This is a genomic window from Carnobacterium funditum DSM 5970 (assembly GCF_000744185.1).
Classification (GTDB): Bacteria; Bacillota; Bacilli; order Lactobacillales; family Carnobacteriaceae; genus Carnobacterium_A; species Carnobacterium_A funditum.
In genome coordinates, this window is the sequence record NZ_JQLL01000001.1 from 1,685,007 (window position 1) to 1,742,001 (window position 56,995).

Annotated in this window: 65 protein-coding genes and 2 pseudogenes (2 of these 67 only partly in view); 52 read left to right on the plus strand and 15 right to left on the minus strand. The window is 35.5% G+C overall.

Features of this window, described 5'->3' with window-relative positions; translation table 11 throughout:
• The 23 genes from rpsH to rpsI all read left to right on the plus strand — a co-directional run.
• Window positions 1-199, plus strand: the 3' end of a protein-coding gene (gene rpsH / locus BR44_RS07850) for a 30S ribosomal protein S8 (protein ID WP_034551724.1). The gene continues 200 nt to the left of window position 1, outside the view; the window shows 199 of its 399 coding nt (coding positions 201-399); its start codon lies beyond the left edge, outside the window; it ends in the stop codon at window positions 197-199.
• Window positions 200-230: 31 nt separating this feature from the next.
• Window positions 231-767: a 50S ribosomal protein L6 gene (rplF, locus tag BR44_RS07855; RefSeq protein WP_034551725.1), complete on the plus strand. Its 537-nt coding sequence runs from the start codon at window positions 231-233 to the stop codon at window positions 765-767.
• A gap of 52 nt (window positions 768-819) precedes the next feature.
• Window positions 820-1,176, plus strand: coding sequence for a 50S ribosomal protein L18 (gene rplR, locus BR44_RS07860; RefSeq protein WP_084676116.1), 357 nt, complete (start codon window positions 820-822; stop codon window positions 1,174-1,176).
• Between the two features lie 20 nt (window positions 1,177-1,196).
• Window positions 1,197-1,697 (plus strand): 30S ribosomal protein S5, encoded by a 501-nt coding sequence (rpsE, locus tag BR44_RS07865; protein WP_034551728.1) that lies wholly within the window; start codon window positions 1,197-1,199, stop codon window positions 1,695-1,697.
• 17 nt (window positions 1,698-1,714) lie between these two features.
• The gene (gene rpmD / locus BR44_RS07870) at window positions 1,715-1,894 is read left to right on the plus strand and encodes a 50S ribosomal protein L30 (protein ID WP_034551730.1); all 180 of its coding nucleotides are present in this window, start codon (window positions 1,715-1,717) and stop codon (window positions 1,892-1,894) included.
• 41 nt (window positions 1,895-1,935) lie between these two features.
• On the plus strand, window positions 1,936-2,376 hold the full coding sequence (gene rplO, locus BR44_RS07875) for a 50S ribosomal protein L15 (protein WP_034551731.1): 441 nt from the start codon (window positions 1,936-1,938) through the stop codon (window positions 2,374-2,376).
• Window positions 2,376-3,674, plus strand: coding sequence for a preprotein translocase subunit SecY (gene secY, locus BR44_RS07880; RefSeq protein ID WP_034551733.1), 1,299 nt, complete (start codon window positions 2,376-2,378; stop codon window positions 3,672-3,674). The genes rplO and secY overlap by 1 nt, the downstream gene beginning before the upstream one ends.
• Before the next feature lie 59 nt (window positions 3,675-3,733).
• A complete protein-coding gene (locus tag BR44_RS07885) occupies window positions 3,734-4,387 on the plus strand; it encodes an adenylate kinase (RefSeq protein ID WP_034551735.1) in 654 nt (217 codons plus the stop codon).
• A gap of 267 nt (window positions 4,388-4,654) precedes the next feature.
• Complete coding sequence (gene infA, locus BR44_RS07890) at window positions 4,655-4,873, plus strand: translation initiation factor IF-1 (RefSeq protein WP_034551736.1); 219 nt, start codon at window positions 4,655-4,657, stop codon at window positions 4,871-4,873.
• Between the two features lie 35 nt (window positions 4,874-4,908).
• The gene (gene rpmJ / locus BR44_RS07895; protein ID WP_034551737.1) at window positions 4,909-5,022 is read left to right on the plus strand and encodes a 50S ribosomal protein L36; all 114 of its coding nucleotides are present in this window, start codon (window positions 4,909-4,911) and stop codon (window positions 5,020-5,022) included.
• 29 nt (window positions 5,023-5,051) lie between these two features.
• Window positions 5,052-5,417, plus strand: a complete 366-nt coding sequence (gene rpsM / locus BR44_RS07900; protein WP_034551738.1) for a 30S ribosomal protein S13 — start codon at window positions 5,052-5,054, stop codon at window positions 5,415-5,417.
• A 25-nt stretch (window positions 5,418-5,442) separates the two neighbouring features.
• A complete protein-coding gene (gene rpsK, locus BR44_RS07905) occupies window positions 5,443-5,829 on the plus strand; it encodes a 30S ribosomal protein S11 (RefSeq protein WP_034551739.1) in 387 nt (128 codons plus the stop codon).
• A gap of 73 nt (window positions 5,830-5,902) precedes the next feature.
• A complete protein-coding gene (locus tag BR44_RS07910; protein WP_034551740.1) occupies window positions 5,903-6,847 on the plus strand; it encodes a DNA-directed RNA polymerase subunit alpha in 945 nt (314 codons plus the stop codon).
• Window positions 6,848-6,873: 26 nt separating this feature from the next.
• A complete protein-coding gene (gene rplQ, locus BR44_RS07915; RefSeq protein WP_034551741.1) occupies window positions 6,874-7,254 on the plus strand; it encodes a 50S ribosomal protein L17 in 381 nt (126 codons plus the stop codon).
• 416 nt (window positions 7,255-7,670) lie between these two features.
• Window positions 7,671-8,510, plus strand: coding sequence for an energy-coupling factor ABC transporter ATP-binding protein (locus tag BR44_RS07920; protein WP_034551743.1), 840 nt, complete (start codon window positions 7,671-7,673; stop codon window positions 8,508-8,510).
• Window positions 8,486-9,364, plus strand: coding sequence for an energy-coupling factor ABC transporter ATP-binding protein (locus BR44_RS07925; protein WP_034551745.1), 879 nt, complete (start codon window positions 8,486-8,488; stop codon window positions 9,362-9,364). The genes BR44_RS07920 and BR44_RS07925 overlap by 25 nt, the downstream gene beginning before the upstream one ends.
• Window positions 9,361-10,158, plus strand: a complete 798-nt coding sequence (locus BR44_RS07930; protein WP_034551746.1) for an energy-coupling factor transporter transmembrane component T family protein — start codon at window positions 9,361-9,363, stop codon at window positions 10,156-10,158. Before BR44_RS07925 ends, BR44_RS07930 begins: the two co-directional genes overlap by 4 nt.
• Before the next feature lie 87 nt (window positions 10,159-10,245).
• Entirely contained in the window at window positions 10,246-11,094 is an 849-nt protein-coding gene (truA, locus tag BR44_RS07935) for a tRNA pseudouridine(38-40) synthase TruA (RefSeq protein ID WP_051912613.1), read from the plus strand.
• Window positions 11,060-11,551, plus strand: coding sequence for a GNAT family N-acetyltransferase (locus tag BR44_RS07940; protein ID WP_034551747.1), 492 nt, complete (start codon window positions 11,060-11,062; stop codon window positions 11,549-11,551). Before truA ends, BR44_RS07940 begins: the two co-directional genes overlap by 35 nt.
• Window positions 11,552-11,592: 41 nt before the next feature.
• On the plus strand, window positions 11,593-11,796 hold the full coding sequence (locus BR44_RS07945) for a hypothetical protein (protein ID WP_034551749.1): 204 nt from the start codon (window positions 11,593-11,595) through the stop codon (window positions 11,794-11,796).
• Window positions 11,771-12,046: a hypothetical protein gene (locus BR44_RS07950; protein WP_051912615.1), complete on the plus strand. Its 276-nt coding sequence runs from the start codon at window positions 11,771-11,773 to the stop codon at window positions 12,044-12,046. Before BR44_RS07945 ends, BR44_RS07950 begins: the two co-directional genes overlap by 26 nt.
• Window positions 12,047-12,198: 152 nt before the next feature.
• Window positions 12,199-12,642: a 50S ribosomal protein L13 gene (gene rplM / locus BR44_RS07955; RefSeq protein ID WP_084676117.1), complete on the plus strand. Its 444-nt coding sequence runs from the start codon at window positions 12,199-12,201 to the stop codon at window positions 12,640-12,642.
• Between the two features lie 13 nt (window positions 12,643-12,655).
• Window positions 12,656-13,048: a 30S ribosomal protein S9 gene (rpsI, locus tag BR44_RS07960; RefSeq protein ID WP_034551750.1), complete on the plus strand. Its 393-nt coding sequence runs from the start codon at window positions 12,656-12,658 to the stop codon at window positions 13,046-13,048.
• A gap of 231 nt (window positions 13,049-13,279) precedes the next feature.
• On the opposite strand, the gene BR44_RS07965 is transcribed toward rpsI, so the two are convergent.
• Window positions 13,280-14,128 carry a MurR/RpiR family transcriptional regulator gene (locus tag BR44_RS07965; protein WP_034551752.1) on the minus strand — a complete coding sequence of 283 codons (849 nt, stop codon included), beginning with the start codon at window positions 14,126-14,128 and terminating at the stop codon, window positions 13,280-13,282.
• Between the two features lie 425 nt (window positions 14,129-14,553).
• On the opposite strand from BR44_RS07965, the gene gnd reads away from it, so the two are divergent.
• The 12 genes from gnd (at window position 14,554) to BR44_RS08025 (ending at window position 25,146) form a co-directional block, all read left to right on the plus strand.
• Window positions 14,554-15,453, plus strand: a complete 900-nt coding sequence (gene gnd, locus BR44_RS07970) for a phosphogluconate dehydrogenase (NAD(+)-dependent, decarboxylating) (protein ID WP_034551753.1) — start codon at window positions 14,554-14,556, stop codon at window positions 15,451-15,453.
• Window positions 15,454-15,467: 14 nt separating this feature from the next.
• On the plus strand, window positions 15,468-16,466 hold the full coding sequence (locus BR44_RS07975; protein WP_034551754.1) for a D-isomer specific 2-hydroxyacid dehydrogenase family protein: 999 nt from the start codon (window positions 15,468-15,470) through the stop codon (window positions 16,464-16,466).
• A 17-nt stretch (window positions 16,467-16,483) separates the two neighbouring features.
• Window positions 16,484-17,587: an iron-containing alcohol dehydrogenase family protein gene (locus BR44_RS07980; protein WP_034551756.1), complete on the plus strand. Its 1,104-nt coding sequence runs from the start codon at window positions 16,484-16,486 to the stop codon at window positions 17,585-17,587.
• Between the two features lie 11 nt (window positions 17,588-17,598).
• Entirely contained in the window at window positions 17,599-18,438 is an 840-nt protein-coding gene (locus BR44_RS07985; protein ID WP_034551757.1) for a PTS mannose/fructose/sorbose/N-acetylgalactosamine transporter subunit IIC, read from the plus strand.
• Between the two features lie 19 nt (window positions 18,439-18,457).
• Entirely contained in the window at window positions 18,458-19,315 is an 858-nt protein-coding gene (locus BR44_RS07990; protein ID WP_034551759.1) for a PTS system mannose/fructose/sorbose family transporter subunit IID, read from the plus strand.
• A gap of 23 nt (window positions 19,316-19,338) precedes the next feature.
• A complete protein-coding gene (locus BR44_RS07995; RefSeq protein ID WP_034551760.1) occupies window positions 19,339-19,845 on the plus strand; it encodes a PTS sugar transporter subunit IIB in 507 nt (168 codons plus the stop codon).
• An 86-nt stretch (window positions 19,846-19,931) separates the two neighbouring features.
• The gene (locus tag BR44_RS08000) at window positions 19,932-20,807 is read left to right on the plus strand and encodes a hypothetical protein (RefSeq protein ID WP_034551762.1); all 876 of its coding nucleotides are present in this window, start codon (window positions 19,932-19,934) and stop codon (window positions 20,805-20,807) included.
• Window positions 20,808-20,898: 91 nt separating this feature from the next.
• Window positions 20,899-21,345 (plus strand): PTS sugar transporter subunit IIA, encoded by a 447-nt coding sequence (locus tag BR44_RS08005; protein ID WP_034551763.1) that lies wholly within the window; start codon window positions 20,899-20,901, stop codon window positions 21,343-21,345.
• Between the two features lie 18 nt (window positions 21,346-21,363).
• Window positions 21,364-22,434, plus strand: coding sequence for a mannonate dehydratase (gene uxuA / locus BR44_RS08010; protein WP_034551765.1), 1,071 nt, complete (start codon window positions 21,364-21,366; stop codon window positions 22,432-22,434).
• Window positions 22,435-22,466: 32 nt separating this feature from the next.
• A complete protein-coding gene (locus BR44_RS08015) occupies window positions 22,467-23,108 on the plus strand; it encodes a bifunctional 4-hydroxy-2-oxoglutarate aldolase/2-dehydro-3-deoxy-phosphogluconate aldolase (RefSeq protein WP_034551767.1) in 642 nt (213 codons plus the stop codon).
• Between the two features lie 211 nt (window positions 23,109-23,319).
• Window positions 23,320-24,033, plus strand: coding sequence for an HAD-IA family hydrolase (locus BR44_RS08020; protein ID WP_034551769.1), 714 nt, complete (start codon window positions 23,320-23,322; stop codon window positions 24,031-24,033).
• Window positions 24,034-24,186: 153 nt separating this feature from the next.
• On the plus strand, window positions 24,187-25,146 hold the full coding sequence (locus BR44_RS08025; protein WP_034551770.1) for an IS30 family transposase: 960 nt from the start codon (window positions 24,187-24,189) through the stop codon (window positions 25,144-25,146).
• A 760-nt stretch (window positions 25,147-25,906) separates the two neighbouring features.
• Here the strand turns inward: BR44_RS08025 and BR44_RS08030 are convergent.
• From BR44_RS08030 to BR44_RS08045, 4 genes and pseudogenes are all read right to left on the minus strand, one after another.
• The gene (locus tag BR44_RS08030; protein WP_034551772.1) at window positions 25,907-26,869 is read right to left on the minus strand and encodes an aromatic acid exporter family protein; all 963 of its coding nucleotides are present in this window, start codon (window positions 26,867-26,869) and stop codon (window positions 25,907-25,909) included.
• Window positions 26,870-26,942: 73 nt separating this feature from the next.
• Window positions 26,943-27,233 (minus strand): type II toxin-antitoxin system RelE family toxin, encoded by a 291-nt coding sequence (locus BR44_RS08035; RefSeq protein WP_034551774.1) that lies wholly within the window; start codon window positions 27,231-27,233, stop codon window positions 26,943-26,945.
• Between the two features lies 1 nt (window position 27,234).
• Window positions 27,235-27,456 carry a type II toxin-antitoxin system RelB family antitoxin gene (gene relB, locus BR44_RS08040; RefSeq protein ID WP_034551775.1) on the minus strand — a complete coding sequence of 74 codons (222 nt, stop codon included), beginning with the start codon at window positions 27,454-27,456 and terminating at the stop codon, window positions 27,235-27,237.
• A 75-nt stretch (window positions 27,457-27,531) separates the two neighbouring features.
• Window positions 27,532-28,490 (minus strand): annotated as a pseudogene (locus BR44_RS08045) (IS30 family transposase).
• A gap of 126 nt (window positions 28,491-28,616) precedes the next feature.
• Between BR44_RS08045 and BR44_RS08050 the strand changes: the two are divergent.
• Together BR44_RS08050 and BR44_RS08055 are read left to right on the plus strand one after the other, a co-directional pair.
• Window positions 28,617-29,966, plus strand: coding sequence for an MATE family efflux transporter (locus tag BR44_RS08050; RefSeq protein ID WP_034551776.1), 1,350 nt, complete (start codon window positions 28,617-28,619; stop codon window positions 29,964-29,966).
• A gap of 245 nt (window positions 29,967-30,211) precedes the next feature.
• Window positions 30,212-30,466 carry a hypothetical protein gene (locus BR44_RS08055; protein ID WP_034551777.1) on the plus strand — a complete coding sequence of 85 codons (255 nt, stop codon included), beginning with the start codon at window positions 30,212-30,214 and terminating at the stop codon, window positions 30,464-30,466.
• 200 nt (window positions 30,467-30,666) lie between these two features.
• On the opposite strand, the gene BR44_RS08060 is transcribed toward BR44_RS08055, so the two are convergent.
• Together BR44_RS08060 and BR44_RS11920 are read right to left on the minus strand one after the other, a co-directional pair.
• Window positions 30,667-31,782, minus strand: a complete 1,116-nt coding sequence (locus BR44_RS08060) for a C69 family dipeptidase (protein ID WP_342668085.1) — start codon at window positions 31,780-31,782, stop codon at window positions 30,667-30,669.
• Complete coding sequence (locus BR44_RS11920) at window positions 31,752-32,141, minus strand: C69 family dipeptidase (protein ID WP_245592943.1); 390 nt, start codon at window positions 32,139-32,141, stop codon at window positions 31,752-31,754. The genes BR44_RS08060 and BR44_RS11920 overlap by 31 nt, the downstream gene beginning before the upstream one ends.
• A 602-nt stretch (window positions 32,142-32,743) precedes the next feature.
• Here BR44_RS11920 and BR44_RS08065 point away from each other — a divergent pair.
• Complete coding sequence (locus BR44_RS08065; protein ID WP_034551778.1) at window positions 32,744-33,391, plus strand: DUF3602 domain-containing protein; 648 nt, start codon at window positions 32,744-32,746, stop codon at window positions 33,389-33,391.
• A 132-nt stretch (window positions 33,392-33,523) separates the two neighbouring features.
• Here the strand turns inward: BR44_RS08065 and BR44_RS08070 are convergent, their stop codons facing one another.
• Window positions 33,524-34,720: a sensor histidine kinase gene (locus tag BR44_RS08070; protein WP_169740199.1), complete on the minus strand. Its 1,197-nt coding sequence runs from the start codon at window positions 34,718-34,720 to the stop codon at window positions 33,524-33,526.
• Window positions 34,721-34,817: 97 nt separating this feature from the next.
• Window positions 34,818-35,504 carry a response regulator transcription factor gene (locus BR44_RS08075; protein WP_034551781.1) on the minus strand — a complete coding sequence of 229 codons (687 nt, stop codon included), beginning with the start codon at window positions 35,502-35,504 and terminating at the stop codon, window positions 34,818-34,820.
• Between the two features lie 1,297 nt (window positions 35,505-36,801).
• On the opposite strand from BR44_RS08075, the gene BR44_RS11530 reads away from it, so the two are divergent.
• The 4 genes from BR44_RS11530 to BR44_RS08090 all read left to right on the plus strand — a co-directional run bounded on the left by BR44_RS11530 (window position 36,802) and on the right by BR44_RS08090 (window position 40,030).
• On the plus strand, window positions 36,802-36,951 hold the full coding sequence (locus BR44_RS11530) for a hypothetical protein (RefSeq protein ID WP_156954924.1): 150 nt from the start codon (window positions 36,802-36,804) through the stop codon (window positions 36,949-36,951).
• Between the two features lie 190 nt (window positions 36,952-37,141).
• Window positions 37,142-38,176 (plus strand): ABC transporter substrate-binding protein, encoded by a 1,035-nt coding sequence (locus BR44_RS08080; protein ID WP_034551782.1) that lies wholly within the window; start codon window positions 37,142-37,144, stop codon window positions 38,174-38,176.
• Between the two features lie 25 nt (window positions 38,177-38,201).
• Entirely contained in the window at window positions 38,202-39,269 is a 1,068-nt protein-coding gene (locus tag BR44_RS08085; protein WP_034551783.1) for a FecCD family ABC transporter permease, read from the plus strand.
• A 2-nt stretch (window positions 39,270-39,271) separates the two neighbouring features.
• Window positions 39,272-40,030, plus strand: coding sequence for an ABC transporter ATP-binding protein (locus BR44_RS08090; protein ID WP_034551784.1), 759 nt, complete (start codon window positions 39,272-39,274; stop codon window positions 40,028-40,030).
• Between the two features lie 39 nt (window positions 40,031-40,069).
• Here BR44_RS08090 and BR44_RS08095 read toward each other — a convergent pair.
• The 6 genes and pseudogenes from BR44_RS08095 to BR44_RS08120 all read right to left on the minus strand — a co-directional run bounded on the left by BR44_RS08095 (window position 40,070) and on the right by BR44_RS08120 (window position 45,191).
• Window positions 40,070-40,624: pseudogene (locus BR44_RS08095) on the minus strand (tyrosine-type recombinase/integrase).
• A 137-nt stretch (window positions 40,625-40,761) separates the two neighbouring features.
• Window positions 40,762-41,445 carry a phosphate signaling complex protein PhoU gene (gene phoU / locus BR44_RS08100; RefSeq protein ID WP_034551786.1) on the minus strand — a complete coding sequence of 228 codons (684 nt, stop codon included), beginning with the start codon at window positions 41,443-41,445 and terminating at the stop codon, window positions 40,762-40,764.
• Window positions 41,446-41,511: 66 nt separating this feature from the next.
• Complete coding sequence (gene pstB, locus BR44_RS11535) at window positions 41,512-42,285, minus strand: phosphate ABC transporter ATP-binding protein PstB (protein ID WP_051912618.1); 774 nt, start codon at window positions 42,283-42,285, stop codon at window positions 41,512-41,514.
• Between the two features lie 15 nt (window positions 42,286-42,300).
• Window positions 42,301-43,179 (minus strand): phosphate ABC transporter permease PstA, encoded by an 879-nt coding sequence (gene pstA / locus BR44_RS11540; RefSeq protein WP_034551788.1) that lies wholly within the window; start codon window positions 43,177-43,179, stop codon window positions 42,301-42,303.
• Window positions 43,179-44,108, minus strand: a complete 930-nt coding sequence (gene pstC, locus BR44_RS08115; RefSeq protein WP_084676118.1) for a phosphate ABC transporter permease subunit PstC — start codon at window positions 44,106-44,108, stop codon at window positions 43,179-43,181. Before pstC ends, pstA begins: the two co-directional genes overlap by 1 nt.
• Before the next feature lie 141 nt (window positions 44,109-44,249).
• Complete coding sequence (locus BR44_RS08120) at window positions 44,250-45,191, minus strand: PstS family phosphate ABC transporter substrate-binding protein (RefSeq protein WP_051912619.1); 942 nt, start codon at window positions 45,189-45,191, stop codon at window positions 44,250-44,252.
• Between the two features lie 732 nt (window positions 45,192-45,923).
• Between BR44_RS08120 and BR44_RS08125 the strand changes: the two genes are divergently transcribed.
• The 10 genes from BR44_RS08125 to BR44_RS08175 all read left to right on the plus strand — a co-directional run.
• A complete protein-coding gene (locus BR44_RS08125) occupies window positions 45,924-47,930 on the plus strand; it encodes a BglG family transcription antiterminator (protein WP_034551792.1) in 2,007 nt (668 codons plus the stop codon).
• Window positions 47,931-47,932: 2 nt separating this feature from the next.
• Window positions 47,933-48,493, plus strand: coding sequence for a D-sedoheptulose-7-phosphate isomerase (locus BR44_RS08130; protein WP_034551794.1), 561 nt, complete (start codon window positions 47,933-47,935; stop codon window positions 48,491-48,493).
• 37 nt (window positions 48,494-48,530) lie between these two features.
• Window positions 48,531-48,800 (plus strand): PTS sugar transporter subunit IIB, encoded by a 270-nt coding sequence (locus BR44_RS08135; RefSeq protein ID WP_034551796.1) that lies wholly within the window; start codon window positions 48,531-48,533, stop codon window positions 48,798-48,800.
• 68 nt (window positions 48,801-48,868) lie between these two features.
• The gene (locus BR44_RS08140; RefSeq protein ID WP_281173156.1) at window positions 48,869-50,221 is read left to right on the plus strand and encodes a PTS ascorbate transporter subunit IIC; all 1,353 of its coding nucleotides are present in this window, start codon (window positions 48,869-48,871) and stop codon (window positions 50,219-50,221) included.
• A gap of 1 nt (window position 50,222) precedes the next feature.
• On the plus strand, window positions 50,223-50,783 hold the full coding sequence (locus tag BR44_RS08145; RefSeq protein ID WP_051912622.1) for an SIS domain-containing protein: 561 nt from the start codon (window positions 50,223-50,225) through the stop codon (window positions 50,781-50,783).
• A 91-nt stretch (window positions 50,784-50,874) separates the two neighbouring features.
• Window positions 50,875-52,872: a transketolase gene (gene tkt, locus BR44_RS08150; protein ID WP_034551799.1), complete on the plus strand. Its 1,998-nt coding sequence runs from the start codon at window positions 50,875-50,877 to the stop codon at window positions 52,870-52,872.
• Window positions 52,873-53,901: 1,029 nt separating this feature from the next.
• The gene (locus BR44_RS08160) at window positions 53,902-54,126 is read left to right on the plus strand and encodes a DUF378 domain-containing protein (RefSeq protein ID WP_034551801.1); all 225 of its coding nucleotides are present in this window, start codon (window positions 53,902-53,904) and stop codon (window positions 54,124-54,126) included.
• 177 nt (window positions 54,127-54,303) lie between these two features.
• On the plus strand, window positions 54,304-55,215 hold the full coding sequence (locus BR44_RS08165) for an ABC transporter ATP-binding protein (protein WP_034551802.1): 912 nt from the start codon (window positions 54,304-54,306) through the stop codon (window positions 55,213-55,215).
• A 12-nt stretch (window positions 55,216-55,227) separates the two neighbouring features.
• Window positions 55,228-56,229, plus strand: a complete 1,002-nt coding sequence (locus tag BR44_RS08170; protein WP_034551803.1) for an ABC transporter permease — start codon at window positions 55,228-55,230, stop codon at window positions 56,227-56,229.
• A 23-nt stretch (window positions 56,230-56,252) separates the two neighbouring features.
• Window positions 56,253-56,995, plus strand: the 5' portion of a protein-coding gene (locus tag BR44_RS08175) for a GDSL-type esterase/lipase family protein (RefSeq protein ID WP_034551805.1). It continues 46 nt past the right edge of the window; only the first 743 of its 789 coding nucleotides appear in the window; its start codon is at window positions 56,253-56,255; its stop codon lies off the right edge, out of view.

Genomic DNA, 56,995 nt, shown 5'->3' on the forward strand with positions numbered 1-56,995 from the left:
AAAAAACAACGAACGTGTTATCACTGGATTGAAACGTATCTCTAAACCAGGTTTGCGTGTTTACGCTAAAGCTGGTGAAGTGCCTAAAGTTCTTAATGGACTAGGTATTGCAATCGTATCAACTTCTGAAGGTATGTTTACAGATAAAGAAGCTAGATCTAAAAATGTTGGTGGAGAAATTATCGCTTACATTTGGTAATATTGATAAATAAACAAGGAGGTGCACAGCTGTGAGCCGTATCGGTAATAAAACAATCACTGTTCCTGAAAACGTAACTGTTACTCGTAATGAGAACGAAGTTACTGTTAAAGGACCAAAAGGTGAGTTGACTCGCTCTTTCAGCCCTGTTATTACAATGACTGTAGATGGTAACGAAATTTCTTTTTCACGTCCTAATGACTTAAAAGAAAATCGTGCGATGCACGGAACAATGCGTGCTAACCTAAACAACATGATTGTTGGAGTAACTGTAGGTTTTGAAAAAGCTTTAGAATTAATTGGTGTAGGGTACCGTGCACAATTACAAGGGAATAAACTTGTAATGAACGTTGGCTACTCTCATCCTGTAGAATTCGATATTGAAGAAGGAATGACTGTTGAAGTTCCTGCCAATACTCGAGTAATCATTAAAGGATCAAGCAAAGAGCGTGTTGGTGAATTAGCTGCGAATATTCGTGCTATTCGTCCGCCAGAACCTTACAAAGGCAAAGGGATTCGTTATGTTGGCGAAATCGTACGTCGTAAAGAAGGTAAAACTGGTAAGTAATTTTAATTACTTAGCTGCTTAAACTAACAAAAAAGATAAAGAGGTGACAATTGTGATTAATAAACCAGACAAAAACAAAGTACGTTTGAAAAGACATTCACGTGTACGTTCTAAAATTTCTGGTACTGCAGAGTGCCCACGTTTAAACGTTTTTCGTTCTAATAAAAATATCTACGCTCAATTAATTGATGACGTAGCGGGTGTGACGCTAGCAAGTGCATCTTCATTAGACAAAAACATCGCAGGTGAAACTACAGCGAGCCAAGCATCAGTTGTTGGAGAAGCTATAGCTAAATCAGCTGTTGAAAAAGGAATTAAAAAAGTAGTCTTTGACCGTGGTGGATACCTTTACCATGGCCGTGTGCAAGCTTTAGCTGAAGCTGCTCGCGAAAATGGACTAGAATTTTAAAAAAAGGAGGAATACCACACATGGTTTACATCGATCCAACACAATTGGACTTAGAAGATCGCGTTGTTTCTATCAACCGCGTAACTAAAGTTGTAAAAGGTGGACGTCGTCTACGCTTTGCTGCATTAGTTGTTGTAGGAGATAAAAACGGACACGTAGGTTTCGGTACTGGTAAAGCTCAAGAAGTTCCAGAAGCTATCCGTAAAGCAATTGAAGACGCTAAAAAGAATCTTATTCAAGTGCCTATGGTAGACACTACGATTCCTCATCAAGTTATCGGACGCTACAGTGGCGGTAACATTTTAATGAAACCTGCTAAAGAAGGTTCTGGAGTATCTGCGGGCGGACCTGTCCGTGCAATCTTAGAACTTGCTGGAGTATCAGACATCACAAGTAAATCTTTAGGCTCAAGCACACCAATCAACATGGTACGTGCAACAGTTGACGGTTTATTACAATTAAAACGCGTTGAAGAAGTTGCAAGACTTCGTAATAAATCTGTAGAAGAAATTCTAGGATAAAAGGAGGACAATAAAAAATGGCTAATTTAGAAATCACTTTAAAACGTAGCGTTATTGGACGTCCTCAAAATCAACGTGATACAGTAAAAGCGTTAGGATTGAAAAAAACTAACAGTTCTGTAGTAAAACCTGCCAATGAAGCTATTAAAGGTATGGTTAAAACAATTTCACATTTAGTTGACGTTAAAGAAGTCTAAAAAAGAACGAAATCTTTTATTGAAGGAGGTGCCCAATCTATATGAAACTTCATGAATTAAAATCTGCCGAAGGTTCTCGTAAAGAACGCAATCGCGTTGGACGTGGATCTTCATCAGGCAATGGTAAAACTTCAGGTCGTGGTCAAAAAGGACAAAACTCACGTTCAGGTGGTGGCGTACGTCTAGGGTTCGAAGGTGGACAAACACCATTGTTCCGTCGTTTACCAAAACGTGGATTTACAAACATTAACCGCAAAGAATATGCAATTGTCAACCTTGAAACATTAAACCGTTTTGAAGATGGTACAGAAGTAACACCAGCAATGTTGGTTGAAACTGGTATCATTAAAGCTGAAAAATCTGGGATTAAAGTTTTGGGTAACGGTCAAGTTGAACGCAAACTAACTGTTAAGGCAAGCAAATTTTCTCAAGCAGCTAAAGAAGCTATTGAAGCTGCTGGTGGTTCAATCGAGGTGATTTAATGTTCACACTGTTGAAGGATGCTTTTCAAGCAAAGGACATTAGGAAAAAAATTCTTTTCACTCTTGGTATTTTAATTATCTTTCGCATAGGGACTCATTTAACGGTTCCTGGCGTAGATGCTTCTGCTTTAAAAGGTCTTGCTGATTCGTCAAATGGCCTATTTAGCTTATTAAATACCTTTGGTGGCGGAGCGTTAAGCAGCTATTCTATTTTTGCTTTAGGTGTTTCTCCATATATCACTGCTTCAATCGTGATTCAACTACTACAAATGGATATCATTCCCAAGTTTGTGGAATGGGCAAAACAAGGTGAAGTAGGCCGTAGAAAATTAAACCAAGTAACGAGATATGTCACAATCGGTTTAGCTTTTGTTCAAGCGATTGGTATCTCTTTTGGATTTAATGCTCTAACGGGTGCAGGATTAATCAAAAATCCAAGCACAACTACTTATCTTTCAATTGCTCTTATTCTCACTGCTGGAACAATGTTGGTTATGTGGATGGGTGAACAAATTACGGTTAAAGGTTTTGGTAATGGAATATCAATGATTATCTTTTCAGGTATCATTGCGAAAATACCATCAGACGTTATGACGTACTACAATACTCAAATCCGCAATGCAGGAGATCAACTTACTGGAGCAATTTTGTTTACAGTAGCCTTATTGCTTGCTATTGCTGCAGTTGTAATTGTAGTTATTTATATCGAAAATGCTAAGCGTAAAATTCCTGTACAGTACTCAAAACGAGCAACTGCTACAAATCAAAGTTCGTTTTTGCCTTTGAAAGTAAATTCGGCTGGAGTTATTCCAGTTATTTTTGCGAGTTCGTTTATTATGACTCCACAAACATTATTAGGGTTCTTTAGTCAGAGCAATGCTGATGCTTCATGGTTTATCATTATGAACAAAATTTTTAACTTGCAAGAACCAACTGGAGCAGCTTTGTATACATTATTGATCGTATTATTCACTTACTTCTATGCATTCATTCAAGTGAATCCTGAAAAAGTAGCTGAAAACTTACAAAAACAAGGTGGTTATATTCCAAGCGTGCGTCCTGGTAAGCCAACACAAAACTTTATCTCAAGCACGTTAACAAACTTGAGTACGGTGGGTGCTGTTTACTTGGGAGTGATTGCATTGCTTCCGATTATTGCCTCCAATTTATGGAATTTACCTTCTTCCCTAGCTCTAGGTGGAACCAGTCTATTAATCGTAGTTGGTGTTGCTTTAGATTCAGTTAGACAATTAGAGGGCCAAATGATTAAACGTAGTTACCAAGGCTTTATACAATAAGAAGAACGTGTTGGGGATTATCCTCAGCACCAATTCTTACATTAGTAGGAGGGAAAATGATGAATCTCATTTTAGTAGGTCTTCCTGGTGCAGGAAAAGGAACACAAGCCGAGAAAATTGTTGACACATACCATGTGCCGCACATTTCAACCGGGGATATGTTTCGTGCTGCTATCAAAAATGAAACTGCCTTAGGAATAGAAGCAAAAACATTTATGGATAAAGGCGAATTAGTACCTGATGAGGTAACAAACGGGATTGTAAAAGAACGTTTGACTGAAGCAGATACAAAAGACGGCTTTTTATTAGATGGTTATCCAAGAACGCTTAACCAAGCGAACGTTTTGGAAGGTATTTTAAAGGATTTAAACAAGAAATTAGATGCCGTTATTTACATTAATGTAAATAAAGATATTTTAATGGAGCGTTTGACTGGACGGATTATCTGTCGTTCATGCGGCGCAACTTATCATAAAGTTTACAACCCGCCAAAGGTTGTTGGAACATGTGATCGTTGTGGTGGACATGAGTTCTATCAAAGAGAAGATGATAAACCTGAAACCGTTGAAAATCGAATAAATGTTAACCTTGAATCAACAAATACTCTAGTAGATTTTTATTCAAAACGCAATGTCTTGCATACCGTTAATGGTGAAGATGATTTTCAAGATGTGTTCAAAGATATTCAAACAATCATTTCTAAGGTTGAATAAAATCAACGACAACTTGATTGTGACTAGTTTTGAGTCGTTTTGAACAATATCTCGCATTAAAGTGGTTAATAGAAGTAAGCATAGCGATAGTCTGCAGCAAACTTGTTACTAAATTAATTTCGTGGTATAATGTGCCAGATGTTGAATTCTCAATGCTGTTATGTTGTGGTATAATTAATAGGTTAAGATGAAACAGAAAAGTGAGGGCTATGGCGCTCACTGTTTATCGCGTTTAAAATGCGAAACACTTTTAAGGAGGTACGAGGCGTGGCGAAAGACGATGTCATTGAAATAGAAGGAACAGTCGTTGAAACTTTGCCGAATGCAATGTTTAAAGTTGAACTTGAAAATGGCCATATTGTATTGGCTCATGTTTCAGGAAAAATTCGGATGCACTACATTAGAATCCTACCTGGAGACAAAGTAACAGTAGAATTGTCCCCATATGATCTAACCCGTGGACGCATTACTTATCGCTTTAAATAATTGTACTCCGTCAATTAAAATGGGAGGTATAATTCATGAAAGTAAGACCATCAGTAAAGAAAATTTGTGACAAATGTAAAGTTATCCGACGTAATGGTCGTGTTATGGTGATTTGCGAAAATCCCAAACACAAACAACGTCAAGGTTAATCAGTTAAATTAACAGGAGGTGTAAATAAATGGCTCGTATTGCTGGTGTAGATATTCCACGTGACAAACGTGTTGTAATTTCTTTAACATATATATTCGGAATCGGTAAAACAACAGCACAAAAAGTTTTAAAAGCTGCTGACGTTTCTGAAGAAATCCGCGTAATCGATTTAACAAATGATCAATTAGATGCTGTTCGTGCAGAAGTTGATAAATTAAAAATCGAAGGTGACCTTCGTCGTGAAGTAAGCCTAAACATTAAACGTTTGCTTGAAATTGGTTCATATAGAGGCATGCGTCACCGTCGTGGTTTACCCGTTCGCGGACAAAACACGAAAAACAACGCACGTACTCGTAAAGGTCCATCTAAATCAATCGCAGGTAAGAAAAAATAATAATTAAGTAAGGAGGTCAACCTTCATGGTAAAAAAAGTTGTACGTAAACGCCGTGTGAAAAAGAATATCGAAAGTGGGGTTGCTCACATTCGTTCTACTTTTAATAACACAATTGTAATGATCACAGATGTTCATGGTAACGCTGTTGCATGGTCTTCTGCTGGAGCTCTAGGTTTCCGTGGATCAAAAAAATCAACACCATTTGCAGCACAAATGGCAGCAGAAGCTGCAGCAAAAGTTTGTATGGAAAATGGGATGAAAACTGTAGAAGTTGCCGTTAAAGGTCCTGGGTCAGGTCGTGAAGCAGCTATCCGTTCTCTACAAGCAACTGGTTTAGAAGTTACTGCAATTCGCGATGTAACGCCTGTTCCACATAATGGATGCCGTCCTCCGAAACGCCGTCGTGTATAATTGAGAGCTATTTCATTTTATGGTTTTACACTCGGTATCATGAACTTCACGTTTTGAAAGGGGTATAGATAGAATGATCGAAATTGAAAAGCCAAGAATCGAAACGATTGAGATCAGCGATGATGCTAAATTTGGCAAATTCGTTGTAGAGCCACTTGAACGCGGTTATGGAACTACGTTAGGAAATTCTCTACGTCGTATCTTGTTGTCTTCTCTACCGGGAGCAGCAGTAACCACTATTCAAATCGATGGTATTTTACATGAATTTTCAGCTGTTGATGGTGTTCTTGAAGATGTAACGTCAATCATTTTGAATGTAAAAAAACTTGCACTCAAGTTATATTCTGGTGAAGATAAAACGATTGAAATCGATGTAAAAGGTCCTGCAATTGTAACAGCAGCCGATATCATTTATGATAGCGATGTTGAAATACTAAACCCTGATTTGTACATTTGTACAGTAGCCGAAGGTGCACGTTTCCACGTACGCATGACAGCTAAAACAGGCAGAGGTTACTCAAGAGCGGAACACAATAAACCAGATGATATGCCTATCGGTGTATTGCCAGTCGATTCGATTTACACCCCAGTTAGTCGTGTAAACTACCAAGTAGAAAACGCACGAGTGGGTCAGAAAGATATTTTTGACAAATTAACACTTGATGTTTGGGCAGATGGTTCAATTAGTCCTGAAGAAGCTGTAAGTCTTGCAGCTAAAATAATGACAGAACACTTGAATATCTTTGTAAATCTAACAGATGAAGCTCGCAAAGCTGAAATTATGGTAGAAAAAGAAGAGACTCATAAAGAAAAAATGCTTGAAATGACAATTGAAGAACTAGATTTATCTGTTCGTTCATACAACTGTTTGAAACGTGCTGGTATTAATTCTGTTCAAGAGTTGACTGATAAGTCTGAAGCTGAAATGATTAAAGTACGCAATCTAGGACGTAAATCACTTGAAGAAGTTAAGTATAAATTAGCTGAACTTAATTTAAGTTTACGCCAAGACGATTAGTACTGTAACAAGGGAGGAAAATCAAAATGGGTTACCGTAAATTAGGCCGTACAAGCTCACAACGTAAAGCAATGTTACGTGATTTAACATCTGATTTAATCATTAACGAACGTATTGTAACAACTGAAGCACGTGCTAAAGAAGTTCGCAAAACAACCGAAAAAATGATTACTTTAGGCAAAAAAGGCGACTTGCATGCACGCCGTCAAGCAGCAGCTTACATTCGTAATGAAGTAGCAGCTATTAAAGAAGAAGACGATGCTGTTGTTATCCAATCTGCTTTACAAAAATTATTTAGTGATATCGCACCTCGTTACGCTGAGCGTCAAGGTGGATACACACGTATTATGAAAACAGAACCACGTCGTGGCGATGCTGCACCAATGGTTATTATTGAATTAGTTTAATTTCAGACAACGTTGGTTGACTTCGGTCAATACAATTAGTAGTTCTTAATTATACAACATTCAAACAAGGTTTACTTTTTTGATGTATGTAAAGAGTGTTACGATGATGGAAATACTAAGTTTTTCCAAGTCTAGCTCGAAACTTCTCTTAGGTGGAAATGGGTTTCATTTAAGAGAGGTAAATTCATCGAGTAAAGTGATTTTTTTTGTCTTAAAACAGGCAACAAATAATTGGGGTTGTCCCTTTATTTGTTGCCTGTTTTAGTATATAAAATGAAATGGTAGAATAAACTTATTCTAACCGATTGCTTTATACTACTGAGAATGGAACTGGAGAATAACCTACATTGCACCAGGCATAATTTTTTGATAGTCTTATAGAGACTCGAAATTAATGAGAACGTGAGGAATGCCCAATGGATAAAATCATAACATTAAAAAATATTTCATATCAATACCATACAACGGATACCAGACCGGCTTTAAATAATATTTCTCTTTCTATAGAGGCTGGGGAATGGGTCGCAATTATTGGACATAACGGATCTGGAAAATCTACTCTGGCAAAAACAATCAATGGGTTGATTGCTCCTAATCAGGGTGAAGTAACTGTTGGTGGGTTAGTTTTAAGCGAGCAAAACATTTGGGAAATCAGAAAATTAGTTGGAATGGTCTTTCAAAATCCTGATAATCAATTTGTTGGCTCAACCGTACAAGATGATGTCGCTTTTGGATTAGAAAATCAAGGTATTCCAAGAGACGAGATGATTCAACGTGTCTTTGACGCGATTGAACGAGTAAAAATGACTGAATTTATGGAAAAGGAACCAGCTAGGTTATCTGGAGGACAAAAACAACGCGCGGCAATTGCTGGTGTGGTTGCATTGCGTCCAGCTATTATTATTTTAGATGAAGCTACCAGTATGCTTGATCCACAAGGCCGACAAGAAGTTCTATCTACTGTTAAAGCGATTAAAGAAAAAGCTAATCTAACGGTGATTTCGATTACTCATGATATTGATGAAGCAGCAAATGCTAATCGAGTAATCGTTATAAAAAATGGAGAATTGGTACAAGAAGGAACGCCGGAAGAAATTTTTGCGTCTGGTGAAAAATTAATTGAAATGGGGTTGGATTTACCTTTTCCTGAAAAGTTAAAGTTATCCTTAAAGGAACGCGGTATTGATGTACCAGCGGAATACCTGACAGAAGAAGGGATGGTGGACTGGCTATGGACATTATTTTCGAAAAAGTAGGCTTTACCTATCAAAAAGGGACGCCTTTTGAAAACCGTGCTCTTTATGATATTGATATGGTCATAAAAGAAGGAAGTTTTACCGCTTTAGTTGGGCATACAGGCAGTGGGAAATCGACTGTTTTGCAGCATTTAAATGCTTTAATGAAACCAACAGAAGGTACGGTGACAATAGGTGACCGGGTTATTAGATCAGAAACCAATAATAAAAACCTTAAATCTATTCGCAGACAGGTCGGCATCGTTTTTCAATTTCCAGAGGCTCAATTATTTGAAGAAACGGTTGCAAAAGATATTGCTTTTGGCCCGAAAAACTTTGGCGTTTCTGAAAAAGAAGCGATGGAACTTGCTGAAAAAATGCTTCCGTTAGTAGGATTAGATGAAAGTTTTATGGAACGTTCGCCATTCGATTTGTCTGGCGGACAAATGCGTCGAGTTGCGATTGCAGGTGTATTAGCAATGGAGCCGCAGACTCTCGTCTTAGATGAACCAACTGCTGGATTAGATCCACAAGGCCGTAAAGAGATGATGGATATGTTCTATCGTTTGCATAAAGAAAAGGGTTTAACCATTGTTTTAGTAACTCATCTAATGGATGATGTAGCTGACTATGCAGATCACATGATTATTTTAGAAAAAGGAACGGTTGTTAAAGAAGGAACACCACGCGAAATTTTCCGAGATGAAGAGTGGTTAAAAGCAAAGCAGTTAGGCGTACCTTCAGCTGTATCCTTTAGCAATCGGTTAGATGCGAAATTGGGTGTACTGGGTACTCATCCGTCGTTGACAGCTACCGAGTTAGCGAATTCAATTGCTGAACGCGTTAAAGCGTTAAAAGCAGGTGAAGTCAAATGATGGATAAATTGATTTTTGGTCGTTATATCCCTGGCGATTCTTTGATCCATAAACTAGATCCAAGAGCTAAGTTAATGGGCAGTATGTATTTTATCGGTATCATTTTTTTAGCCAACAATTGGCAAGCTTATACGTTATTATTTCTCTTTACCATGTTTGTTATTCTATTATCTAAAATAAAATTAAGCTTTTTTATTAATGGTGTTAAACCACTCATTTGGTTGATTTTATTTACGGTAATCTTACAAGTCTTGTTTACAGGCGGAGGAACAGTTTATTTTTCATGGGGTCCAATCACAGTGTCTCAAGAAGGCATATTAAACGGCGTGTATATCTTTTGTCGGTTCGTGCTAATAATATTCATGTCAACCCTATTAACGCTGACAACTATGCCTCTTTCACTAACAGATGCCATTGAGTTCTTGTTGCGTCCCTTATTGGCGTTGAAAGTACCTGTTTATGAAATTGCTTTGATGTTATCGATTGCTTTAAGGTTTGTTCCAACATTAATGGATGAAACAGAAAAAATAATGAATGCGCAACGTGCGCGAGGAGTAGACTTTGGAGAAGGCAATGTTTTTCAACAAATGAAAGCCATTGTTCCGTTATTGATTCCTTTGTTTGTCAGCTCATTTAATCGTGCCGAAGAACTAGCAACGGCAATGGAAGCTCGTGGGTACCAAGGTGGTGAAGGCCGAAGCAAATACCGTTTGTTGAAATGGGAGACGCGTGACACGTTTGTTATCGTCGCTTATGCTCTTTTAACTGTTGCCTTAATCTTTTTAAGAAAATAAAGCAGGCATAAAGACTTGTTCATTAATCAGTCGAACAGTCTTTTTCTGTTTTTAAGAATAAATTAAACCCTTAGGAGTTAGATGAAAATGGAAAAAAAACGCTATAAAATAATCATTCAATACGATGGAACGAATTTTAATGGCTTTCAAATTCAACCTAAAGGGCGTACTGTTCAAGGTGAAATTCAGAGAGTGTTAAAAATTATGTCTAAAGGAATAGACATTAAGATACACGGATCGGGTAGAACTGATTCAGGTGTTCATGCACTAGGACAAGTGATTCATTTCGATTACCCTTTTCCTATGCCAGTCGAAAATATGCAACGAGCCATGAATAGTTTGACAACTGATGAAATTGAAGTTTGTGCTGTTGAAATCGTGAACCCCAACTTTCACGCACGGTATCTAACAACTGGTAAAAAATACATGTATCGAGTGGATACGAATGAAAATACGAATCCTTTTAAACGTTTATATGCAAAGCACCACGAATACCCTATTAACTTGCCAGTTTTAAAACAAGCCTTAAAAGATATTGAAGGCACACATGACTTTTCCAGTTTTTGTGCGACAAATAGTGGACGCGAAAATAAAGTGAGGACTATTTACGAAGCTAGTGTGGTCGAAGATAAAGAAAATGGGGAACTCATTTTTACGTTTAGAGGAAATGGCTTTTTATATAATATGGTTCGCATTTTTATTGGGACATTGCTTCAAATTGCTAACGGTCGACGTCCGGCTGATGATATGAAGCGTTTGTTGGACGTTAAAGATCGTCGTCAAGCTGGTCCAACGGCATCCCCACAAGGGCTATATTTGGTTGAAGTCTTTTACGATAATGAAAAAGCGACTAAAGGCACGGCTTTTGAAACGATAGCTCCTGCTAGAACGGAGAGGTCTAATGACAGTTCTGATAAGACCAAGTCTTTGGTCTGATTATTCTGATTTGATTGCTATTGAAAATCAATTATGGAATGAAAGCAATACTCCACAAATTATCACTTATTCAACACCAGCAGAGTATAGGATACAGTTTCCTGTTGGAACCCATTTAGTAGCCTTTAGCGAGTCAAAGGGAAAAGTTGTTGGATTCATCGGTTTTCATCCTCCGACTCATTTACAGGCCCATAAACGAACGTGGACGGTTGACATAGGTGTAGATCCGATGATGCAAAGTAGTGGAGTAGGTAAAAAATTAATAGATGCTGTCAAAGAAGAAGCAGCTAAACAAAGCATTCATAAATTAAGTCTACGCGTATTAGGAACCAATCAGCGTGCGGTACGTTTTTATCAAAAAAATGGTTTCATTATTGAAGGGATTTTAAAAGAAGAATTCTGGATGAGGAACCAATTTGTTGACGATATTTTGATGGGTTTTTATTTTGGGAAATAGATCGAATCTGTTAGTATAACAAATTCGATAGGAGAATAAAGATGAATAAAAAAGTCATGCTCTTTTTTGCCGCAGCATTTGTTTTAGGAGGTTGTGGCACACAAACAACTGAAGAACCAATGGTAGAGTCTTCTGATTCAGTAGCTCAATCGAGTGAAGAAGGTATGACAGAAAGTATAGCTGTTGGAAGTTCAGCAGGAATAGAATTAGCTACTCAAGATGATGAAGATAGGGCCTCCTGTTAGCGAAGCAGTAGGCAAGGCTGAAAAAGTGACAGGTATTAATCCATATGAAGAGTTAATTTACGCAAAAGAGACGGTTGATTTATCTAGCTATGAAAATCAATTATTAACAGACAATCAAGGAACACGTGTGAGGCTGTTTTCAAAAGACAATGAACAAAGCTATAAAACGGTTTATGTAAAGAATAACAACTGGTTAAAAGTGATTAATCTAGAAGCAGATAAGTTACTGTTAAATGAAAAAAACAAGTAGGTAAAAAAAAAATAAAGAAAAGCATCTGGAAACATTGACAACTATCTTTTTAAACGGTAAAATGTTAGGTGGTATTGTTTGCCCCACATAATGAGCCCCGGAAACTTATAGTGTGCAACAAACAAACAGATAAGAATATGGAGGAATAAAACGTGCGTACAACTTATATGGCTAAACCTAGCGAAGTAGAACGTAAATGGTATGTGGTAGACGCAACTGATATCCCAATGGGACGTTTGTCTACTGTAGTAGCATCTATTCTACGCGGTAAAAATAAACCAACTTTCACACCCCACATTGATACTGGTGACTTTGTGATTGTTATTAATGCAGAAAAAATCAAATTAACTGGTAAAAAAGCAACAGACAAAATTTATTATCACCACACTGGCTTCATTGGTGGTTTGAAGCAAGTCTCTGCTGGAGAATTGCGCTCTAACAACCCTCGTAAATTGATTGAAATGTCAGTTAAAGGCATGTTACCTAAAAATACTTTAGGCCGTGCACAAGGCATGAAATTACACGTTTACGCTGGTACAGAACACACTCACCAGGCACAACAACCAGAAGTATTAGATATTACTAACCTAATTTAAGGAGGGAAATTCTTTGGCACAAGTACAATATACCGGCACAGGCCGTCGTAAAAATTCAACAGCTCGAGTACGTTTAGTACCCGGAACTGGTAAAATCATCATGAACAAAAAAGACATTACTGAATACATGCCTTTCCCATATCTTTATGTAATCGTTAAACAACCTTTAGCAGTTACAGAAACTATGGAAAACTATGACATTCACGTAAACGTAAATGGCGGTGGATACACTGGACAAGCTGGCGCTACACGTCATGGTATCGCTCGCGCGTTGCTACAAGTAGATCCAGATTTCCGTGCTCCTTTAAAAGCTGCAGGCCTATTAACACGTGACCCACGTATGGTTGAACGTAAAAAACCAGGTCTTAAAAAAGCTCGTAAAGCTTCACAATTCTCAAAACGTTAATTCGTTATTATATCAACGTTTCAAGACGCTTTCCAAGAAATTGGAAGGTGTCTTTTTTTGCTGTAATTGTTTATCCTAAAACTAAAAAAGTTCATTCAACATTAGGTTGAATGAACTTCATAAAGTGACTCTATTTTCTTATGATTTAGGGACAGCCAATACCAGTTTGACGAAAAGACATAACGTCTTAGCATAAACTCTAATCATCAAAGATTAGCTTATTTTTGTATGTTATTCCTTAATTCCTGAAATGACACGACGGACTTTAGAAATAGAATCTTCCGATTTCTCTTGATTGAAGAACCGGAAGATGACATATAGTGAGTCGATAATACTTAATTGCGCGATACGAGATGCCAATGCTTCAGAACGAAATTCCGTTTCTTCAGAGATTGAAATGAAGACAACATCTCCAAGTTTAGCTAAAGGCGAATTCGCTTGACTCGTTATAACGATAATTTTAGCACCAGATTCTTTTGCGATTTTGGCGATACATATCGTTTCTTTGGATCTCCCCGTATGAGAAACAATGATAGCGCAGTCATTATTCGTTAATAAGGAAACTTCCATTAACTGAATGTGGTAATCCGTACTATGAAGAACAGTAATAGAAGAGCGCAAGAATTTATGATAGGCATCTGCGGCTACAATCTCAGAACCTCCAACACCAAAAAAGAATAAGCGATTGGAATTATTAATCATATTTCCTGCTTGTTTTAAATCTTGTTCTTTTAACAATTTTCTGGTATCAGTCAACGTTGAAATGTTAGAATCAAAAACCTTTTGTGCCATGGTTAACTCGGTATCATCTTTTTGAATATTTTCATGAATGGAGAACGCGGATAAATCATTTTCTTGAATCAACATGGCTATTTTGAAATTTTTAAATCCGTTAAAGCCAAGTTTTTTTGTGAATTGAAAGAAAGTAGAATCTGCAATTTCTAGCTCATTTGCTAAATCACTAATAGAACTATGAGCGACTTTACTGGGGTTTTCTAAGATGTAATCTGCGATTGCTTGTTCTTTTGGACTAAAATCATTGTACATCGTTTTAATTTGTAATCGGATTGAGACAGCCATAAATGATCCTCCTTGAGACAATAATTCATCTCTTTTTTGCTAGTTTTAAAGATACAGTATTTCTAGAAAAAAAGCAAAAATGTTTATTTTTTTTTGTGCTGTACAGGTTAGTAAAAATTTGAGGAGTTATCATAGAACGGGTATTCGTAGTTTTTCTAGAGTTGGATAGATCTTTGGTAGAAATAAAAAAAGGATTTATTTATGTAAATTAAAAATCTGGAATGACTCTTTAAAAAAATTAGAAAATATAGTTTAAACATATTTTTTTGAAAATTGCCTGTAAAAGAAGATGTATTGGTTATTCGTTGTCGAATGTAGGAGGATGATGTTTTTTTTAAAAGCAATAAAAAAAACTTTTGTTTTAGATGTTGACATAAAAAAAATATTTTTTGTATAATTGGATTATAAAGATTGGAGGCGTTATCATGGAGGTTGGTATAATTGGTTTAGGCAAAATGGGCTCAAATCTAGCATTCAACCTAAAAGATCATAAGTATGATGTAAAAGGGATGGATATGTCAGAAGAAGCTTTGAACAGTGCAATGAAAGGGGGGATAAATACGTTTCAAACAGTCGATGAGCTGCTTGCTTCGTTCAAAGGCAAACGAGTAATCTGGATGATGCTACCAGCGGGGAATCCGACGGAAAGTGTGCTGGATTATTTACTCCCATTATTAGCGCCACAAGATATCGTTATTGAAGGTGGAAATTCAAATTATAAAGATTCGATCCGTCGTTCAGAAAAATTCGCGAAAAAAGAGATTAGCTATTTTGATTGTGGAACATCGGGTGGGATTTCAGGAGCACGTAAAGATGCTTGCTTGATGATTGGTGGCGACAAGGAAGTTTTCGAATCAATCGAACAACTGTTTAAAGATATCTCGATTGAGAGCGGATACTTGTATTCAGGAGCTTCCGGCAGTGGACATTTTCTGAAAATGGTACACAACGGGATTGAATATGGCATGATGCAGGCAATCGGTGAAGGATTCCAAATTGTAGAAAAAAGTGATTTCGATTTTGATTTAGCTGAAGTCGCTCGTGTGTGGAATCATGGATCAGTTATTCGTAGTTGGCTCATGGAAATCGCCGAAATTCAATTTAGAAGTAGTCCACGTTTAGAAGATTATCGTGGTAAGGTAGCAGCTTCTGGGGAAGCCAAATGGGCGGTTGAAACGGCTTTAGAGATGGGCATACCAGTACCAACCATTGCGTTGAGTTTGTTTATGAGGAACTTATCACAAGAAGAAGATAATTTTTCTGTAAAAGTGGTTTCTGCATTGCGCAATGGATTTGGCGGGCACGAAGTAGTAAAAAAGGATTAAAAGGAGCTTTTAAGATGTCAAAATATAATATCGCAATTGTCAATTCAAGTAGTTTTGGGAAAATTTTCCCAGAACATATAAAACAGCTTGAAAAGTTGGGGTCGGTCAAACACTTTACTGTTGACGGAGATATCAATGGACGAGATTTAGCGGAAATTCTTCATGGATATAATATTATTATAGTTAGCGTTACGCCATTTTTTACAAAAGATTTTTTTGATTATAAAGATGAACTTATTTTAATTAGCAGACATGGGATTGGCTACAATAATATTGATATTGAAGCGGCAAAGAAAAATGATACTCTCGTTACAATTATTCCAGCACTTGTAGAAAGAGACGCAGTTGCAGAAAATAATGTAACCAATTTATTGGCTCTTCTACGTTGTACAACGGAAGCGGATTCAAGAGTGAGAGAGGGGCATTGGACAGACAGAGCTCAATTTGTTGGAAGAACCTTGTTTAACAAAACAGTTGGCGTCATTGGGGTGGGAAATACTGGAAGTTGTGTTGTAGAAATTCTTCGTAATGGTTTTCGCTGCGAAGTGCTAGCGTATGATCCATACAAATCTGCGATGCACATTAAAAGTCATGGAGCGAAAAAAGTGGGACTGGATCAACTACTAGAGTCGTCAGATATTATTTGTCTGTGTGCGAACCTAACAGATGAAAACTATCACATGATTTCTACGAAAGAGATTGAAATGATGAAAGATAATGTTTACCTCTCCAACAGTGCACGAGGCGCCTTAGTCGATGAAAAAGCGATTGTGAGTGGTTTGAGTTCAGGTAAAATTGCTGGTTTTGCAACAGACGTTTTAGAAGAAGAACCTGGAGATAAAAATCATCCTTACCTATCTTTTAAGAATGTTGTGATGACACCGCATACTTCCGCATACACAATGGAATGCTTGGAAGAAATGGGAAATAAATGTGTCCGTGATGTTGAGAACGTTGTTGAAGGAAAACTACCTGAACGAGCTGTACAGGAACATAGCAAGTACCTTATCTAAAAAGGGAAGTTAAAATCATGTTGGATGATTTAAAAGTAAAAGTAGGCCCAGAATTTTATCGTTATCACATTGGTGCAATTGATTTTGTACCTGATGTACTAACAGAATATACTGCAAAAAATATACTAATTGTTCATGGAACAGTTTCTTGGGAGAAGGCACAGCCAAAACTCAGTTTTTTACAAGATAGCCGCTATACATTATCTTATCATCAATATACTGGCGAGTGCAGTTATTATGGTGCAGATAAAATAGTTGAAATGGTGAAAGAAAAAAAAATTGACTTCATTATTGGAGTCGGTGGGGGAAAATTAGTAGATTTGGTCGGATATGCGGCACATGTAGCTAATGTGAATTTTGGTGTGATTCCTACCTTGGCCAGTAATTGCGCTCCATGGACACCACTTTCAGTCATGTACAAAGAAAGTGGAGAATCTGAGGGGAAAACAGAACATTACTTACGGCAAGCATCATTTTTTATTACCGATCCTGAATTGGTAATTGATTCACCGGTTGAATACTTCATTGCAGGTTTAGCAGATACGCTAGCTAAGTGGTATGAATCTGACTCAATACTGAAGCAGGAGCATTTACAAAATGAACCGTTCTTGCAAATGGCGAGTTATACTTCACAATTATGCAAAGATGCAATCACTAGTAACTCCACTAAAGCAATCGCTGATATGAAAAAATTAGAAGTCAGCGAAGAATTTGTTCATCTATCTGAAATTATTTTTGCTGTTTCTGGTTTAGTTGGAGGGCTAGGCGATAAATATGCAAGAAATGCTGCAGCTCATGCTATGCATGATGCTATGAGCAAATATATTGCTGAAAGTCATCATTTTCTTCACGGTGAAAAAGTCGCATATGGTATTTTTTACCAATTAGCGATCGAAAAAAAATGGGAAACAATAGATCAATTGTTACCGCTTTATCAACAATTAAATTTACCAACATCTTTACACCAGATGGGTATTTTCCCAAAAGATGAGATGATTCTTGAGCAAATAGTTCAATTCATTGATTCAAAGGAAAAAGTTCACCTAATACCAGTACCGATTACGAAAGATTTATTACTAAATTCAATTTTCGAATTAGAAAAATACATTAATAAGATTTAGGAGGAGGATATATGGAAACTTTAAGTATAACACAAAGTTTGATAATTGCTTTATGGACTGCGGCCGTAATGTCAAGATGGTTAGGAGGAGGGGCAACATTAACGCTGCGTTTCTCTCCATTGATGACAGGGCTTGTTGTAGGTATTGTAATGGGTGAAGTTGCACAAGCAATGATTGTAACGGCAGCGTTGCAATTAATTTATATGGGTATCTTCTCGCCAGGCGGAACCATGCCGGCGGAACCATCTATTGCAGCAGCGATTGCTGTACCGGTAGCTTTACTAGGGAATCTTCAACCAGAAGCAGCAATAGCAGTAGCTGTTCCCGTAGGCCTGTTAGGAAGTTATTTATACCAATTCCGTTTCTTTATCAATACTTTTTTAGGTAAATACACAGATAGAGCCGTAGAGAAATTGAATTCAAAAGCTATTTCTCGCTCAATCATTCTCTATCCAACGGTAGCATCATTTTTGCTATTTACACCATTAGTATTTTTTGCTCTTTATTTAGGGGCACCAATTATCGCAGATCTTATTGTAGCGCTTGAAGGAACTGTAGTTATTCATATTTTAGAAGTTGTCGGCGGAGGGTTGGCAGCAATCGGTATCGCAACAACAGTTTATGTTATTGGACGAAAAGATTACATGGTATTCTTCTTCCTTGCATATTTCATGAGTGTTATACTACAACCACTAGAAATCACAATGGTTGCGTATGCAGTCTTCGGCGTAATTTTCGCACTGATTTTTGTTAAATCTCAAAAAGCGACTAATGAGCAAGTAGCAAATAGCAGTACAGGAAGCGGAAATGCTTCTTTTGCAGACGATGAAGATTATGATGATGGATTCTAATTCACGAGGAGGGAATAAAATGACAGAAATATCAAAAAATAAAAGCCTTGCACCAGAAGAAATTACAAGAAAAGACGTAACTAAAGCCTATCTGAGATGGCATTTTTCAAACGAAATCCCCCATTCATTTGAACGTTATTTGGCTCCATCATTACTGTATGCAATGATGCCCATTTTGAAAAAATTATATAAAGATGATGATGCACTAAAAGCAGCATATAAACGTCAATTACTATTCTTCAATACCCAACTTAGTTGGGGGGGCGGTGTTATCACCGGATTAATGTCTTCCATGGAACAGCAACGTGCTGAGGAAGAAAGTGAGAATAAAGAAATCTTAATGCAAGATGATTTGTTATATAACACAAAGGCTGGTTTGATGGGTGCTCTAGCAGGAATTGGAGATGCAATTGACTCAGGTACGGTTCAATATATTTTTATTGCAATCGCAATTCCATGGGCTCAACAAGGAAATCCTTTAGGTGCGATATTCCCATTTGTAGCTTTTGCACTTTACCAAGTTATTTTAGGGTTATTCTTCGCACGACAATCTTTTACAATGGGTCGCAGTGCTGCAGGATTAATGCAAAGTACAGGTATCCAAACAGCAATTGAAACTCTTTCAGTTTTAGGGCTGTTCATGATGGGGATCTTAGCTGGTAACTATGTAAAAGTCTCTTCTTCGTTATCATTTGATATTTCTGGTAAAGAGTTTATTGTTCAAGATGTCCTTGATCAAGTTATTCCAGGTATATTGCCATTAACAGTCGTAATGGGTATATATTGGTTCTATAAAAAGAAAGGGCTGAAAGTAACTCAAGCTTTGTTATGGCTAACAGGGATTTTGATTGTTTTAGCTGGTGTCGGAATCTTATAATTTAGAAAAGGATGTGTCCAATAATGGGGGAAGTAAATTTAGCACGTGTAGATGAACGTTTGATTCACGGACAAGTAATGATGACATTATCACAAAAAGAGGGAATAAATTCCATTTTTGTTGTAGATGAAGTAGTTGCAAAAGATAAATTTATGCGAGAATTATATAAGAACGCTGGAGGCCGTACAGGACAAAAAACAGTTGTCATTACGCCAGAAAAAGCTGAGTTATATTGGGATGAATATAAATTTAAAGACTACAGTTGTATTTTGATTACAAAAACAATAAGCGTTATCTATGACTTAGTTAAACACGGTGTTCCGATGAAAGAATTAAATATTGGTGGAATTGCGCAAAAAGATCCGGAGAAAGATGTTTTTGTAACGAAATCTGTTTACTTAAATAAATCTGATGCTGAAAAACTGAAAGAATTAAATGAGCAGTATGGCGTGCAAGATATTTATTTCCAAGCCACACCATCTTCATCAAAAACAAGCTTAAAAGATGTCTTAAAACAATTTGGTTTATAAAATAATTTTCGTCATTGAAGTAGGTATTGAAAAATACCTACTTTTCTCTAAAGAGAAAATAGTGAATAGGATAGGCGGTAAATAATATGCAGCAAAATGAAAAATTTAAAGATTGGCTGTTTCGATATCAGTATATTTATCGTGTGCGCAACACGGAGAAGAGTAAAAGTCGATTTCTTTCAGCATTAGTGATGGATATTTCTGAAATGCGAGAAGATATACAAGTAATTGAATACAATCGGCACAAAAAATATGCTTCGAGGAACGTTTATGTTGGGGATATCGAAAAAGCAGATCAAATCATTTGCACCTATTATGACACGCCTCCTAAAAACTATGGTTCTTATGAATTATTTAATCTAGAAGAACAGAGAAAACGAACCACTATTTTTATTTTAGTTAGCTCTATCTTGATGATTCTAGTAGGCATTATTGGTACATTTATTTATATGCAATATGAAGCGAGTGGACTTAACGTAACACCTTTTCGGACAGTATTTATTTTTCTTACATTCGGTATCTATTTCTTTTTATTAGGTAAGATTACAAAAGGATTGCCAAATCGAAAGACGTTGATTCGAAATACTTCGTCTGTTCTTGCTTTATTAGAAATAATTAGTGAATCAAAAGATGAAAGAACGGCCTTTGCTTTTATAGATGAAGGAAGTTTTGGAGAAGCCGGTCTAGAAGCATTATCTCATAAAAAGCAAGCAAAGATTTTTATGTTAGATAGTGTAGGATCAGATGCACCGCTACATGTCTCAGGGAACGATTTTTCTAAGACGAAAGGAACAGAATTAAAGATTGATCATCCGTTATCGAACCAAAGTATTAACTATATCTTTAGTGCAAGAACGTTAGAAAAAGAACAAAAAACTAGTTTTTATTTGGACAAGTCGGATTTAAAACAAAAAAAATTAAATATGCAAAATTTAACAAAAGTTGTGAGATTATTTAAGTAAGTAGTCATTAGACGACTTAGTATAGTCGTCTAATGTATAAAAAATAACCTATTTTCTTAAACAATATTCTACAATATAAGGAGGATTATCAATGCTAGGAATTGTCATTGCAACACACGGTAAATTAAGTGATGGACTGAAAGATTCAGCAGAAGTGATCATGGGTGAAACGAATAATATTGAAACTGTGAACTTGAATGCAGGAGATGACGTGCAGGGTTTAGGTGCAAAAATTAAAGTAGCCATTCATGAAGTTGATAAGGGCGAAGGTGTCATCGTGTTAGTAGATCTAGTGAGTGCTAGCCCATATAATCAAGCAGTTATTGTAACAAATGCTTTGGATAAAGAACTGCAAGAGTCGATTTACATTATTGGTGGGGCTAATCTACCAATGTTACTAGAAACAATTAACCATCAAATTTTATCAACACCAGTGGAAAAAATTGCTGAAGCTGTAATCAAACAAGGGACGGATAGTCTCAATGTTTGGCACATATCAATGGTAAATGATGAAGACCAAGATGACGATGATTTTTAATGGAAGGAGAGAGATATGATGAAATGGGGATTTAGATGGTATGGCGAAGAGGGGGACACAATCCCACTAGAGAATGTCCAACAAATACCAGGAATAAATGGGATTGTAGGCACGCTGTTGAACAAACTACCCGGAGACGTGTGGGAAGTTTCTGAAATTCAAGAGTTAAAAAAATCCGTTGAAAAGAAAAATTTAGAATTTTTAGGGATTGAAAGTGTAGCAGTTCATGATGCAATAAAAGCAGGTACACCTGACCGAGATAAATATATTGATAATTATATTCAAACAATTAAGAACTTATCTGAATGCGGTGTTCAGATGATTTGCTATAGCTTTAAGCCAATTTTCGGTTGGGCTAAAACAGATTTATTTTATGAGAACAGCGATGGCAGTTTCTCACTTGTTTATGATCAAGCTGTCGTGGACAACATGGAAGCGAGTGATATGTTTAAACTGATTCATAGCCAATCAAAAGGATTTAGCTTGCCTGGTTGGGAAGAAGAGCGCTTAAATAAATTCGGCAGTTTGGTAGAAATGTATGAAGGCGTAACGGAAGAAATATTATTTGATAATTTAACCTATTTCTTGCAAAAAATAATTCCAGTATGTGAAGAAATGGATGTCAAGATGGCCATTCACCCGGATGATCCACCCTTTGAAATATTTGGGTTCCCTCGCATTACGAAGGATTTAAAAGATCTGAAAAAAATCCTTAGTATTGTAGACTCTCCATATAATGGAATCACTATGTGTACAGGTTCCCTTGGAGCAAATCCAGCAAATGATTTGGTTGAGATTATTCATGAAGTTGGAGATAGAATTAATTTTGTACATTTCCGTAATGTTAAATTTTTAGGTGAACGTCACTTCAAAGAATCAGCACATTTAAGTACTGAAGGATCATTGGATATGTATGCTATTATGAAAGCTTTAATAGATGTTGGTTTTGACGGAGTTATTCGTCCAGATCATGGCCGTACCATTTGGGGCGAAGTCGCAATGCCCGGATATGGATTGGGTGATCGTGCAATGGGTATTACGTATCTGCAAGGATTGCATGAAGCAATTATGAAAGCAGAAAAAAAGTGAGTTTTATTTATACTAGAAAGTGAGAGATTATTATGTTAGCAAATATGGAACACGAAATTTATCGGAAAATCGAAAAAATCAAATTGTTACCTCTTTATACTGCAACGGATCTTGCTTATTTAGATCGTTTAGAAGAGATTTTAGTTAGAAATGATGTACAGTTTATTGAAGTGACATTTCGAAGTAGTTTGGCAATAGACGCTATCAAGAAATTATCTCAGTCTGGCGAGCTAATTGTTGGCGCAGGAACGGTAAGAACATTAAGCGAAGCAAAAAGTGCTATTGAAAATGGTGCAAAGTTTATTGTTTCACCGGCAATCGTTCCGGACGTAATTGAGTACTGTATCGAGCGCGATATTCCGGTATTTCCTGGAACAGCAACACCAGGAGATATTCAGCGTGCTATGGAATACGGCATCAAAGTGGTGAAATTTTTCCCTGCAGATATTTATGGAGGATTAAAAGCAATTAACGCATTGAGTGGTCCTTTCTACGATGTTAAGTTCTTGCCAACTGGTGGGATCAACCAAGAAAACTTTATGGAATATGTTCAAAATGACCATATAGTAGCAGTTGGAGGTTCTTTTATCATTTCTGAATCTGCAATCAAAAAAGATGATGGTAAAACAGCTGATAAAATTCTAAAAACATTGGTGGATAAAATTAAATCTTAGAAAGTATCTGATGAATAGAGTGAGCATTTTCTATTTAGAAATAGAGAATGTTGAAATATTTTTTGAAATTAGTAGTGTAATAGCACATAAGTGTTGTTACACTACTTTTTTGAATTTACCCTAAGTTTAATTGAATACTAACTTTCATTGTTTAAAATTGAATGAGTTAGAATCAACTAAAGGAAATAAAAATAAGGAAGAAGGTGTTTATATGGATAAAATTAAATTGTTTATTTTTGATATGGATGGTTTGATGTTTGATACAGGTCGTTTGGCATATCGAGCCTACCTCAAATCGGCAAAAAAACATGATTATGAAGTCACCCATAATGTATATTATTACTTAACAGGACGGACAGAGAAGGACATTCGTCAGTGTATGGAAGAACTGTATGGTGCTGACGTTCCTTACAATGAGTGGCGTGATTCAATTAATGAGTTCAAAGATGAAATTTTAGAACATGAAAAGCGTGTATATAAGAAAACAGGTTTGGTGGAACTGTTACAATTTGCCAAAAATCATGGCATTAAGGTTGCTATTGCTTCATCAACACATCGAGAAAAAGTACGTTATTACCTAGAAATTGAAGGTGTTTCTGAATGCTTTGACATAATTGTGGCGGGAGATGAGATCACCAATAGTAAACCAGATGCTGAAATTTTTTTAACTGCATGCGAAAAAGCCGGGATTGCTCCTAATCATGCGGTTGTATTCGAAGATTCCGCAGCTGGTATCGAAGCTGCTCGACGTGCGGAGATAACTTCATTTTTGGTTGAGGATGATATTACTTATCTTCCCACTAGAAAAGGTCGTTACGCGTTACAAAAAAATTTGTCTCACTTAAAAGCAGAACCGACACCTGCCGATTATCAATTTCTTAATCTCTTGGAGGTTAGAAATTATTTGGCAAAAAAACAAGTATAGCTATCATGTGAAAAAAATTGAGTTTAGATTTTAAGAAAGCTCATAAATCTTTAGATTTCGTGGATTGTAAGATTAAGCTATACAAATAAAAAAGCCATTCGTGATACACTCTAATTGTATTTCCAACCATAGAAAACAAAGGAGTGATCACAAATGACCTATACCCATATTACCATGGATGAACTAGTGATGATAGAATCTTATTACCATCAAGGTATTCCTGTTGCTAAAATAGCTACTTATTTAAATCGTACTCGAACACCGATTAATCATGTTATCAAGTTTTTCAGAACAGGCCATACAGCTTTCGAGTATTACCTGCGGTATAAGGCTAACAAGAAACAGTGTGGACGGAAAAAAGTTGTTTTACCACAAGAGCAACAGCTTTATATCAAAGGAAAAATAGCTGAAGGCTGGACACCTGATGTCATTATTGGCCGTAAAGAAATGACAATAGACTGTTCCGTACGAACGCTTTATCGACAGTTCAAAGAAAAAATATTCGATGAAGCTACCCTCCCTATGAAAGGTAAAAGGAAGCCGAATGGACATCAAGAACGTAGGGGTAGACAAGCCTACAAACGAAATATCTCTGAAAGAATCATAGATTATCCAACGTTTAAAGAAGAATTTGGGCATATCGAAGGAGATACCATAGTAGGTGTTCGCCATAAAAGTGCTGTCATTACTTTAGTAGAGATTTTGTCGAAAGCTATCATTACTTTAAAGCCCAAAGGGCGTAAAGCATGCGACATTGAGACTGCCATGAACCAATGGTTTCAATCCATTCCAAAAAATCTATTCAAATCAGTCACTTTTGATTGTGGAAAAGAGTTCTCTAACTGGAAATCTTTGTGTAACCAGCATGATGTTGCTATCTACTTCGCTGACCCTGGGACGCCGTCACAACGAGCTTTAAATGAGAATTCTAATGGTCTCCTGCGAAAAGATGGGTTACCAAAAGAAATGGATTTCAACGAAGTTGACCAGGCTTTCGTATCCTCTATTGCACATAAACGGAATAAAATTCCGAGAAAGTCACTAAATTACCAAACACCGTTGGAAGTCTTTATGAGTTACATGGATGAAGATACTTTGTATAGCTTAATTTGACAAATCAGATTTATTAAAATATTAATTTTACAAATTAGATTAGTACTTGAATCATTTCTAGTATTCTTTACGGAATCTTTTTGAGCACTATTGAAGAAATTGGCTTTTAGACTGTAAACTCATAAAAGGTATCTTTAATCTTTTTTTCTTCTGTACTCTGCCTCTGATTTGGGGGTAGTTAACTTATTGTATCGTATTTACGAAAATGGATAAGTATGGGCTATTTTGTCCATCTGAAGAGGTACAGTACTGAAATGATTCATCAAATAGTGAAAACGCGAAATCAGGATTAATACTGACATTAAGCCTATCCCAGTATCGCGAAAGAGAATAGTATCGTAAATCTAATAAATTTTTTTTTCAGACATCTAAAATGCGCAGAGAAATCAAAAAGAAAGTAACGTCAAAATAAAATTTTGGCGGGTTTTTAGAAAAATTACAAATTATTCAGGTATTAAAATGGATTGCCTTATCGGGTAGTCTTTTTTTGATGGAACTATACACCAAAAGAAACTTTATGCCAATCCTTTTTTATCAGAATATTTTAAAAAGGTCAGTGTCGCACAAATTCTGCCGTTGCTAAAGATTTTATTTCCAGAAAATAGAAATGTTCAGACAAAAAAAGAGCCACTCTTCGTCCAAATGAAGGTGGTTTTCTAGAGAGAGTCCTACTGTAAAATCATTGAAAATACAACAAATAAAATGGAGATAACTGCAGTTTTTCAAATCAGTGTGATGGCTAAAAAAATCTATATTCTGATTAGTCAATTTTTTGCTGTTCAAAAAATTCTTTTTTGATTTGGATAAACCTTGTAAAATCATTTAAAAGAATAAATAAAGTTGCACGATTCTCAAACTCTGCTCGTGTTTTAGGTAAATCGCTATTTCTAAAATCATTTAACATGGATTTAATATCTATGGTTAAGTCTACTACTGGGTTGCTCTCATGCAACTGGTCGGCTGTTTGGTGAAATAAGTGTGCTAAAACCAAATTTTGCTTTGTTGGTAAAGAACAGACACTTAAATCTATCGACATTTCTGCTAGGACTTTAACCTGTTGCTGGCGCATATCAAAGTATTGAATCATATAGTCCTCATTTTGGCTGAACAACTGGTTATTGTACTCTGTATAAGCTGTTTTTTCTGCTTTTTTCAAATCCTTATAAAGCTCTTTTAATAAAATTTCTACTTTTTGATTTGTATAACCTTCTCTTAGTATTAAATCAAAACCGATTAAAACTTGCTTCATTTTCTCTTCGATTTCATCTCTACACTTTATTAATTGTGTTTCTTTTGAAGGCATATATAAATTAAATAAAATAGCGATTCCTGCCCCGATAACCATTAACAACAATTCATTTGTAAGCCATCCAATAGAGGTGCTTTTTTCCAACAATAAATGAGAAACAAGAACTGAACATGGAGCTATACCAGCTTCTACGTTTAATTTATAGGCTAAAGGAATATAAATTAGGAGATACAGTCCAAATACAAGTGTGCTAAATCCAACTAATTGAAAAAGGATGGTGGCTACACCTAATGCTAGAATCGTGGATCCCACTCTTTGAAGAGCAGTGTTAACGGATGACTTTTTTGTATCTAAGACACTTAAGATGGCTATAATTCCTGCTGAGACACTATATTCTAGTTGAAAGGCTTGAGCTAGTAAAATAGCAATAGTTGTTGCGAAGGCTATTTTTATTGCTCGTAAAGAGACCGTCATGCTAACACTCCTTTAATCTGAAATCTGTTTTTGTATTACCCAACCTATTTAACACGGTTCTGCATACACTAATTTAAGTGATGTCATGCATGTACCGATAGATATTTTTTCTATGCCCAATCTCTAACAGTAAAATGGTGACTGTTTCGTCATTAATAGTAGCTATTAAGCGCGAATCCCCAATTTTATAGCGCCATTTTGCTGAACGAGTGACGACTAATCCTTTTCCACATGTTCTAGGATCTATACAATCTACTAGATTTTTTTGAATCCATGCCATAATTAAAAGAGATTGGTGTTTATCCATTTTTTTTAACGTTTGTTGAGCTCCTTTTTCAAACTCTACTTGGTAGCCTGAGCTCATATTAATCAGTTAGCTCCTTTAACAGGTCTTTAAAAGAAATGCTTTGAGAATGTTCTTTATGTTCCTCCATAGCCTGATTATATAAACCTAAATCAATTTCATCTTCTATCTTTTCTAAAACAGAATTTCTAAATAAAGCAGAAACAGAAATATTTTTAGTTTTAGCATATTCTTTTATCAATTTTTCTTCTTGAGAATCAATTCTTAGTGATATAGTAGTCATTAAAATGAACCTCCTTCTTTTGTATGTACATTGTAATACGAAAGGGAAGAGATTTCAATTTCTTTTTCTGATTTGTCAAATTAAGCTAGACAAAATATCTTCATCCATGTAACTCATAAAAACTTCCAATGGCGTTTGGTAATTTAGTGACTTCCTCGGAATTTTATTCCGTTTATGTGCAACAGACGATACGAAAGCCTGGTCAACTTCGTTGAAATCCATTTCTTTTGGTAACCCATCTTTTCGCAAGAGACCGTTAGAGTTTTCATTTAAAGCTCGTTGTGACGGCGTTCCAGGGTCAGCGAAGTAGATAGCGACATCATGCTGGTTGCACAAAGATTTCCAGTTAGAGAACTCTTTTCCACAATCAAAAGTGACTGATTTGAATAGATTTTTTGGAATGGATTGAAACCATTGGTTCATGGCAGTCTCAATGTCGCATGCTTTACGCCCTTTGGGCTTTAAAGTAATGATAGCTTTCGACAAAATCTCTACTAAAGTAATGATAGCACTTTTATGGCGAACACCTACGATAGTATCTCCTTCGATAGGACTAAATTCTTCTTTAAACGTTGGATAATCTATGATTCTTTCAGAGATGTTTCGTTTGTAGGCTTGTCTACCCCTACGTTCTTGATGTCCATTCGGCTTCCTTTTCCCTTTCATAGGGAGGGTAGCCTCATCGAATATTTTTTCTTTAAACTGTCGATAAAGCGTTCGTACGGAACAGTCTATTGTCCTTTCTTTACGGCTAATAATGACATCAGGCGTCCAGCCTTCAGCTACTTTTTTTTGATATAAAATTGTTGTTCGTGTGGCAAAATTGCTTTTTGAAGTCCACACTGTTTCTTGTTTTCCTTATACCGCGGGTAATACTCGAAAGCTGTATGGCCTGCTTTGAAGAACTTGATAACATGATTAATCGGTGTTCGAGTACGATTTAAATAAGTAGCTATTTTAGCAACTGGAATACTTTGATGATAATAAGATTCTATCCTCACTAGTTCATCCATGGTAATATGGGTATAGGTCATTTGTGATCACTCCTTTGTTTTCTATGGTTGGAAATACAATTAGAGTGTATCACGAATGGCTTTTTTATTTGTATAGCTTAATCTTACAATCCATGTAGAATAAATAGAAAAGGATTTGAAGTAGTAATGGGAAGAAAAGAAACAGTAAATAGTTTAGACACAGAATCAGTAGGGAAATCGTTCTTAAGATATCTAGTTCCTTCTATTGTGGGTATGTTGTTAATGGCTGTTAATATTATTATTGATGGAATTATGGTTGGCAATAAGCTCGGATCAGTTGCTCTAGCAGGTGTCGGTATTGCTGTACCTGTTTACAGTATTTTTGTAGCGATGTCACTATGGATAGGTGTGGGTGCTGCAACTCGTTATTCCGTTATGATGGGGGCTAAACGGCCAGATCAAGCACGTATTATTTTTTCACATGCGATTAGTACGATATTAGTCTTGACGATAATTATTGGACTCACTGCTTTTATCTTTAGAACAGAACTTGCTTATTTATTAGGTGCAAATGCAGATACGATTGGATATACATCAGATTACCTGAATATTTTATTGCTTTTTGGATTTATCTTTACAGCAGAGAATACTTTTAGTATTTTAGTACGTAATGATGGTGGTCCGAATACAGCAATGACTGCACTTATAGCTACGTCAGTTGTTAATATCATTTTAAACTATGTATTTTTATTTGTATTTGATTTTGGTGTGAAAGGTACAGCTACTGCAACACTGATTGGTGCACTTGTAGGACTTATTATCCTCAGTACGCATTTTTTTAGGAAAAAAAATAATTTGCATTTTGTGCGTTTCAGCTTTGATAAAAGGTTGATTGCTCTCATTTTAGTTATCGGTTTTCCAAGTTTTCTTGCAGAAGTAGGTATTTCTTTTTTTACAGTTTCACATAATATCGTATTTGAAAATCTTGCAGGTACGATTGGTGTATCTGCCTTTGCGATATTGAATTATGTTCATAGTGTGACGTTATTGCTGTTTTTAGGAATGGGATCGGCTATTCAACCTTTAATTAGTTATTACAAAGGAGCTAAGGACGAAAAGAAAATACAAAAAACAATTCAACTCGCAATTGGGACAGCTCTGATAGCAGGCATCTTATTTATGCTCATTGGTCAGTTTGCAGCAACACAAATCGTCAGATTGTTCGGTGACTTCCCTGAAGAAGTCGTAGCATTAGCAGTATCAGGTATTAAATTATTTTTCATTGCCTATCTCTTTATGGGAACCAACTTTGTTATGATGACTTATTATCAATCTATCGGACAAATTCGAATGGCAACATGGATTACTGCAGCACGTGGTATAATCGTTTTACTGATTATGCTTATGATTCTGCCTAAATTATTTGGTTTGACAGGTTTATGGCTTGCCGTTCCAGCATCGGAATTTATTGTTCTTTTGACTATTTATTATTACCATAAAAGATGGCACAGTAAAAATAGCCATTCGACAGTATAGAATAAAAAGCAGGAACTAAAATTGTGCAGTAGTAAAAGCTACTCTGCTCATTTAGTTGCTGTTTTTAGTTTTTTAGTAGAATAAATGAGTCTTAATATCGTGATGGATACTTACAATAACTTGTTTTCCAATTCTCTTTAAGAGATAATGAAATCGTTAACAACACTAGTAGGAATGCGCTGATTCTTTAAGGTAAATAGATGAAATAGTTTGTTAATTATTAATTTAAGGAGGGGGTGATAAAGATGACTATAACTACATTTATAGTATTTCTTATATTAGCAAGTGTAGTCTATAATAGCTTACGTATAATAAAATTAAAAGAAGAAAATAATAAACTGAAAAAAGAAATAGAAATCTTGAAAAAAAGGATATCGAATCAGCGAGTAATCTATAATTTAAAAGAAGTGAATTTAAAAAATAAGAGACAATCAAAAAATAGAATGAATAAACCAACCAGGATACTTTTAAATACGTTCTCTTTAGAATCGTTTTTATAAAAAGCATACATATTAAGTATACCGCATATCAAATCAGCAAAAAAAGAACCTTGAATGGATACAAGGTTCTGATAAAATGATTTTATTTATTCATAAAGCAAAAGTTAATTTTTACTAGCTAATCATGTGGGACTTATTTAGTGAATTAGTGTCCTTCTTTTTTAAAATCTATCGCACGAATGAGTTACAATGAGTCAATGCTAGAGCTCTTCATTGTGTCTAACATTCGTTTTTTCAGTCAATTTTTTAATAAGGTTTTTATTTAGTTGTTTGTATTCTTTTAATGAGTAATCAGACAGTTCTTTTGTTTTTTTATTTAAATAAGAATCTAATTTTTTAGGATTCATTTCAGCCATTTTTTCTGCTTCTTTGTCTATTTTTGCTACTGCTTCAGTCATGTGATCCCAGACCTTTTCTTGTACCGGTGCAATTATTTCAGTTTTAAATTCATCATGGTACGGATTAGTCAAAGCGTTAGTTGTTCGATATGTCCAATAGGCAGATTTTTCATCAGGTTCGTCGGTACCTATCTGGTATTCTTTAGGCGTTTCTGTTATCCCACTATAGAATGGAATATAGTTGCTTGTATCTGGTACACCCAGCGCTAACCAGTGAATAGCACTTATTTCATCTGGCACATTGTTTCTAATTTGGAGAATATGAGATTCCATCGTATTCGGTACACTTATAGGACGGTATTTATCCGATTCTTTTTTTCCGAAAGTGTCGTAGTCTGTATTATTATAATGTGAGCCTAAGATGCCAGCGATTGCTCTTGTCGTAATTGGTTCATCTGCTTTTACAAAAAGTTCAAAATCTGTGTCATCAATTTTTTTGTCAGATTCCGTTAGCATTTTCTGGCCGTACCATACTCGAGGAGTATTATACTGAGCATCATCTTTAGTATCTGCAAAAGTTTCTCTGATGGATGTGTTTTCTAGATTGTCTGTTAGCTTATTATCGCTGATAAATTCTTGTAAGTTTTTAGAATAAAGGAAATTAGCTGAATCATCCCAATCGAAATCTTGAATTGAGATTGTGTTTGCAATAACAGCATAACTATCATCTGGTACTCTTGCTGCTACCCAATGATGTCCAGTGAGTATCTCCATATACCAGATATCGTTATTATCGGAAAAAATAATTCCGTTTGTTTCTGCAGCACCTTTATCCTCGACAATCTTACCTAATCTCTCAATTCCTTCTTCAGCCGAATTGATATAGGGTAAGACAACAGTCAGTATGGCATCTTCAGCGATTCCTTTTTCTACTAAAGGATCAAGTTCTAAGACATTCTCCTTAGCTGTAGTAGAGATTCTGTTCCGCTCATCGCAATATTATTGCTATTAATTCCCGCTTCTTCATATAGTCCTTCTGAGACATCCCATTCTGGAGTAGCAGTATATTTTAATTGTTTTTTAGGCAAATGGATGGAAAATCCATTTCCTTCTGATACAAATTTTTGTTTATTCTTATTTGCTTCTCTTACAAAAAAATGTTTAGTCCAGGCTGTCCCCATGTCTTCGTTTCTTGCAACCATAGTTGACCCATCTTCTGAAGCATCTTTTCCTACCAACACAGTTGTACAAGCCTCAGCTGTTGTATAACTAGTCATGAATAATATACCGGTTGTCACAAGAACGCAGGTGCTTTTTAATAATTTTTTTGCCCTCATGTTGTTTTCCTCCCTAATGGACTATTATTAGTGATTATCAGTCATCTATGTGCTTATAAAAAGTCTTCGACTAGATAAAATTCACTGCCACCTCTCATGATAAATTTATTGCTACTAGTAGCAGAACACTTTTTTTAAAATGGAACCGAACCTATGATAAAAGGATTGTTCATTACTTCATAATCACAACTAAATAACAGCGCTTACATAAACGGAAGTAAATCATTTCGAAAGATTATATTCGTTATATTAGAAAAAGAAAAGTATTTACTGAGAAAACTCTTCTTTAGAGAACAAAGACTCTCATCAAAAAAATCATTCTTTTCTAAATAGAGCGATATTTTCTTGAATGCTTATTTTATCAACCATTTGTCCACTTAACCGCTAACGGTTATCCTAGAAATTTTTTATTTGTGAAAGCTTGAACAGAAAGAAAGGATAACCCACCTTTATGCTCGAATACATAATATATCGTAAATTATTTATAGTTAGAGTTTACTGAAAAGTTCAGAAAACATTCAGTTAAAAATCAGTAAGAAAACAGCTAATGTTCAAGTTGATATCGTATTATTTATATAACAACAGATGAAGGGAGGGAAAACTTGAAGGGGTTAATGAAATGGAAAATGGGGAAAAATTATAATTATGAGAGGATGTTAGTTATGAAAAATTTAACTAAATTTGTTTCAAGTGTTTTATCAATAGGAGTTTTGGCGACTGGAGGCATTACTGCTTTTGCTGCAACAGATATAGAAGCTGATACATCTACAAGTTCATCTAATCCAACTATTTCACAAGGAGCTCCTGATATTAGTTCAATGAAAAGAAGTAGAGGTAGTTTTGGTGAGATGGAAAAACGAGAACCAACGGATGAGCAAAAAACTGAAATGGCAGAGCATATAAACGAAAGACTTGCTGAACAATTAAAAGATGGCAAAATTACGCAAGAACAATATAATCAAGCTATTACAGATGTTGAAGAAGGTGAAAGACCAAACATTTTGCGAGAAGGTAGAGGTGGTTTCGGTAATATGGAAAAACGAGAACTAACGGATGAGCAAAAAACTGAAATGGCAGAGCATATAAACGAAAGACTTGCAGAACAATTAAAAGATGGCAAAATTACGCAAGAACAATATGATCAAGCTATTACAGATGTTGAAGAAGGTGAAAGACCAAACATTTTGCGAGAAGGTAGAGGTGGTTTTGGTAATATGAAAAAATCAGAACTGGCTAATGAGCAAAAGTAAGTTTCACAAAAAAACGTCTCACTTTTTTAAGATTAAATAGAAATATAAAAAATACACTCCCGCTAATGAGTAAATAATCCATTAGTTTTGGGAGTGTATTTTTTAGGGGATTTTTGACCCAGCCCATTTAAATTAATCATTTATATTCAAGCTAAACCAAAACATGCTGCCCTTGCCAATTTCAGATTCAACTCCATACTGCCCACCGTGCAGGTTGATAATTTTTTTCACAATAGAAAGTCCAAGTCCTGTGCCTATGATAGTTCTCGTATGTGACTGTGTTTTTTTATAATAGCGATCCCAAATATAGGGCAAATCACTTTTTTTGATTCCTTCACCATAGTCAATTACTTCTATTCGAACGGTATCTTTTATCGTTATTTGACGAATTTTCACAGCCTGTTCGTTACTGCTGTGCGTAATTGCATTGAGCAATAGATTATAAAAAACTTGGATAATTTTACTTTCATCAGCATATATCTCTACTTTTTCATCATAATCAAACTGAAGCCCATAGCCTTCTTTTTTTACGAGTTCTCTCATGCGAATAATCGTTGATTCTAGTGACTCGGTCAGATTAAATGGTGCTTTCTTTAGCTCGCTTTCTCCTCGTTCTAAAGTGGAAATATCCAATACATCATTAACCAAAGAAGTTAATCTTTTTGTTTCATCCATAATCACTTCAGTCTGTTGGGGAGTAACTTCATCAGGAAAATCATGCATCATCTCCGCATAACTATAAATAAGAGCCAAAGGCGTACGTAAATCGTGTGAAACATTCGCCATCAATTCTTTTCTGAAATCTTCTACCTTAGAAAGTTCTGAAGCTGCTACATTTAACGTATCCGATAATTCTTTGATTTCTAGAAATCCATGGCCTTGAAAATCCGCTTCGTAATTGCCTTCTGTCAACAACTTCGTTCGGGCATTTATTTGTTCTATCGGTTTAGCAATCCGCTTTGAAATAACAATAGCAAGGATCGTTGCTAGTGCCACCATAATTCCCGTTATAATGAACAGTTGCATCTGAAGAGTTGAGATGGTCGCATCAACAGGTGTGATAGAGGCATAAAAAGTTAAAGAAACCTTACTCCCATCATCTAATTCATATTCTTGAACCTTTGTTAAGGTTTCTGATTGTGAACGTTTAGATCTATTTGAAGCAGGATTAAAAGTAAAGGGTGGCGTAAACTGTTCGCTTGGCCTAACTATAATATCCTTATTTAATTTAATTTCATAAATAAGCTCATTCAAATCTGTTTGATTAATTTTTTCTCCTACTAACGTAATCGCATTTTCCATCTCATTTTTTCGGATAATTTTATACATATCACTTAAAAAAACCGTTTGAAAGATCCACAATATAGTAAGTAAGAGTGCACAAAATCCTAAGAGAAAACTGAAAATCCTCCATTGTAATTTAAGTTTATCCATCAAATCGGTACCCCAATCCTCTTATGGTTACAATAAATTTTGCATAAGGACCAATCGATTTTCTTAATAACTTCATATGTGTATCCAATGTTCTATCATCACCCATATAATCATATCCCCATACTCCTGAGAGAATACGTTCTCTAGGAACGGCAATATTTTTATTATAAATCAAAAAGAATAACAGTTCATATTCTTTAGGTGCTAAATTGACCTGTACACCATTAATAAATACCTGGTATGCAGTCATGTCTACTTTAAAATGCTCTTTTTCAAAAATAATATGATCCTCAGTATCATCTTTTGCAGTGTTATTTTTTTCAACCCTACGTAAGATAGCGTTAACTCTTAGCATAATTTCCTTTGAAGAAAAGGGCTTGACTACATAATCATCTACACCTAACTCAAAACCTAGGACTTTATCGTATTCTTCTCCACGAGCAGTTAGCATAATTACAGGTACATCAGATGATTTACGAATTTCCTTTACTGCAGAGAAACCATCGAGTTCTGGCATCATCACATCCATGATGATGATATCAAATTCAGTTTTTTTGAATATCTCAACAGCTTCCATTCCATTACTTGCTTCAGTAACCTCATAACCTTCAAAAAGTGCATAGCGTTTTAGTACGGTACGGAGTCCTGCTTCATCGTCACATATTAAAATTTTAGCCATTTTACAATCAGTCCCTTCCTAAATTCGCTCTTATTAATTCTATCAGATTCCTAAATATTCATCTCTTTTGAATGGTTTGGTTGATTAGTGGTTTCATCTGGCCATTTGTTTTGAAATTGCATTACGCTACTTTTTACTTCATCCTATAATAAAACGGTCATCTTTTCACTCTTGCAGTTCTATCGTTTTTTATTATGATTTAAAAAATCTGCCTTTTTGTTAATCTTTCAGAGAATAGCCATCTTTTACTATGTTTAGTAGTTTCAGGCCGACTCATTACCTATTTTAGCGTTTTCTCCATAAAAAAAATACACCTATCATCATTTTATATCGTTAGTTTAAATTAAATGTTCAAATACGATAGGAATCCATACAAATTTACCATTAATTACTTTATTATGCTTTAACCGAGAGAATTCATCATTTTATGAGTTTGTATCCTGAAATGGTATTTATTTATCTCTTAGTACATGGAAAAAATATTTTTCCGTCAATGTAGATGTCACTAAGATACAAAACAGAGGGGTTATATATGTTGAATTTACGCAATAATCAACTAATTTTTAATAAAAATGTTTTATGAATGATTTAGGGTGAAACGAGTTATTAAAAATCATCAATTTCATAAAGAAAGTACAGTAAACCGCTTGCTGCTCTGTAAGTTAGTCAGAACGGCAAGCGATTTATTTGTTTTTTTGCGTTTAAAGCTAATGGGAATGATGAGAATCAGTGAAAGCATCAATCTAAATGAGAACGAGGAGACCAATATAAATACCCTGACATATCTAAAAAGAGAAAGTGAATACTGTTAGAAAGTGAAGAGTTTAATGAGTCGGATTTGATATAAACGGATTCTGATTTTCAATAGATTTAACCCGTGAAACACTTAGAATTAAGGTGTTTTTGACTGGTTCAGTCATTCGAAGCAAACCGTTAAACATACTGATTTTTCAAAGGTCCTTGTAAGATATTGTGAATAAATTCCCGTTACTATTTACTTTAATGAAAAACAATCATATAATTGGTAATGAAAATCATTCTCAATTACGGGGAACGGGTCAATTGTAAATTTTAGGGTTAAATACTACCTATTTAATCGTTTAGTTCTAGATAAAATGGATTGAAAGAGAGTATGTGAAAATAAAAAGGCGATGTGTTTTGGAAAGGATGATATTATGGAAGTGTATGACGTGACAATAATTGGAGGAGGAACTGCGGGGCTTTATAGTTCCTTTTACTCAGGATTGCGCGCGATGGAAGTTCAGTTGCTTGAAGCTCAGCCCTATCTGGGGGTAAGTTGAACTTATATTCTGAAAAGATTGTCTGGGATGTGGCTGGGATTCCACCAATGCCTGCTGGCCAATTTATCCAACATCTGATTGATCAAGCAAAAACCTTTCACCCGAAGATTCGTACAAGTGAAAAAGTTAATGGGATAAAAAAATAGCAGATGGAAATTCTCAGATATATACGACAAAAGGAAAAACTTATTTAACTAAAACACTTTTACTAGCGATGGGAACCGTGTCAACCTATGCCGATATCTGAAATCAAAAGTGGAGAGAGTTTGGAAACAATATGTAACGGAATAAAAAATTAAGCCATACAAAATTAAGCAATTTAATGGAGGAAAAAAAATGAATAGGATAAAAATGACGAAATACTTAGGACTTCTTACAGCTTTAACATTTTTACTGGGCGGATGTGGACAGACAGATTCTACAAAAGATCAAACGAATAAAGAATCTACAGAACAGGCAGAAGTAACAACTTTTCCGTTAACGCTGGATAATTACACCGTATCTTCAGAAGGTGCCGAATTTTCTGGAAAAGAAATAACGTACGAATCTCGTCCGGAATCCATCGTTGCCAATAACCAGGGAACGGCAGAATTGTTGCTTCAACTTGGATTAGCTGAAGATATCAAAGGCGTAGCCGCATTATACGGCGAAGGCGACGAAACAGTAGCGGAGGATTTCTCCAGCATACCAGTTCTGGCGGAAGGATATGTTGGGAAAGAATTGGTGGTTGGTGCTGACCCAGATATCGTTGTTGGACGAGGCCAACTATTTGCAAGTACGGAATGGGGAACCGGAACGGTTGAAGAATTAAATGAGCTAGACATTCAAACCTATATTCAAGCAACTTCGACGAGTGATGCAACGTTTGATGATTTGTATGTAGACATTGAACAGTTAGGGAAATTATTTGCAGTTGAAGAGAGCGCACAGAAATTTTCAGATGATGTGCAGTCACGCATGGAAGAAATAGTCGCGGGCGTTCCTGATAACCAGGAGACGTTGGATTATGCTTACATCTTTGGGGCAGAAGGCACTAACGTGAATGTTTATAGTGGTGCAGTAGACACGTACTTAAACGATGCGTTGAGCTATATGGACTTGAACAATGCGTTTGCAGACGCAACGGGCGAAATCAGTGTTGAAGCGTTACTTGAAGCTAATCCGGATATATTATTATTGGTCAACTATACTGGCGGACGCGCTCCCGAAGAAAGCCTAGCGGATCTGAAAGCTAATGACGCACTTTCAAGTCTGACAGCTATTCAGGAAGATCGCGTTTATACCATAGATTACAATCAGTTTTGGAGCTACGGGTACCAAATTTTAACCGGTATGGAACAACTCAGCACCGAATTGTATTCAACAAATTAACGTATCACGAGGAAGGAAGAAAGTGATGAACCGCATCGACAAACAACGTCAATTATTTTATATAAGTTTACTCCTGTTTACCGTATTGATTATTTTTTCGGTGGGAATTGGTGTTACGGTCGGACAAGTCGCGGTACCTCTCACAGAATCTTTTCAGATCCTAACCAAAAATCTTTCAGGAGGACTAATTGGCGATTTATCTAATCTTTCCTCTGATGCCTATGAGAATATCATCTGGCAAATCCGTTTTCCGAGAGTACTATTAGCGATGCTCACGGGTATGGGATTATCATTAGCCGGTGCAGTCATGCAAACAACGGTCCAGAACCCGCTTGCAGATCCTTATATTTTGGGGATTTCGTCTGGGGCTTCTCTAGGCGCAACGTTTGCTATAATGATTGGCTTTGGTGGAACCAGCATACTGGCTCAGTTGGGTTTATCTTTTTGGGCATTCCTAGGTGCTGTGACAGCCGCTTTTCTTGTCTTACTTTTATCGAATGTTGGCGGACAGGTGAATTCCATCAAACTGGTTTTATCCGGAATGGTATTAAATGCGCTGTTTACAGCGTTTTCCAATTTCATCATTTATATAGCCAACGATGCAGAAGGTATTCGTTCGGTGACTTTTTGGATGATGGGAAGTTTGGCAGGAGCAAGTTGGTCCACACTGCCCTTAATTGCCACGGTTGTCTTGATTTGTTTTCTGTTCTTCTTAACACAAGAACGCACGTTAAATATCATGCTATTGGGTGATGAAGCAGCAATCACGCTCGGAGTCAACTTAAATTTTTACCGTAAATTGTATTTAGTCATTGCTGCGATTCTGACAGGTATCATAGTTGCGAATAGCGGAATGATTGGCTTTGTTGGATTGATTATTCCACATATGATCCGTGGAATCGTCGGATCCAATCATCGATACTTTTTGCCATTATCTGTTCTTTCAGGATCTTTATTCATGGTATGGTCTGATATCTTGTCTCGCATCATCCTGCCAACGGTTGAATTACCCATTGGTATTTTGACATCGTTAATCGGCGCACCACTGTTCATTTATATTTTTGTTAAAAAAGGCTACGAGTTTGGAGGGTAAGAATGAATTTAACTGTTGATAACGTATCGGTATCTATTGCTTCCCAGCAAATTATAGAAGACATCTCCTTGCATGTTAGTCAGCATCAATTTGTCGGTTTGATTGGACCGAACGGCTGCGGGAAATCGACTTTATTGAAAAGTGTTTCGAAAATACTTGAACCCGATAGGGGAATCATTACTTTGGATGGCGACAATATTCAGAAACTCTCAAACAAACAGCTTGCAAAAAAATTAGGCGTAGTGGGACAGTTTCACCAAATCAATTTTGACTTTTCCGTCCGTCAGATGTTACTGCTCGGACGCTCACCGCACAAAGGTTTAATGGAGAGAGATAACGCGCTAGATTATGAAATTGTTGAAAAAGTTCTTCACCAAATGGAATTGGAAAACCTCGCTGATAGAAGTTTTTTGTCACTGTCAGGAGGGGAAAAGCAGCGGGTGATTTTAGGCAGAACTTTGGTGCAGCAACCTAAATTTCTAGTTTTAGATGAGCCTACCAACCATTTGGATATCAAACACCAATTGAGTATTTTAAAAACAGTCAGTTCCCTGCCCATTGGTGTATTGGCTGCTTTACATGATTTGAATTTAGCTTCACGCTTTACGGATTATTTGTATGCTATGAAAGACGGAAGAATAATTAAAGAAGGAACGCCTGAAGAAGTGTTAACGGAAGTGGTTATTAAAGAACTGTATGAAGTCGACTGTCGGACATATACTAATCCTATTTTAGGTAAACAGACCATTGAATTTCTATAAAAACCATAAATTTCAAATTAGGATTACCTTTACAGTATACTAAAACCCTAATCTTAAGTTTAACAAGGTCTCACTAATGTCACCTTCGTTGATTCGAATAGAACGTTTCATAAATGTTTCGTTGCTATGACCAAAGATTTCCATTAACGTGGCCATATCTTTGGTCTTTTTGTAGCGATGGTGGCCAAAAGCACTTCATAGCGTGTGCGTACTGATAGCATCGTGACTCAATAGCTTAGCAATCTTTTGAAACATTTGATAGAGACCGTATTCACTTCCAAATGAATGCCTTTGGTACTTGGAAACAAACAAGCTTCTGATTCTAAGTTTTTTTAGTGTACTCTTCAATCAAGTCTTGCACACTACTCAAATACGAAATGGGAGTTTTTTCTGTCTTTTTTCGAAAATACGTGGATTTTTAGATGAAATAATAGCTTTTTTCGTTAATTTAACAATACCGGACATGCTTGAACCACTGTTAATCCTGATTAAAAATAGGAAAACATCCCAATTAATCATTTTATTAGGTCTTAACTTAAATAAAAAGTTATTTATTTCTTGTTGTGTTCGTAATGGGTGCACATTGTAACTCATTGAAATAACCTCTTCTCTCACAAAAAAGATAAACGATTTCATTCAGCATATTACATAAGCATGTATTAAAAGGGCGTATAAAAAAAGAACCCACTCTGAGGAAGTCAAAATTCAGAGGAGGTCAAATCTAAAAATAGTTAGAAAACGGTATTATCAAGTGTATTATGTGTATTTAATTCAGTGATTTTACCTGATTCGAGATAAACAATCCATTCGCATAAATTTGTCACGTAATCGCTGATACGCTCCAGATTTCCGGCTACAAAAATGTAATTAGCTGCACCAAATACTAACTCAGGATCTTTCTTCATTTCATCTAATGTTCTTTTTTGTAATTCGAAAGCAAGCTGATCGATTTTGTCGTCTTTTAGAGCGATTTTTTTAGCTTCTGCTACATCTGCTTCGATGAAAGCAGTTAAAGAACGTTCAACTAATTTCTTAACTTTTTCAGCCATTACCGCTAAGTCATTTTCAATATCTAAATTCTTTTTATTCCCTTTAACACGAATCGTTGCTTTGGCAATGTTAACCGCATGGTCTCCCATGCGTTCTAAATCGGCACAAGCCTTCATAATAGTAATGATACGACGTAAATCACTGGTTACGGGCTGTTGCAAGGCAATGAGCTCAATGGATTTGGTTTCGATTTTTACTTGTTGTTCATTGATCAGGTGATCGTTATTCACAACTTTTTCAGCTATGGCTTTGTCATGGGCAACAAACCCCTTAACAGATATATAGATTGATTCAGATACCATTAATCCCATCTGATAAAACTGTGAATGCAGATTGTTTAGTTCTTCTTCGAATACTTTTCTCATGAAATAGACCACCTCTTATTTTTTTGAAATGTTATGCGTTTATTTGATTCTAATGGAAGTTGCTGTTTAGCCGAACTTACCTGAAATATAATCATCTGTTCGTATGTCCTTAGGATTGGAATACATTTTTTCTGTTGAATCAAATTCAATGATTTCTCCATTTAAAAAGAAAGCTGTTTTATCCGATATTCGAGCAGCTTGTTGCATGTTATGTGTGACGATGATAATGCTGTAATTTTTCTTGAGTTCATGAATCAAGTCTTCTATTTTGGCAGTGGATAACGGATCGAGCGCTGAGGTCGGTTCATCCATCAGTATGACTTCTGGTTCTACAGCTAAAGCTCGAGCGATGCAAAGACGTTGCTGCTGACCTCCAGAAAGACCAAAGGCATTTTCACTTAATCTGTCTTTTACTTCATTCCATAACGCAGCACCTTTCAAGCCTCTTTCAACAACCTCATCTAGCGTCTTTTTATCTTTAATCCCGTGAATACGGGGTCCATAAGCGACATTATCATAGATGGATTTAGGGAAAGGATTTGGTTTTTGAAAAACCATCCCAACCTCTGTACGTAAAGCTTCTACTTTAGCGTCGGATTTAAAAATATCCTCATTGTTATAGTGGATGGAGCCTTTCATTTTTACAGAAGGAACGAGTTCCACCATCCGGTTCAATGTTTTAATAAACGTTGATTTACCACATCCAGAGGGTCCAATTATTGCAACAACCTGTTTTTCAGGTATATCAATTGAGATATCTTTTAGTGCCTGTGTATCACCATACCATAAGTTGAAATTTTTGACGGAATAGACAGACTGAATAGTTTCTTCTTTATTCATTATTTACCTCCTACATTAATAACGTTTCGAGTATTTATTACGAATAGCAATAGCCAGCGAATTCATCACAATTAAAATAATGAGTAAGACAATGCTTCCGGCGGCGGCTACTGCTTGAAACTCTGCCTGGGGTCTGCTTGCCCAGCTGAAAATTTGAATAGGTAAAACAGTAAAGCCATCTAATACAGAAGTTGGGGTATAGGCAATAAATGTCATTGCGCCAATCATCAACAGAGATGCTGTTTCACCGACACCTCTAGATAAGGATAGAATCGCTCCAGTTAATATTCCGGGTGTGGCTGCTGGAAGGACAACGGTTCGAATAATCTGCCATTTGGTTGCACCCATTGCATAAGCGGCCTCATACTGTTCTTGTGGAATAGACCGTATGGCCTCTTTTGAAGCGACGACTATAACCGGTAAAATAAGCAGAGACATGGTTAATCCTCCAGCTAAAATACTTCTGCCCATTCCTAATATTCGAACAAATACTGTCAGACCAAGTAAACCAAATACAACGGAAGGCACTCCTGCTAAGTTTGCTATATTCAGTTCGATAAAACGGGTAAATTTATTTTTCGGTGCGTATTCTTCTAAATAAATGGATGTACCTACACCTAATATTAGAGAAACTGGTATCGTGATAGACATGACCCAGGTAGTTCCGAGGATTGCAGCTTTAATTCCCGCATCTTCAGGTCTTCTTGATGCATAATTAGTGAAGAAATCAGTATTTAAATAGCCAATCCCTTGTGTAACAATTCGTATAATTAGTGTAGCTAGTACGATCATCCCAAAAAGAGTAGCTGTAAAGAAAATTCCTTTGGCTAGTTTGTTTTTTGTAATTCTTTTAGATATTTGTTTTTCATCAGGTACAACAATTTTGTTTTTCATTAGTAAACCTCCCTATATCGGCGGGAAATATGATTGGCAAAGACATTCATGACTAAAGTAAAGAGGAACAGAGTCATCCCTACCGCATAAATACTATAATAAATAGTCGATCCAAACGTTGCATCCCCCATGCTGACTTGAACAATATAAGCAGTCATTGTCTGAATTGATTCAGTGGGAGTAAAACCTAAGTTTGGTGTGGATCCTGCTGCAGTGGCGACAATCATTGTTTCACCGATTGCACGTGATAGGCCTAAAACAAGCGAAGAAACAATCCCGCTAAGTGAGCCGGGAATAACAATTTTCAAAGCAACTTCTAAACGTGTTGCGCCTAAGGCCAATGCGCCCTCTCGCATGGACTGGGGAACAGCATTCATCGCTTCTTGAGATAACGAAGTAATCTGGGGAATAATCATAATTCCTACAACTATACCCGGGCTTAAGGCATTAAAAATAGGTAAATCTGTAACGAACGTTCGTAATAAAGGTGTAACAAACGTTAAAGCAAACAACCCATAGACAACGGTCGGAACACCGGCTAATACTTCCAAGATAGGTTTCAATACTTTACGTTTTTGATCACTGGCGTATTCACTCAAATAAATGGCTGCAGCTAAACCAATGGGGATAGCAACTACCATTGCAATTGCAGCAATGGTGAATGTGCCGGAAATTAATGGCCAAATACCATAACTGGGATCATTCCCGAAAAATGGGTACCATTCTGTACCGGTTATGAAATCAATAAAAGAGACCTGAGTAAAAAACAAAAAGGTTTCTCTGAATAAAGTGAAAATGATTCCTACCGTTACAAGAATGGAGAGAGAAGCCATGAGTAAAAATAAGTTAGGCATTAATTTCTCGATTTTATTATGAGAGGATTGTTTAGCTCTATTTTGTTTAATCCTTTCACGTATAGTTGATTGCATGATGTAACACTCCTTAGACATAGGCAAAATGTCCATCGAGTGAGTCCGCGATGGACATTTTGCTGTATATTAATCTTTGCTATAACTATTTCTTACAAGTTTTAATAGTAATCACTGTTTTTTTCTGAAAGGTATAAAAATTTATCTTAAACCTTCAAGCGTTTCTAGACCATCCGTATAAATGGAATCATCTAGCGCTACGTATCCAACTTCAGTAGCCATTTCTCCGGCCATTTCCAATGTGTACTTAGCAAATTCATAAGCCGTATCATTTTCTACAATAGATTCGTTATTTACATAGAAGAATAACGGTCTAGATAGGGGTTCGTAAGTGCCGTTTTGAACGGTCTCATCTGACGGTGTTACGACTTCTCCATTATTATTTTCGATGGGAACAATTTTAACGGTATCTTGGTTTTCTGCGTAATATGCATATCCAAAGTAAGCTAATGCATTTTCAGATCCCTTAGCACCTTGAACCAGCACATTATCGTCTTCTGATAAAGACGCTTCTTTATCAATTTGCTCTCCGTCTAAGATGATTTCATCGAAATAATCGTATGTCCCAGAATCTGCCCCTGGGCTAAATAATAGAATTTTTTCATCTGGCCAGCCTTCTCTTACATCTGCCCATGTTTCGACGTCACTTTCTTCTAACCAAATGGATTTCAGTTCGTCAAGAGTTAAATAATCTACCCAATCATTTTCCGGATTAACAACGACTGATAATCCGTCAAGAGCTATTTGGAATTCAGTGTATTCAATACCTGCGTCCGCAAGCAAAGCGGCTTCTTCTTCTTTCATTGGTCGAGAAGCATTCGTGATATCTGTTTCTCCAGCGATAAATTTTTCCATTCCTCCGCCAGTCCCCGATACACCAATAGTTGCTCGAGCTTCTGGGTTTGCAATAGAGAATTCTTCAGCTACACCCTCCATAATTGGAAAGACGGTCGATGATCCGTCAACCTGAACTGAACCAGTAATGCCTTCAGTTGTTTCGTCAGTCGATGTGTTTCCACATGCTGCTAAGAGAAGTACCATACTTAGTGATGCACCAATTTTTGCCAAGCCACTCATTTTCATATAAAATCCCTCTTTCTCTTTATAAGTTGAACATCTCCTGTTCATACTTTCATAATAAACGACTAACATTAATTCCATGTAAATTGAATGTAAGGATTATGTAAATATTCATGATAGTTGAATTGGTGTACAAGTATTTCTTATATAAATATACTTAATGTGACCTAAACTTAGTTGAACCAGTAGGCTATTTAGCCTGTCATTGCTTTAAATAATAATAATTACGTCATTCAATTTAATTATAGATAATTCATGCTTTTTGATATCCTACTTAAAAGTATGATAGATATTACTCTTTTACTTGTTTTTTTTTACACCTAAGAGGCGTGAAAAAAGAACCCTAATCTGTTATGGTTAAAGCGCCTAAACTAAACCATGAAAAGGGTTTTCTCAATGGTTACATTGCATGGAAATGGCTTGAATTTCAATGCTACTATTTTGATTTCAAATAATGGTGGTAAGTATTGTAGATAGTAAATTATTGATTTACAAGATTAAATAATGTTCTTTGTAAGCTAGTACTTGAAATTGAAAGGGACATTAATAGGGTGATTGACTAAAGTTAGCCAAACTTAATAATTGAGAGAATTTTTTTTTGAGGAAAGCAGCTATATTCAGCCACTTTAACCAGGTGAGTACAATTTGAAAGGAAACGCTTTCCGTTTTTTGGATTCTATTATCGTTGAGATGGAAGCGATTTCCGAGTATGCTAAAAGCAGGAGGTAAGGGAACGTGTTGGATAAAGAATTTATTAATTTGTTTACTGAAAAGACAGTAACGCAGTTACTGAATGAAAAGGATTTAAAATTATTAACAGGCCTTGGCAGAAAAAGACTTTCTAAGAATATTGATTTGTTAAATTTAACGTATTTGTTCAATCAAGAGGAAGTATTACAAATCAATCATTTTGATTTAACTAATATTAATATCGAAAGAGTTTTGCTGGATTATAGTGATAGTTTTGTATTACCTGATGACTTTCGGAAAATGTTGCTTTACTTAATCATTTATATTCAAGTGGATGCCTACTCAATTTTAGTATTGCAAGAAAGCTTGGACGTTAGTCGTAATACAATTATCACTGATTTAAAAAAACTAAATAATGACTTAGAAAAAGTTACAGTTCAGTACGATCGGAAAAAAGGATATGTCTTGAAAGGTACTGAATTAGAAATTCGTAAGTACGCGTTGTTTTATATTTTCACTTTATACAAAGAGTTAGAGCCCAAAACAATATTAATTGAAAGTTGTGGTCTTTCTCAAAATTATTTCAATGACTGGTTGGAGCAAACTTACAGTAGCATTAAGGTGAGCAAGCTTGATATTATGACAGGGCAAGTCGCAGAGATTGTTATTTTTATTTTAATTACTAGTTCAAGAAATAAAAATAGTGAAAATAAACTAGAATTTTTGATTGAACCAGAGTATTTACCCAATCAGAAATACTTGAATTTTTCCAATAGTTATCGGGAATTATTTTCAGATCAAACCGAATTAAATTATTTATCTCTAATCTTTTCGGCAATTTCACAGGAAGAACTAACTGAAGATAGTAATATTTTTTCTCAAATATTTATCGAGTTTTTAACAATGTTCAATGTTATTTCCGGGATTGATGTCTTAAATTATCAAGCTTTGGTGACTCGTTTGAGGCTACATTCGCTTGCGATGATGTATCGTGAAAAATACTTTATTTTCCTTAATAATGAATTAATTGAAGAGATTGCTGAGTCAAATAAATCTTTAAATAACGTGTTACAAGAAGCTGTTAGCCCAATTGAAGAAGAAATCGGTAAACCTATTAGTAAAACAGAAATTGGTTATCTCATAGCAATTATTGAATCTTATTTACAAAGTAAAAATGAACAGTTTACCTTGCTGCGAGCGATTATTTTATGTCCTAATGGCACTACGTCATCTGTTTTATTAAAAAAGGAATTAGAGGAACTATTTCCGGCTATTCAGTTTTCTAAGGCAAGTTCACTAAGTAATTTTAAAGAGATTGATCCTAATGAGTACGACATTATTTTTTCAACAATTGGAGTTAAAACGCAAAAGTATTTGTATATTATTTCTAATTTTTTATCTAACTTTGAAAAACAAAAACTAAAAAAAGAAATTACCGAACAGTTTAACTTACCAACTTTAAAAATTCCATCGTATAAAGAAATTGAAAATTTATTATCTAATCACGAAACAGCAAAGCAATCAACGGGTGATTTATATGATGAATTAGTCGCAATTATAACAAGAAATAGCAAACGTCAAAAGGAGTGGAGTCCAGTGTTAAAAGAATTGCTTACCGAGGATACGATAAAAATGAATGTGAAGGCAACTGATTGGGAAGATGCAATCAGAAAAGGTGGGGAGATTCTGCTTGAAACCGGAGTAATACAAGGAAGTTATGTAGAAGCCATGGTCAAATCAGTAAAATTATATGGCTCCTATATTGTGATTACTCCACATATTGCCTTAGCGCATGCAAGTTCAAATGATGGTGTCAATAAGATTGGATTTAGTTTAATTACCTTGAAAAATGAGATTAAGTTTAATCACGAAGAAAATGATCCGGTGAAAGTTGTTATCACATTAGCGGCTACGGATCAGTCAACGCACTTAAAAGCCTTATCTGAATTAATGGAGTTGCTAGGTGATGAGAACTTTTTGAAAATTGCTTACGATCCGAAAGCTGAGAAACAAGATATTTTAACATTAATACAGGATTTGAAGGAGTGCTAATGATGAAAGTAGGAATTAAGCAACGGATTGAATTACTACAAGGGATTAATGATGAAAATTATAATCAAATGCAAAAAATTGCTGATGTCATTGTTACAACGATTCGCAATGGAGGCAAAGTCTTATCAGCCGGGAATGGTGGTAACGCAGCAAATGCTCAGCATATTACTGGTGATATTGTTGGTCGTTACAAAATCGAGCGTAAAGCTTATGCAGCAATGACTTTAACAGTTGATTCTTCAGTTATGACTGCCATTGGAAATGATTATGGTTACGATGAAGTATTTGCCCGTCAGGTTGAAGGGTTAGGAAAAGAAGAGGATATACTAATTATTTTAAGTTCTAGTGCTCACTCGCCTAACCTAGTGAAAGCTGTTACTAAGGCTAAGGAGTTAGGACTAATAGTGATTGGTTTCTTAGGAAACAATGGTGGGAGCTTAAAGGATAGTTGTGATTACAGTTTGTGTATTGCACCAAAAGATTCAGACTTAGCAGAAGAATACGCTATGACAATGAATCATATGATTTTAGAAGAAGTTGAAAATCAATTAGTTAACGGATAAGTTAGTAAAAAATAGAAAAAGAAAAGAGGAAATAATAATGAAGATTCTAACAGTATGTGGCATGGGCTCAGGTTCAAGTTTAATTTTGAAAATGAACGTTGATAAGATTTTAGGTGATTTTGGGGTAGATGCCGATGTGGAAGTTTGCGATTTAGGATCAGCTAAAGGAACCCAAGCAGATTTAATTATTTCAACAACGGGTTTTAAGAGTCAGCTAGAAGATATTGCCACCGAAAAGATACTTATTACAAATGTCATAAATAAAGAAGAGTTAACGGTTGCCCTTAAAGAATACTTTAATAAGTAAGATTTTGAAGAATAGTGGTAAATAAAAGAAAGACAAAATAGAAGAGGAGTGTTTTAATAATAAATTTTATTTATAGCTTTTTTAATCAACCAGCTATTATTATTGGTTTAATTGCTTTAATTGGTCTTGTGGCTTTAAAAAAACCGTTCTCTAAAATCTTAACGGGTACTCTTAAAACTGTGATTGGCTTTTTAATTCTATCGGAAGGTGGCGGAATTATTGCCTCCGCATTAGACACCTTAGGACCAGCTTTTGAGAATGCTTTTAATATTCAAGGAGTAATTCCTGCCAATGAAGCTGTAATTGGTGTGGCTGAGAATATTCTCGGTAGCGAAATGGCTTTAATCATGGCTTTTGGTTTTGTCTTTAATATCATAATTGCACGTTTTACTAAATTAAAATATATTTTCTTATCCGGCCACCATGTGTTATTCATGTCAGCCCTACTAGCAGCTGTGTTAGGTACGATTGGTTTTAGTGGCTTTGAATTAGTGGCCGTCGGTTCGATTTTCTTAGGAGCGGTCATGGCGATTTCACCAGCTATCGTTCAACCGTTTTACCGTAAAGTAACTGGTAATGATGATATAGCTATGGGTCACTTTAATGCCCTTTCTTATAGTCTATCTGCTTTAGTTAGTGGTGTCACTGGAAATAAAAAAAAGTCAACAGAAGATATTAAAGTCCCTGAGCAATTAAGCTTCTTCCGTGATAATACTATCTCAACAGCAATTGTTATGATGTTAATTTATGTTGTAACCTTTCTGTTTGCAGATGCTAGTGTCATTAATGAAATGTCTGGTGGAGATAATGTTGTAATCTATGCTTTAATGCAAGGACTTAAATTTACAGCGGGCTTCGTGATTGTACTTCAAGGTGTTCGGATGATGTTATCTGAAATTGTACCAGCCTTCAAGGGGATCTCTGATAAAATAGTTCCAAATGCAACGCCAGCATTAGATGTACCAGTTATCTTTCCATTCGCACCAAATGCTGTTCTAATTGGTTTCTTATCTTCAGTTGTTGGAGGTTTTATTGTTTTCTTAATCTTACCATTCACAAACTTGCCAGTAATTATTCCTGGTTTAATCCCTCTATTCTTTGTTGGAGCGGGCGCTGGGGTATTGTCAAATGCTACTGGTGGTTTAAGAGGAACCATAATTGGTGGGATATTTAATGGTGCACTGTTGATATTCTTACCGGCTTTATTGTTACCATTAATGGGTGAATTAGGTTTTGCTAACTCAACTTTCGGAGATACAGATTTTGCTGGTGTCGGTATTTTACTAGGTTACTTAGGCAATTTATTTGGTAAAACTGGTATTTATGTCTTGTTGTTAGTATTAGTAACATATTTATCAGGATCTGCTTACCGCCAAGTTAGTAGCGGAAAATTACAACAAGAACAAGTAAAAGAAGATTAATATGTTTAAAGACTTCATCTCAAACTATCAATCGGAATATATATCGACTTTGGAAAATCTAGAACAAAATTCACTAACAGAATTACTAAGTTTAGTTGAAAATGCTATGATTAAAGGTCAAAATGTCTTTGTTTTAGGTAATGGTGGAAGCTCTGCTTCTGCCTCTCACTGGGTTTGTGATTTTAACAAAGGAGTGGGTTTAGAAAAGAGAGAGCTTAAGGCTCGATTCATCTCTTTGACAGACAATGTACCAGTAATGACAGCATATGGTAATGATATCTCTTATAGCAAAGTTTTTGTGGAACAATTAAAGAACTTGATCAGAAAAGATGACTTAGTCATTTCTTTATCAGTTTCAGGTAATTCAGAAAATTTAGTTTTAGCTCAAAATTATGCTAAAGATCAAGGGAATAAAACAGTTTGTATTACTAATAACCAAGGAAATTTATTAAGGGAGAGTGCTGATTTGATGATTTCAGTTCCTTCAGAAAATTATGGCATTGTTGAAGATGTTCATATGTATATTTGTCATGTACTATCTCAATATATCGCTCAAAAATAGTGAAATATTCTAATTTTAAAAAAAGATTGCAAAATAATTTTGATTGTATGTAATCAAAGATTAAAAAAGTATAAAACAAGAAGGAGAAAATATGTTTGATAAAATTGATGGTTTAGCAGTTAACACAATTCGCACTTTGAGTATTGAAGGTGTACAAAAAGCTAATTCTGGACATCCTGGTTTGCCAATGGGTGCTGCTCCTATGGCATACGTATTATGGACAAAACAAATGAAAGTAAATCCTAAGCATTCTCAGTGGTTTAATAGAGATCGTTTCGTCTTATCTGCGGGTCATGGTTCAATGCTTCTTTATAGTTTACTGCATTTATCGGGCTATGATGTATCTATAGAAGATATAAAACAATTCCGTCAATGGAATAGCAAGACACCAGGCCATCCAGAAGTCCATCATACGGATGGTGTTGAAGCAACCACTGGTCCCCTCGGTCAAGGTATTGCTAATAGTGTTGGATTAGCAATGGCAGAAGCACATTTATCCGCAACATACAATAAACCAAACTATAAAGTTGTTGATCATTATACTTACGTTCTTTGTGGAGACGGAGACTTGATGGAAGGCGTTTCTTCTGAAGCAGCTAGTTTAGCAGGTCACTTAAAGCTTGGTAAGTTAGTTGTTTTATATGATTCAAATGATACTTCATTAGATGGTCCTATCTCTAAATCCTTTACAGAGAATGTAGGGAAACGTTTTGAAGCTTATGGTTGGGAACATATTTTAGTTAAAGATGGTAATAATTTAAATGAAATCAATCAAGCAATTGAAAAAGCAAAACAAAATACTGAACAACCAACATTAATTGAAGTGAAAACGGTTATTGGCTTTGGTTCTCCAAATGCAGGGACACATAAAGTTCATGGTTCACCTCTTGGTTTAGAAGGAATCGAAGCTGCTAAAAAAGTTTATGGTTGGGAAGATAAAGACTTTTTTGTTCCCAATGAGGTTGCTGATCGGTTCCACCAAACAATTGGAAAAACAGGCGAGAATGCAGAAAAAGAATGGAAAGAAATGTTAGAAGATTACCGTAAAGAATACGTAGATTTAGCAAGCAAATTTGAAAGAGCTCTGTCTGGGGAACTACCAGTTAATTTGTACAGTGAATTACCAATTTTTGATATAATGGATAAAGCGGCTGCTTCCCGTAAAACAAGCAGTCAAATATTGAATTTAATTGCCAAGAAAGTTCCTAATTTGTGGGGTGGATCAGCTGACTTGTCATCTTCCAATAATACGATAATCGATGGGGAAAAAGACTTTCAAGCTGGTCAATATGAAGGGCGAAACATTTGGTATGGTGTACGCGAATTTGCAATGACAGCAGCAGCAAATGGAATTGCTTTGCATGGAGGATTAAGAACTTATGTGGGGACGTATTTTGTTTTTACAGACTACTTAAGGGCTGCTATACGTCTTGCAGCTATTTCTCATTTGCCTGTAACTTACATCTTTACGCATGATTCAATTGCAGTAGGAGAAGATGGTCCAACTCACGAACCGGTTGAACAGTTATCTAGTTTGCGTGGAATGCCCAATTTATCTGTTATCCGCCCAGCTGATGCGAATGAAGTTGTAGCTGCTTGGGAACTAGCACTAAATTCTAGTGATCACCCAACTGTTCTCGTTTTGACACGTCAAGACTTACCAATTTTACCGAACACGAAAGAAATGGCACGTTCGTTTGTTCAAAAAGGAGCTTATGTATTATCTTCTCAAGAAGGTGAGAGACCCGAGGGGATTTTAATCGCCAGCGGTTCAGAAGTTCAATTGGCTCTAAAAGCCCAAAAAGAACTTAAAGAACAAGGGACGGACGTTTCTGTCGTTTCTATGCCAAGTTTTGATTTATTTGAGAAGCAAGATGATGAATATAAAGAAAGTGTACTACCTTCTGATGTACGTGCAAGATTGTCGATTGAAATGGGAGCAACATTCGGATGGAAACAATATGTCGGTTTAGACGGTTTTGCTTATGGAATTGACCAGTTCGGAGCAAGCGCGCCTGGAGATAAAATAATTAAAGAATATGGATTCACTGTAAAACCTATAGTAAAAGCTTTTAACAAACTTTTATAATAGAAGATAGTATTAATGAGAATATAAAAACTATCGTTTCGAGTATCTTTAACCTGTTTGAAATGAATACCAATAAAAATAAGAATTAATTTTTTTAAGAGAGATTAAAAAATGAAAAGACCCCAAAAAGTAGGTGCATTCCTAACTTTTTGGGGTCTTTTCATAAATATATATTTGAAGGTTCTAGTTATCCCCTCTTATAATTTTTTTTTACAGACGGTTATTTTAAGTGTACCCATAGCAGACAGTAGTAGGCTTGCAGAGTATTGGAATGGTAACAGAAAGAAATAAAGAACCTTGAATTCACAAAGCTCTTGATACATGATTTTGTGTCAATTCATATATGAATTATAAAAGTGCCCCCCCTTTTAAAATGATATCCGATTTTATGTTTTTCATTAATTTAAGGCTGCATAACAGTGTTTTCTTTATCTTTAGGATATCCAATTAGTAATTTTTTTATAAGTTAGCAAAAAATAAAGCAGTAGGAGTAAACGGATTGTACTGTTCTAAGATACTTTCTTTATTCCATAACCATAAAGACTAGTAAGACTTGTTTTAGTAACCGTAGATTAATTAACCATTGGATCTCCAGAAAGATCAAAAATCAACTATTACCCATTTACTGTTAGTGCTATCCTTTCCATCTACTACAGTAGCCATCATAACTTTTCCAGGAACAACTTGATATGTGAAGATTTTTGCTAAATCAGGTTGAACCAATAATTTTTCTACTGTAATATCTTCATCTATAGAAATTAACTAGTGAAGCAATGTCCTATAGATATTTATACAAAAAAATAGCTAGTGGAGTGGAAGAAAAAAAGGGAATTAGACTAATTGATAGTATGAAATAGATTGTTTTTTATCCTTGGAAAAGAGACGGTAGTCACCCTTTTTTTGTCGTCTGAAGTTTAAAATAACAACAATTTCAACCTAAAAAGAGCGAAAACAATAGCTGTTGTTATTATTAGACTTTTATTTTTTTTGACCCTATACTGAAGGTAGAATAGAAAAGGAGGTGAGAGTATGAAAACATTAGATAGTGTTGCTTTGGGTCTGTTAATTGTGGGTGGTTTGAACTGGTTGCTAGTTGGTTTCTTCGAATTTGATTTGGACGCTACGATATTTGGTGGAGAAACATTCCTCTTATCTAAAATCGGCTATATTGTTGTTAGTCTTTGTGCCCTTTATTCAGTAAAGTTCTTTCCCCTAATTACTTTTCAAACAACCTCTCAGTATAGAAAAACATAAACTTCAGACTAATAAAAAAATGACTTTTCATTCTTTTTGCTGTTTGTTTTTCATCGCGGGTACAATTAAAAAAGCGATACTATCGAAATGTACTACATTCCCAAAAAAATAGAGGTTCATTTAAGTAGCGAATGTTTAATACTAAGGAATAAAAATACCTTTGAAAAGAGGCTTATTATGGAGACATCAGTGTTAAAGGTTTTAAATATAACAAAACAGATTAAGAAAAATCAAATTATAAAAGATGTCAGTTTTGATATTAAAAAGGGAGAAATATTGGGTTTTTTAGGACCTAATGGATCTGGAAAAACAACAACTTTAAGAATGATTGTAGGCTTATCAAAGCCTACTTCAGGAGATATAAAAATCTGTGGGTATTCTATTGAAAAAGACTACGTAAAAGCGATGTCTAATGTAGGTTGTATGATAGAAGGCCCCGATCTTTATGATTATATGAGTGGATATAGAAATCTTGAAATATTAGGTAGCATGTCAAAAGGTGTCACTAAGAAGGATATAGATGAAGCTGTAGAATTAGTCGGTATGGGAAATCGGATTAACGATAAAATTAATATTTATTCCATGGGAATGAAACAAAGAATTGGTTTAGCGCAAGCTTTGATTCACAAACCTAAATTATTAGTTTTAGATGAACCGACAAACGGACTTGATCCTCAAGGCATACATGAGTTTAGAGAAATTATAAAAGAGTTAGCTAGAGAAAAAGGCATTTCAGTGTTGATCTCTTCACATTTAATTAGTGAAGTTCAATTGATGTGTGATCGAGTCAGTATTATAAATAATGGAAGTATTATCAAAAATGCATCAATAGATGAAATTTTATCAACTGGTGAAGTTGTTTGGACAGTAGATAATCCAAAAAAGGCACAAGCAGTCCTTAAAAATAATTTTAATGTAGCTTCATCTATTGATGCAAAAAAATTAATAGCGCTAGTTAGCGTAGAAATGCTTTCAGAAATAAATAAGACTTTATTTAATTCAGGTATAGAAATCAAATATGTCGAAAATAAAAAGAGAACGTTAGAAGATTTATTTTTAACACTTACAGATAAACATAAAATCGGGTAAAGGTGTGATAGCATGATTTCGTTAATACAAAATGAGGTAATAAAGATCTTATTAAAGAAAAAAATGGTCCTGATCATTATTTTACTTTTAATTTTTGTGAGTTTACTTTCATATGGACAGAAATATTCTTATGACAGAAATATACAAAAATTTGAGGCGGAATCTGGGGGTATAGAATATGATTGGAAAGCCCTTACTACTCAAAGGCTCAATGACCTTGAAAATCGTAGTAATAATGAATTCATACCAGAGGAAGTTAGAGCGTCTATTGATAGAGAAATTCAGCAATTGACTTATTTTATTGAAAATGACATCAATCCTATAACACCTACAGCGTCTAAATTTAATGTTCAATTTGTAGAACAAGGCATAACACTGTTTATACCTCTTTTAATTGTAATCTTAGCTGCAGATGTAGTTTCAAGTGAATTCTCCCAAAAAACGATTAAAGTTTTACTCACAAGAGCAGTACCTAGATGGAAAGTATTATTGAGCAAGTATATTGCACTCATCATGATGACGACAATTTTAGTGTTTATTATTGGTGCCCTATCTACTTTAGTATCCTATTTGTTTTTTCAACAATGGGGATTTAGTGAACCCGTAGTAACAGGTTTCAGTTTGATTGAGGGTAAATTAGATTCAAATTCAACGATATTAATCTCTCAATTTCAATACACTTTATTGATCTATTCTCTATTGTGGTTTGTGTCGATAGTAGTAGCCTCTATAACACTATTGATTTCGGTGATAGTTGATAATAGTTCGTCGGCCATTGGCATATTGATGGCCTCTCTAATCGGCGGTCAGTTTTTACAGTTTTTCTTATCTGAATGGCAATTAGTCAAGTATTTTTTTGTAACCAATTTAGATCTCACTCGATATTTAACTGGATCCTACCAGCCTATTGAAGGGATGAGTTTAAACTTTTCTATTCTTATACTAAGTGCTTGGGCTGTATTATCATTGCTAATAAGTTTTAGAGTATTTAACAGAAAAGATATCCTAGTTTAAATCGACTATTAAGGAGAATAACTATGTTTAAAAAAGTAATATGGCCACTAGTATTATTTAGTTCAATAGCGCTATTGATTGTATTTATAGCGGGATTTATGACCTCTGTATACGTAAGTAGGAGTGAAGAAAAAGAGAACACAGAAAAACCAATGGAAAACTCACAAAATACACCTGAAGAAGGAGATAAAACTCCAGAAGCTGCTTCTGACATACTCATCCTTGGAGACTCTATTGGATTTGGAGTAGGGGATGAAGAAAATTTAGGGTTAGAAAAAAGATACCTAGATTTAGTCAATAAAAATAATGAAAATAAAAAAGCCATTACGAATATTTCAGTACCAGGCTATGAAAGCAACGAACTTGTAGATTTAATTAAAAGTGGAGAAAACAAATCTAGTATTTCAAATGCAAATTTAATTATCCTATCTATTGGAGGAAATGATTTAAATCGTCTAGAATATGAAGACAATGTAACGTTAACAATCGCATTTGAGGAAGCGCTTAAAAACTACAAACAAAATCTAGAGTTTATAATTAAAGAGATTAGAACGATCAATCCAGATGCACAATTAGCATGCATAGGTTTATACAATCCTTATAGCAAAGAAGAACCTGAAAAGGCCAGATTACTTTTAAAATGGAATTATGAAACTCGTTTAATTGTAAATGCAGATGTCAAATTTGCCTATATACCAACTTATGAATTATTTGAATACCATTTAAACGACTATCTCTCTATAGATGAATTTCATCCAAGTGGTTT

Excerpts from the sequence above, each read along its gene's own strand:
- BR44_RS07975 (WP_034551754.1), top strand. The coding sequence starts at position 15,468 with ATGTCAAAATATAATATCGCAATTGTCAATTCAAGTAGTTTTGGGAAA.
- BR44_RS11920 (WP_245592943.1), bottom strand. The coding sequence starts at position 32,141 with ATGAGGGCAAAAAAATTATTAAAAAGCACCTGCGTTCTTGTGACAACC.
- BR44_RS07985 (WP_034551757.1), top strand. The coding sequence starts at position 17,599 with ATGGAAACTTTAAGTATAACACAAAGTTTGATAATTGCTTTATGGACT.
- BR44_RS08170 (WP_034551803.1), top strand. The coding sequence starts at position 55,228 with ATGATTTCGTTAATACAAAATGAGGTAATAAAGATCTTATTAAAGAAA.
- rpsE (WP_034551728.1), top strand. The coding sequence starts at position 1,197 with ATGGTTTACATCGATCCAACACAATTGGACTTAGAAGATCGCGTTGTT.
- rpsK (WP_034551739.1), top strand. The coding sequence starts at position 5,443 with ATGGTAAAAAAAGTTGTACGTAAACGCCGTGTGAAAAAGAATATCGAA.
- BR44_RS07885 (WP_034551735.1), top strand. The coding sequence starts at position 3,734 with ATGAATCTCATTTTAGTAGGTCTTCCTGGTGCAGGAAAAGGAACACAA.
- BR44_RS08090 (WP_034551784.1), top strand. The coding sequence starts at position 39,272 with ATGAATTTAACTGTTGATAACGTATCGGTATCTATTGCTTCCCAGCAA.
- BR44_RS08070 (WP_169740199.1), bottom strand. The coding sequence starts at position 34,720 with ATGTATAAAATTATCCGAAAAAATGAGATGGAAAATGCGATTACGTTA.
- BR44_RS07920 (WP_034551743.1), top strand. The coding sequence starts at position 7,671 with ATGGATAAAATCATAACATTAAAAAATATTTCATATCAATACCATACA.
- rpmD (WP_034551730.1), top strand. The coding sequence starts at position 1,715 with ATGGCTAATTTAGAAATCACTTTAAAACGTAGCGTTATTGGACGTCCT.
- pstA (WP_034551788.1), bottom strand. The coding sequence starts at position 43,179 with ATGAAAAACAAAATTGTTGTACCTGATGAAAAACAAATATCTAAAAGA.
- BR44_RS08120 (WP_051912619.1), bottom strand. The coding sequence starts at position 45,191 with ATGAAAATGAGTGGCTTGGCAAAAATTGGTGCATCACTAAGTATGGTA.
- gnd (WP_034551753.1), top strand. The coding sequence starts at position 14,554 with ATGGAGGTTGGTATAATTGGTTTAGGCAAAATGGGCTCAAATCTAGCA.
- pstC (WP_084676118.1), bottom strand. The coding sequence starts at position 44,108 with ATGCAATCAACTATACGTGAAAGGATTAAACAAAATAGAGCTAAACAA.
- BR44_RS08025 (WP_034551770.1), top strand. The coding sequence starts at position 24,187 with ATGACCTATACCCATATTACCATGGATGAACTAGTGATGATAGAATCT.
- BR44_RS08015 (WP_034551767.1), top strand. The coding sequence starts at position 22,467 with ATGTTAGCAAATATGGAACACGAAATTTATCGGAAAATCGAAAAAATC.
- BR44_RS08075 (WP_034551781.1), bottom strand. The coding sequence starts at position 35,504 with ATGGCTAAAATTTTAATATGTGACGATGAAGCAGGACTCCGTACCGTA.
- BR44_RS08005 (WP_034551763.1), top strand. The coding sequence starts at position 20,899 with ATGCTAGGAATTGTCATTGCAACACACGGTAAATTAAGTGATGGACTG.
- BR44_RS07910 (WP_034551740.1), top strand. The coding sequence starts at position 5,903 with ATGATCGAAATTGAAAAGCCAAGAATCGAAACGATTGAGATCAGCGAT.
- secY (WP_034551733.1), top strand. The coding sequence starts at position 2,376 with ATGTTCACACTGTTGAAGGATGCTTTTCAAGCAAAGGACATTAGGAAA.
- BR44_RS07930 (WP_034551746.1), top strand. The coding sequence starts at position 9,361 with ATGATGGATAAATTGATTTTTGGTCGTTATATCCCTGGCGATTCTTTG.
- BR44_RS08035 (WP_034551774.1), bottom strand. The coding sequence starts at position 27,233 with ATGAGCTCAGGCTACCAAGTAGAGTTTGAAAAAGGAGCTCAACAAACG.
- BR44_RS08135 (WP_034551796.1), top strand. The coding sequence starts at position 48,531 with ATGAAGATTCTAACAGTATGTGGCATGGGCTCAGGTTCAAGTTTAATT.
- BR44_RS08050 (WP_034551776.1), top strand. The coding sequence starts at position 28,617 with ATGGGAAGAAAAGAAACAGTAAATAGTTTAGACACAGAATCAGTAGGG.
- BR44_RS08030 (WP_034551772.1), bottom strand. The coding sequence starts at position 26,869 with ATGACGGTCTCTTTACGAGCAATAAAAATAGCCTTCGCAACAACTATT.
- BR44_RS07965 (WP_034551752.1), bottom strand. The coding sequence starts at position 14,128 with ATGGCTGTCTCAATCCGATTACAAATTAAAACGATGTACAATGATTTT.
- rpmJ (WP_034551737.1), top strand. The coding sequence starts at position 4,909 with ATGAAAGTAAGACCATCAGTAAAGAAAATTTGTGACAAATGTAAAGTT.
- BR44_RS07940 (WP_034551747.1), top strand. The coding sequence starts at position 11,060 with ATGACAGTTCTGATAAGACCAAGTCTTTGGTCTGATTATTCTGATTTG.
- phoU (WP_034551786.1), bottom strand. The coding sequence starts at position 41,445 with ATGAGAAAAGTATTCGAAGAAGAACTAAACAATCTGCATTCACAGTTT.
- BR44_RS07990 (WP_034551759.1), top strand. The coding sequence starts at position 18,458 with ATGACAGAAATATCAAAAAATAAAAGCCTTGCACCAGAAGAAATTACA.
- tkt (WP_034551799.1), top strand. The coding sequence starts at position 50,875 with ATGTTTGATAAAATTGATGGTTTAGCAGTTAACACAATTCGCACTTTG.
- BR44_RS08165 (WP_034551802.1), top strand. The coding sequence starts at position 54,304 with ATGGAGACATCAGTGTTAAAGGTTTTAAATATAACAAAACAGATTAAG.
- BR44_RS07950 (WP_051912615.1), top strand. The coding sequence starts at position 11,771 with ATGATGAAGATAGGGCCTCCTGTTAGCGAAGCAGTAGGCAAGGCTGAA.
- BR44_RS08080 (WP_034551782.1), top strand. The coding sequence starts at position 37,142 with ATGAATAGGATAAAAATGACGAAATACTTAGGACTTCTTACAGCTTTA.
- relB (WP_034551775.1), bottom strand. The coding sequence starts at position 27,456 with ATGACTACTATATCACTAAGAATTGATTCTCAAGAAGAAAAATTGATA.
- BR44_RS08085 (WP_034551783.1), top strand. The coding sequence starts at position 38,202 with ATGAACCGCATCGACAAACAACGTCAATTATTTTATATAAGTTTACTC.
- truA (WP_051912613.1), top strand. The coding sequence starts at position 10,246 with ATGGAAAAAAAACGCTATAAAATAATCATTCAATACGATGGAACGAAT.
- BR44_RS07925 (WP_034551745.1), top strand. The coding sequence starts at position 8,486 with ATGGACATTATTTTCGAAAAAGTAGGCTTTACCTATCAAAAAGGGACG.
- BR44_RS07995 (WP_034551760.1), top strand. The coding sequence starts at position 19,339 with ATGGGGGAAGTAAATTTAGCACGTGTAGATGAACGTTTGATTCACGGA.
- BR44_RS08020 (WP_034551769.1), top strand. The coding sequence starts at position 23,320 with ATGGATAAAATTAAATTGTTTATTTTTGATATGGATGGTTTGATGTTT.
- BR44_RS07980 (WP_034551756.1), top strand. The coding sequence starts at position 16,484 with ATGTTGGATGATTTAAAAGTAAAAGTAGGCCCAGAATTTTATCGTTAT.
- BR44_RS08145 (WP_051912622.1), top strand. The coding sequence starts at position 50,223 with ATGTTTAAAGACTTCATCTCAAACTATCAATCGGAATATATATCGACT.
- BR44_RS08160 (WP_034551801.1), top strand. The coding sequence starts at position 53,902 with ATGAAAACATTAGATAGTGTTGCTTTGGGTCTGTTAATTGTGGGTGGT.
- rplO (WP_034551731.1), top strand. The coding sequence starts at position 1,936 with ATGAAACTTCATGAATTAAAATCTGCCGAAGGTTCTCGTAAAGAACGC.
- uxuA (WP_034551765.1), top strand. The coding sequence starts at position 21,364 with ATGAAATGGGGATTTAGATGGTATGGCGAAGAGGGGGACACAATCCCA.
- BR44_RS08000 (WP_034551762.1), top strand. The coding sequence starts at position 19,932 with ATGCAGCAAAATGAAAAATTTAAAGATTGGCTGTTTCGATATCAGTAT.
- rplQ (WP_034551741.1), top strand. The coding sequence starts at position 6,874 with ATGGGTTACCGTAAATTAGGCCGTACAAGCTCACAACGTAAAGCAATG.
- pstB (WP_051912618.1), bottom strand. The coding sequence starts at position 42,285 with ATGAATAAAGAAGAAACTATTCAGTCTGTCTATTCCGTCAAAAATTTC.
- BR44_RS08055 (WP_034551777.1), top strand. The coding sequence starts at position 30,212 with ATGACTATAACTACATTTATAGTATTTCTTATATTAGCAAGTGTAGTC.
- rpsM (WP_034551738.1), top strand. The coding sequence starts at position 5,052 with ATGGCTCGTATTGCTGGTGTAGATATTCCACGTGACAAACGTGTTGTA.
- BR44_RS07945 (WP_034551749.1), top strand. The coding sequence starts at position 11,593 with ATGAATAAAAAAGTCATGCTCTTTTTTGCCGCAGCATTTGTTTTAGGA.
- BR44_RS08130 (WP_034551794.1), top strand. The coding sequence starts at position 47,933 with ATGAAAGTAGGAATTAAGCAACGGATTGAATTACTACAAGGGATTAAT.